This window comes from Acinetobacter sp. ANC 4204, assembly GCF_002135205.1.
GTDB lineage: Bacteria > Pseudomonadota > Gammaproteobacteria > Pseudomonadales > Moraxellaceae > Acinetobacter.
Genome location: NZ_NEFZ01000007.1, coordinates 1 through 57671, shown reverse-complemented (window position 1 = coordinate 57671; position 57671 = coordinate 1). Strand labels below are relative to the sequence as shown.

Annotated in this window: 51 protein-coding genes, 1 pseudogene and 1 riboswitch (1 of these 53 running past the window's edge); of the genes and pseudogenes, 31 read left to right on the top strand and 21 right to left on the bottom strand. The window is 39.6% G+C overall.

The window, feature by feature from the left end; genetic code table 11:
* From B9T36_RS13940 to B9T36_RS13930, 3 genes are all read left to right on the top strand, one after another.
* On the top strand, nucleotides 1-684 hold the final stretch of the coding sequence (locus tag B9T36_RS13940) for a glutamine--tRNA ligase/YqeY domain fusion protein (protein ID WP_086210072.1). Its footprint begins 1035 nt before the window's first position; the window shows 684 of its 1719 coding nt (coding positions 1036-1719); the start codon falls outside the window, past its left edge; its stop codon occupies nucleotides 682-684.
* Nucleotides 685-792: 108 nt separating this feature from the next.
* Nucleotides 793-1704, top strand: coding sequence for a bestrophin family protein (locus B9T36_RS13935; protein WP_086210071.1), 912 nt, complete (start codon nucleotides 793-795; stop codon nucleotides 1702-1704).
* Nucleotides 1705-1818: 114 nt separating this feature from the next.
* Entirely contained in the window at nucleotides 1819-2277 is a 459-nt protein-coding gene (locus tag B9T36_RS13930) for an SRPBCC domain-containing protein (RefSeq protein WP_086210070.1), read from the top strand.
* On the opposite strand, the gene B9T36_RS13925 is transcribed toward B9T36_RS13930, so the two are convergent.
* Together B9T36_RS13925 and B9T36_RS13920 are read right to left on the bottom strand one after the other, a co-directional pair.
* On the bottom strand, nucleotides 2274-2813 hold the full coding sequence (locus tag B9T36_RS13925; protein WP_086210069.1) for a lecithin retinol acyltransferase family protein: 540 nt from the start codon (nucleotides 2811-2813) through the stop codon (nucleotides 2274-2276). The genes B9T36_RS13930 and B9T36_RS13925 overlap by 4 nt on opposite strands.
* 520 nt (nucleotides 2814-3333) lie before the next feature.
* On the bottom strand, nucleotides 3334-4251 hold the full coding sequence (locus B9T36_RS13920) for a LysR family transcriptional regulator (protein WP_086210068.1): 918 nt from the start codon (nucleotides 4249-4251) through the stop codon (nucleotides 3334-3336).
* 94 nt (nucleotides 4252-4345) lie between these two features.
* Here B9T36_RS13920 and B9T36_RS13915 point away from each other — a divergent pair, with 94 nt between their 5' ends.
* The 8 genes from B9T36_RS13915 to B9T36_RS13880 all read left to right on the top strand — a co-directional run bounded on the left by B9T36_RS13915 (nucleotide 4346) and on the right by B9T36_RS13880 (nucleotide 12202).
* Nucleotides 4346-5587 carry an acyl-CoA dehydrogenase family protein gene (locus tag B9T36_RS13915; protein ID WP_086210067.1) on the top strand — a complete coding sequence of 414 codons (1242 nt, stop codon included), beginning with the start codon at nucleotides 4346-4348 and terminating at the stop codon, nucleotides 5585-5587.
* 94 nt (nucleotides 5588-5681) lie between these two features.
* Nucleotides 5682-6803 (top strand): phosphotransferase family protein, encoded by a 1122-nt coding sequence (locus tag B9T36_RS13910; RefSeq protein WP_086210066.1) that lies wholly within the window; start codon nucleotides 5682-5684, stop codon nucleotides 6801-6803.
* On the top strand, nucleotides 6800-7498 hold the full coding sequence (locus B9T36_RS13905) for a histidine phosphatase family protein (protein WP_086210065.1): 699 nt from the start codon (nucleotides 6800-6802) through the stop codon (nucleotides 7496-7498). Before B9T36_RS13910 ends, B9T36_RS13905 begins: the two co-directional genes overlap by 4 nt.
* A gap of 15 nt (nucleotides 7499-7513) precedes the next feature.
* Nucleotides 7514-8257 carry an SDR family oxidoreductase gene (locus B9T36_RS13900; RefSeq protein ID WP_086210064.1) on the top strand — a complete coding sequence of 248 codons (744 nt, stop codon included), beginning with the start codon at nucleotides 7514-7516 and terminating at the stop codon, nucleotides 8255-8257.
* A 374-nt stretch (nucleotides 8258-8631) separates the two neighbouring features.
* On the top strand, nucleotides 8632-10077 hold the full coding sequence (locus tag B9T36_RS13895) for a DUF1254 domain-containing protein (RefSeq protein WP_086210063.1): 1446 nt from the start codon (nucleotides 8632-8634) through the stop codon (nucleotides 10075-10077).
* A 227-nt stretch (nucleotides 10078-10304) separates the two neighbouring features.
* Entirely contained in the window at nucleotides 10305-10628 is a 324-nt protein-coding gene (locus B9T36_RS13890) for a pyrimidine/purine nucleoside phosphorylase (protein WP_086210062.1), read from the top strand.
* Nucleotides 10629-10880: 252 nt separating this feature from the next.
* Nucleotides 10881-11600: an SGNH/GDSL hydrolase family protein gene (locus B9T36_RS13885; RefSeq protein WP_086210061.1), complete on the top strand. Its 720-nt coding sequence runs from the start codon at nucleotides 10881-10883 to the stop codon at nucleotides 11598-11600.
* A gap of 8 nt (nucleotides 11601-11608) precedes the next feature.
* Nucleotides 11609-12202: a uracil-DNA glycosylase family protein gene (locus tag B9T36_RS13880; RefSeq protein WP_086210060.1), complete on the top strand. Its 594-nt coding sequence runs from the start codon at nucleotides 11609-11611 to the stop codon at nucleotides 12200-12202.
* Between the two features lie 36 nt (nucleotides 12203-12238).
* Here the strand turns inward: B9T36_RS13880 and B9T36_RS13875 are convergent, their stop codons facing one another.
* Both B9T36_RS13875 and B9T36_RS13870 read right to left on the bottom strand, forming a co-directional pair.
* Nucleotides 12239-12676 carry a hypothetical protein gene (locus B9T36_RS13875; protein ID WP_086210059.1) on the bottom strand — a complete coding sequence of 146 codons (438 nt, stop codon included), beginning with the start codon at nucleotides 12674-12676 and terminating at the stop codon, nucleotides 12239-12241.
* 259 nt (nucleotides 12677-12935) lie between these two features.
* On the bottom strand, nucleotides 12936-14489 hold the full coding sequence (locus B9T36_RS13870) for a phospholipase D family protein (RefSeq protein WP_086210058.1): 1554 nt from the start codon (nucleotides 14487-14489) through the stop codon (nucleotides 12936-12938).
* Nucleotides 14490-14607: 118 nt separating this feature from the next.
* Here B9T36_RS13870 and B9T36_RS13865 point away from each other — a divergent pair, with 118 nt between their 5' ends.
* From B9T36_RS13865 to B9T36_RS13840, 6 genes are all read left to right on the top strand, one after another.
* Nucleotides 14608-15723 (top strand): S-(hydroxymethyl)glutathione dehydrogenase/class III alcohol dehydrogenase, encoded by a 1116-nt coding sequence (locus B9T36_RS13865; RefSeq protein ID WP_086210057.1) that lies wholly within the window; start codon nucleotides 14608-14610, stop codon nucleotides 15721-15723.
* Nucleotides 15724-15951: 228 nt separating this feature from the next.
* Complete coding sequence (locus tag B9T36_RS13860; protein ID WP_086210056.1) at nucleotides 15952-16980, top strand: flavin reductase family protein; 1029 nt, start codon at nucleotides 15952-15954, stop codon at nucleotides 16978-16980.
* 12 nt (nucleotides 16981-16992) lie between these two features.
* Nucleotides 16993-18159 (top strand): fatty acid desaturase family protein, encoded by a 1167-nt coding sequence (locus B9T36_RS13855; RefSeq protein WP_086210055.1) that lies wholly within the window; start codon nucleotides 16993-16995, stop codon nucleotides 18157-18159.
* A 472-nt stretch (nucleotides 18160-18631) separates the two neighbouring features.
* On the top strand, nucleotides 18632-20734 hold the full coding sequence (locus B9T36_RS13850) for an EAL domain-containing protein (protein ID WP_086210054.1): 2103 nt from the start codon (nucleotides 18632-18634) through the stop codon (nucleotides 20732-20734).
* A 471-nt stretch (nucleotides 20735-21205) separates the two neighbouring features.
* The gene (locus B9T36_RS13845; protein ID WP_086210053.1) at nucleotides 21206-22267 is read left to right on the top strand and encodes a 3-deoxy-7-phosphoheptulonate synthase; all 1062 of its coding nucleotides are present in this window, start codon (nucleotides 21206-21208) and stop codon (nucleotides 22265-22267) included.
* 237 nt (nucleotides 22268-22504) lie between these two features.
* Nucleotides 22505-23698, top strand: a complete 1194-nt coding sequence (locus B9T36_RS13840) for a PilT/PilU family type 4a pilus ATPase (RefSeq protein ID WP_086210052.1) — start codon at nucleotides 22505-22507, stop codon at nucleotides 23696-23698.
* Nucleotides 23699-23741: 43 nt separating this feature from the next.
* Here B9T36_RS13840 and B9T36_RS13835 read toward each other — a convergent pair whose 3' ends face one another.
* The 11 genes from B9T36_RS13835 to B9T36_RS13785 all read right to left on the bottom strand — a co-directional run bounded on the left by B9T36_RS13835 (nucleotide 23742) and on the right by B9T36_RS13785 (nucleotide 35867).
* A complete protein-coding gene (locus B9T36_RS13835; protein ID WP_086210051.1) occupies nucleotides 23742-24923 on the bottom strand; it encodes an MFS transporter in 1182 nt (393 codons plus the stop codon).
* Between the two features lie 252 nt (nucleotides 24924-25175).
* A complete protein-coding gene (gene gcvH, locus B9T36_RS13830) occupies nucleotides 25176-25550 on the bottom strand; it encodes a glycine cleavage system protein GcvH (protein WP_086210050.1) in 375 nt (124 codons plus the stop codon).
* A 70-nt stretch (nucleotides 25551-25620) separates the two neighbouring features.
* Entirely contained in the window at nucleotides 25621-26649 is a 1029-nt protein-coding gene (locus B9T36_RS13825; RefSeq protein WP_086210049.1) for an AraC family transcriptional regulator, read from the bottom strand.
* A 309-nt stretch (nucleotides 26650-26958) separates the two neighbouring features.
* Nucleotides 26959-28812, bottom strand: coding sequence for an ABC transporter ATP-binding protein (locus B9T36_RS13820; protein ID WP_086210048.1), 1854 nt, complete (start codon nucleotides 28810-28812; stop codon nucleotides 26959-26961).
* 244 nt (nucleotides 28813-29056) lie between these two features.
* Complete coding sequence (locus B9T36_RS19265) at nucleotides 29057-29215, bottom strand: hypothetical protein (protein WP_228147006.1); 159 nt, start codon at nucleotides 29213-29215, stop codon at nucleotides 29057-29059.
* 303 nt (nucleotides 29216-29518) lie between these two features.
* Nucleotides 29519-30757: a mechanosensitive ion channel family protein gene (locus B9T36_RS13810; RefSeq protein ID WP_086210047.1), complete on the bottom strand. Its 1239-nt coding sequence runs from the start codon at nucleotides 30755-30757 to the stop codon at nucleotides 29519-29521.
* A 267-nt stretch (nucleotides 30758-31024) separates the two neighbouring features.
* Complete coding sequence (locus tag B9T36_RS13805) at nucleotides 31025-31561, bottom strand: DUF2058 domain-containing protein (protein ID WP_086210046.1); 537 nt, start codon at nucleotides 31559-31561, stop codon at nucleotides 31025-31027.
* Between the two features lie 20 nt (nucleotides 31562-31581).
* Nucleotides 31582-32250, bottom strand: a complete 669-nt coding sequence (locus B9T36_RS13800; RefSeq protein ID WP_086210045.1) for a YoaK family protein — start codon at nucleotides 32248-32250, stop codon at nucleotides 31582-31584.
* Between the two features lie 39 nt (nucleotides 32251-32289).
* Nucleotides 32290-33483: a serine/threonine transporter SstT gene (gene sstT, locus B9T36_RS13795; RefSeq protein ID WP_086210044.1), complete on the bottom strand. Its 1194-nt coding sequence runs from the start codon at nucleotides 33481-33483 to the stop codon at nucleotides 32290-32292.
* Between the two features lie 224 nt (nucleotides 33484-33707).
* Entirely contained in the window at nucleotides 33708-35447 is a 1740-nt protein-coding gene (locus B9T36_RS13790) for a SulP family inorganic anion transporter (protein ID WP_086210043.1), read from the bottom strand.
* Between the two features lie 102 nt (nucleotides 35448-35549).
* Nucleotides 35550-35867, bottom strand: coding sequence for an ArsR/SmtB family transcription factor (locus tag B9T36_RS13785; protein WP_086210042.1), 318 nt, complete (start codon nucleotides 35865-35867; stop codon nucleotides 35550-35552).
* A 392-nt stretch (nucleotides 35868-36259) separates the two neighbouring features.
* Here B9T36_RS13785 and rutD point away from each other — a divergent pair, with 392 nt between their 5' ends.
* From rutD to cysK, 8 genes are all read left to right on the top strand, one after another.
* Nucleotides 36260-37063, top strand: a complete 804-nt coding sequence (rutD, locus tag B9T36_RS13780; protein ID WP_086210041.1) for a pyrimidine utilization protein D — start codon at nucleotides 36260-36262, stop codon at nucleotides 37061-37063.
* 340 nt (nucleotides 37064-37403) lie between these two features.
* On the top strand, nucleotides 37404-38516 hold the full coding sequence (gene rutA, locus B9T36_RS13775) for a pyrimidine utilization protein A (protein ID WP_086210040.1): 1113 nt from the start codon (nucleotides 37404-37406) through the stop codon (nucleotides 38514-38516).
* Nucleotides 38513-39262 carry a pyrimidine utilization protein B gene (gene rutB, locus B9T36_RS13770; protein ID WP_086210039.1) on the top strand — a complete coding sequence of 250 codons (750 nt, stop codon included), beginning with the start codon at nucleotides 38513-38515 and terminating at the stop codon, nucleotides 39260-39262. Before rutA ends, rutB begins: the two co-directional genes overlap by 4 nt.
* 31 nt (nucleotides 39263-39293) lie before the next feature.
* The gene (rutC, locus tag B9T36_RS13765; RefSeq protein ID WP_086210038.1) at nucleotides 39294-39677 is read left to right on the top strand and encodes a pyrimidine utilization protein C; all 384 of its coding nucleotides are present in this window, start codon (nucleotides 39294-39296) and stop codon (nucleotides 39675-39677) included.
* Between the two features lie 103 nt (nucleotides 39678-39780).
* Nucleotides 39781-40305: an NADH-dependent FMN reductase RutF gene (gene rutF / locus B9T36_RS13760; RefSeq protein WP_086210238.1), complete on the top strand. Its 525-nt coding sequence runs from the start codon at nucleotides 39781-39783 to the stop codon at nucleotides 40303-40305.
* 36 nt (nucleotides 40306-40341) lie between these two features.
* Nucleotides 40342-41697, top strand: coding sequence for a pyrimidine utilization transport protein G (gene rutG / locus B9T36_RS13755; RefSeq protein ID WP_086210037.1), 1356 nt, complete (start codon nucleotides 40342-40344; stop codon nucleotides 41695-41697).
* 45 nt (nucleotides 41698-41742) lie between these two features.
* Nucleotides 41743-42579, top strand: coding sequence for an NAD(P)-dependent oxidoreductase (locus tag B9T36_RS13750; protein WP_404814619.1), 837 nt, complete (start codon nucleotides 41743-41745; stop codon nucleotides 42577-42579).
* 162 nt (nucleotides 42580-42741) lie between these two features.
* Complete coding sequence (cysK, locus tag B9T36_RS13745) at nucleotides 42742-43740, top strand: cysteine synthase A (RefSeq protein ID WP_086210035.1); 999 nt, start codon at nucleotides 42742-42744, stop codon at nucleotides 43738-43740.
* 76 nt (nucleotides 43741-43816) lie between these two features.
* Here cysK and B9T36_RS13740 read toward each other — a convergent pair whose 3' ends face one another.
* Nucleotides 43817-44428, bottom strand: a complete 612-nt coding sequence (locus B9T36_RS13740; RefSeq protein ID WP_086210034.1) for a TetR/AcrR family transcriptional regulator — start codon at nucleotides 44426-44428, stop codon at nucleotides 43817-43819.
* Nucleotides 44429-44941: 513 nt separating this feature from the next.
* On the opposite strand from B9T36_RS13740, the gene B9T36_RS13735 reads away from it, so the two are divergent.
* From B9T36_RS13735 to B9T36_RS13710, 6 genes are all read left to right on the top strand, one after another.
* Complete coding sequence (locus B9T36_RS13735; protein WP_086210033.1) at nucleotides 44942-46114, top strand: thiolase family protein; 1173 nt, start codon at nucleotides 44942-44944, stop codon at nucleotides 46112-46114.
* Between the two features lie 319 nt (nucleotides 46115-46433).
* Nucleotides 46434-47327 carry a LysR substrate-binding domain-containing protein gene (locus tag B9T36_RS13730; protein WP_086210032.1) on the top strand — a complete coding sequence of 298 codons (894 nt, stop codon included), beginning with the start codon at nucleotides 46434-46436 and terminating at the stop codon, nucleotides 47325-47327.
* A 150-nt stretch (nucleotides 47328-47477) separates the two neighbouring features.
* A riboswitch (guanidine-I (ykkC/yxkD leader) is annotated at nucleotides 47478-47577 on the top strand.
* Between the two features lie 27 nt (nucleotides 47578-47604).
* Nucleotides 47605-48345 (top strand): urea amidolyase associated protein UAAP1, encoded by a 741-nt coding sequence (locus tag B9T36_RS13725; RefSeq protein WP_086210031.1) that lies wholly within the window; start codon nucleotides 47605-47607, stop codon nucleotides 48343-48345.
* Between the two features lie 17 nt (nucleotides 48346-48362).
* Entirely contained in the window at nucleotides 48363-49013 is a 651-nt protein-coding gene (locus B9T36_RS13720) for an urea amidolyase associated protein UAAP2 (RefSeq protein WP_086210030.1), read from the top strand.
* A 5-nt stretch (nucleotides 49014-49018) separates the two neighbouring features.
* A complete protein-coding gene (gene uca, locus B9T36_RS13715) occupies nucleotides 49019-52624 on the top strand; it encodes an urea carboxylase (RefSeq protein ID WP_086210029.1) in 3606 nt (1201 codons plus the stop codon).
* A gap of 234 nt (nucleotides 52625-52858) precedes the next feature.
* The gene (locus B9T36_RS13710; RefSeq protein ID WP_416202566.1) at nucleotides 52859-53296 is read left to right on the top strand and encodes a hypothetical protein; all 438 of its coding nucleotides are present in this window, start codon (nucleotides 52859-52861) and stop codon (nucleotides 53294-53296) included.
* Between the two features lie 72 nt (nucleotides 53297-53368).
* Here B9T36_RS13710 and accC read toward each other — a convergent pair whose 3' ends face one another.
* From accC to B9T36_RS13685, 5 genes and pseudogenes are all read right to left on the bottom strand, one after another.
* A complete protein-coding gene (gene accC / locus B9T36_RS13705; protein WP_086210027.1) occupies nucleotides 53369-54733 on the bottom strand; it encodes an acetyl-CoA carboxylase biotin carboxylase subunit in 1365 nt (454 codons plus the stop codon).
* 16 nt (nucleotides 54734-54749) lie between these two features.
* Nucleotides 54750-55169, bottom strand: a complete 420-nt coding sequence (gene accB / locus B9T36_RS13700; protein WP_086210026.1) for an acetyl-CoA carboxylase biotin carboxyl carrier protein — start codon at nucleotides 55167-55169, stop codon at nucleotides 54750-54752.
* A 16-nt stretch (nucleotides 55170-55185) separates the two neighbouring features.
* Nucleotides 55186-55641: a type II 3-dehydroquinate dehydratase gene (gene aroQ, locus B9T36_RS13695; protein WP_086210025.1), complete on the bottom strand. Its 456-nt coding sequence runs from the start codon at nucleotides 55639-55641 to the stop codon at nucleotides 55186-55188.
* 1003 nt (nucleotides 55642-56644) lie between these two features.
* The gene (gene pcaD, locus B9T36_RS13690; protein ID WP_086210024.1) at nucleotides 56645-57421 is read right to left on the bottom strand and encodes a 3-oxoadipate enol-lactonase; all 777 of its coding nucleotides are present in this window, start codon (nucleotides 57419-57421) and stop codon (nucleotides 56645-56647) included.
* Between the two features lie 99 nt (nucleotides 57422-57520).
* Nucleotides 57521-57671 (bottom strand): annotated as a pseudogene (locus B9T36_RS13685) (acetyl-CoA C-acyltransferase); the annotation flags it as partial.

Sequence of the window (57671 nt, the reverse complement as noted above, 5' to 3'; positions counted from 1 at the left end):
GTTGATGTTGCAATGCTTGAATACTGCATCCGTCAGTCTTTGGAAAATACAGCTGCTCGTGGTATGGCAGTATTGAATCCACTCAAAGTCACACTCACAAATTTGCCTAACGATATAGATTTAACTCATTCACGTCATCCAAATGTAGACATGGGTGAGCGTGTGATCCCATTAACATCTGAAATTTATATCGACCGTAAAGACTTTGAAGAAGAACCACCAAAAGGCTTCAAGCGTTTAATTCCGGGTGGTGAAGTTCGTCTACGTCATGCTTATGTGATTAAGTGTGATGAAGTAATTAAAGATGAAAACGGTGAAGTGGTGGAGTTGAAATGTTCAATTGACCCTGAAACTTTAGGTAAAAATCCTGAAGGTCGTAAAGTTAAAGGTGTGATTCATTGGGTATCTGCGACTAAAGGTATTCCAGCTGAAGTCCGTATTTATGATCGTTTATTTAACGAAGCAGCACCTGATGCGGATGATGATTTCCTTGTACATCTCAACCCTGAGTCATTGAAAACTGTACAAGCAGTGATTGAGCCTGCACTTGCACAAGCACAGCCTGAAGAACGTTTCCAGTTTGAACGTGAAGGTTATTTTGTTGCAGATCAGTACGACCATAGCAGTGATAAACCAGTGTTTAACCGTATTTTGGACTTAAAAGATAGTTTTAAGCCGAAATAAGGCTTTTGCTTAAACACTAAATAAAGCTATGCTTTTATGGATGTGAAAATAGATATAAGGCTCAACTTCGGTTGAGCCTTTTCGTAGCGAAATCAAGAGGAATGAACTGTGATTGTTCGAGATAAAACCAATAGTTTTGCATTACTCTTTGCATGGCGTGGCACCATACTCCCCAAGGTTTTTCCTGCACTAATGGTTGGTGTTCTGATTTCAACGCTATTGGTATATTTATCTACACAGCATTTTGTTTCTGTTCCTGCGGTACCAACTATTGGTTTCACCGTGTTTGGTGTGATTCTTTCTATATTTTTAAGTTTTCGAAATACGGCATGTTATGACCGTTGGTGGGAGGGGCGCAAGCTGTGGGGTGCATTGATTGCCAATTCGAGACATATAATTCGTGATAGTTATGTATTAAATGATACAGCGCGTGAAGTTTTAATGTATCGCGTCATGTTATTTAGTCATTTACTCCGTGACCGTTTACGCAAACAAAGCTATGCATTTGAACATTATCGAGAAAAAACACAATTCAAAGATGAAGAGTGGCAAGTGTTAAAGAATCACTCAAATCAACCTCAATACGTATTAGAGCTTGCACAAAAAGATTTGACCGTCCTTTATAAGGAAGGAGAAATTAGCGACATTATTTACAGTGGTTTACGCCAGCATACAGTTGCAATGGGAGATATTCATGCAGGTTGCGATCGTATTTCATCGACGCCATTACCATTCTCTTATTCTGTTCTATTACATCGCGCCGTGTATTCTTTCTGCGTGATTTTGCCCTTTAGCCTAAGTTCCAGTTTAGGTTTCTGGTCACCTGTGATCGTGGCATTAATTGCTTATCTTGTTTTAGGTTTAGATGCGTTAAGTGCAGAGTTAGAAGAACCTTTTGGGCTTCAGGAAAACGATTTGGCTTTGGATGCAATTGTTCGTGGAATAGAACGTGAAATGCTCAGCTCTCTCAAACATCCTCTACCTCCCGAAATGAGTCCACATAAAGCGAATCTGCGTTAACTAAAACAAATACTCAAGAGAAGATCGGCATCATCTAAGCCATAACAATTCTTCGATATTCTTGGTTCATTAAGATGTGCTATCACTAAGCTTAAAAATGATTAGGATATAAAAATGACTACAGTAATTGAAACCCAAATGTTGATTCGGCGTTCTGTGAATATTGTGTTTAATGCTTTCGTTGACCCACTCATTACCACTAAATTTTGGTTCAGTCAGTCATCGGGTTATATTGAAAAAGGGGCTGTTGTGGATTGGACATGGGATAAATACCAAATTACGCACTCTATTCATGTATTACAAGTCGTTGAGCATGAACTTATTAGTATTGAATGGGGAGCACCTAGAACCAAAGTTGACTTCGTATTTGAGCAAATCGACAGTATGAATACCTATGTCATGATTCGAAACTATGACATTGAGCTTCAGGGCAATGAGTTGATGCATTACGTGATGGATGCTACGGGTGGTTTTACGACCGTGCTTGATGGTGCGAAAGCTTGGTTAGAGTATGATATTCAACTCAATTTGGTTGAAGATAAGTTTCCGCCATTTCAACTTCGTTCGCGTTAGTGATTTTTTTTAGAGCGTTGTTCTTTAAACTCAAGATAGCTACCAATCTGCCGTTTGGCTTTATCACGTAATTTTTTCTTGATATAGAGTACCAAAGCAAAACAGGTCGTGGTGAGCGTTAACATGAGGCTGTTCATAAAGCTCATTACAGAACTGACGTAACCAATAGTCGTCAGTCGGTTCATCATCTTAATGACTTGTGGGCTGCTTTCAACGCCCGTAATGGCCCAGGTACACAAGTGTTCACAGTTGTTAATAATAAGATGATAGTTGTTTTCATGCATACGTGACCGCATTCGTCGCACAACCTTACGGCCTTTATATTTGGGGTTTTGGTATTGATTAACAATAATTTTACGTCCATGACTGAAATTTTCAATCGAGGTCATTTCAATGGGATGCTTTCTAAAAAGATGAGCAAAACCTGAATAATGAATCACACGCCCACGCCCAGCATAGATGCCGTGATGCGTATAGCCAAAATGCTTGACTATGAGATGAGCTCCCAAAGGATAGTGTGGTTTTTGTTGTTGCATACCTATATGTGCTAATTCATTACAGTTGTCTTTTATCTCTATTTTAAAGCTTCTGCTTAGAATAAGCGACTATTTAGTAGGATTAGCTTTGATCTGAGTTTACGATACTGTTATTCAATAAAGCGAATTAGCATCAAATTTAAAGTCACGTTTTCATTAGATATGCAGTCTGGAAAGCAAAGCTGAAAGCTTATAATTTAAGATAATTTTTATAAAAAACACAATCCTGATGTGTATGCTTTGATTTCAACCAAAGCTTAATATGCATATTTCATCGCCTACTTTTACATCTATCTACATTCACAACTACATCATCCATACGGTCTCACAATGAGCACTGACATGGTGATTTAGGATACAGATACAATTTTTTGTCACGGCCTCGATAATGAATAAACTAAACCAATGGATGATAGTTTTGTTAATCAAGGTACAAAAAATCTTTCTATAAAGCATCTATATACGGGTTAGGTTGACTCTATAGAATAGCCTAAGCAAAAAAAATATAATAACAAATAGCCTAAGCAAAAATTTTAAAAATTTCAGATTTCAAAAAAAGATGTCTTTTATTTTCAGACAAATTCTTATGCCAATAAATACCAATATTCATTTTCGGCAGTTCAATAGGTACATCAAAAATATTGAGAGACGGGGAGATATTGAGATGAGTCAGAATATTTTTAGGAATCGTTAAAATTGCATTGGGGTATTGCTCTAAAATTTGCAATGCAGTGGAATAGTGTTGACAGCGTAAAAAGACTTGCCGAGATAGTTGTTTCCGATTTAAATAAATGTCTTCAACCAAAATGCCAGTGCGCCGCGAAGACACACCAATATGTGGGGCAGCCAAGTAAGTATTCGCATCAATCTGTTTAAGTAGTGTACATGCGACAAATTGGTCCTTAACTAAGCTATTAAATTGAATTCTTTCACCAAAATTTTGCTCTAAGTCAATCACAAAATCAATTTGCTGAGAAACCAAATCAGCATCGACTGTTTTGCGGTCGAGTTTGCTACTTACGAATTGAATACTTAAGCCAAGTTTCTGAAAGTGAGCAACTAACTTTGGGAAAATAATAGGTTCGATTTCATCATGAATGGCAATTTTTAAGCTGTTTACCATGTTTGGATCAAAGCTTTGCTGCTGAATAGAGATACTTTGAATTGCAATTAGAGCACTTTTAATGATGGGATAACTTTGCTCGGCAAAAGGGGTTGGAAGCATTTGGCTGCCCGAACGAACGAACAAATCATCTTTTAAATGCCCCCGTAAGCGTTGCAAGGCATGGCTTGCCGCAGATTGTGTAATCGACAAGATCTGCGCTGCTTTTGAAATACTTTTTTGCTCATAAATGGCAATAAAAAGTGGGTATAAATTAATATCAATACGATGAAAAAGTCCCATGTCGATAGGGGACTTACTATGAATATTAGTCATGTTTGTCTATAAAATAAAATCATTTTGTTCATATTAGTTTTCAGGTTATGTTGATGTAAAGCGAAAATATCAAAATATATCGAAGGAAGTCGTCATGTTTGAACTATCGGCACGTGCTCAAGATTATGTACAACGTACTAAACAATTTATTCAAAATGAAATTGAACCTATTGAAACCGAGTTCTGGCATGAAGTACATGAGCTCAATCAAGGTGGGGACTGGACTAAATGGCAGTGGCCTGTACAACTTGAAGTGCTAAAAGCAAAAGCAAAAGCTGCTGGGTTATGGAATATGTTTTTGCCGTGTCCAGAGTTGGGCCAAGGTCTATCCGTACAAGAGTATGCTCACATTGCAGAACTCACAGGTCGGAGTCTTCTTGCGCCGACCGTATTTAACTGTAATGCACCTGACAGTGGCAATATGGAGGTATTATGGCGTTATGGTTCAGAAGAGCAAAAGCAACAATGGTTGACTCAACTCCTAGATGGAAAAATTCGCTCTGTTTTCTGTATGACAGAACCTGCTGTTGCTTCATCTGATGCGACCAATATGCAAGCAACAGCTGTGATCGAAGGCGATGAAATTGTTTTAAATGGACGTAAATGGTGGTCTTCAGGCTTAGGTGACCCAAATGCCAAAATTATTATTTTTATGGCGCATACACCCGATGAAACCAAAGATCGCCACCATCAACATTCGATGGTTCTAGTGCCTGTTGAAACTGCTGGAGTCAAAATAGAACGGATGTTACCAGTCTTTGGTGACTATGATGCTCCACATGGTCACGGCGAAATTAGCTTTAATAATGTTCGTGTACCTGTTTCTAACTTTATTGGTGGCGCAGGTCAAGGTTTTGAGATTGCGCAAGGTCGTTTAGGGCCTGGACGTATTCATCACTGCATGCGTTGTATTGGGGCTGCGGAAAAATCTTTAGAGTTAATGATTGACCGTGGGATGAGCCGTACTGCATTTGGCAAAGAAATTTTAAAACTAGGTGGGAACCTAGAGCGTGTGGCAGATGCGCGTGTTGCGATTGATCAAGCACGTTTATTAACCTTGTATGCTGCGTATAAAATGGATACTTTAGGGAATATGGCGGCATTAACAGAAATCTCTGCCATCAAAGTGGTTGCACCAAGTGTGCTTGAAAAAGTGGTCGATATGGCCATTCAAATTCACGGCGGTGCAGGAGTATCACGAGATACACCTTTGACTGGCTTCTTTGCTCAAGCTCGTTCACTGCGTTTGGCAGATGGACCAGATGAAGTGCATAAAGGCATGATTGCCAAATTAGAGTTAGCAAAACGTGGACATAGTACACGTCGTAAAAAATAAGAGTGGGATAGATCATCTATTTGGTTCGCAGTTTGAAAAGAATAGATGATCTTCTAAACCGTGAAGAAAAGATTGATAGTTTGGGAAAAAGAAAATGTCAGCGATTGATGTAGGTGGAACAGTTCGGGCGGGTGAAGAACTAGATGCTGTAGCCGTAGAAAACTGGCTCAAAGCACAAGGTGTCGACTTACAAGGGCCGGTCGAGGTGACACAATACTCTGGTGGTGCATCGAACTGGACGTATCGGTTGAAATACGACAATCTTGACCTGATTTTACGTCGCCCGCCGAAAGGGACCAAAGCCAAATCTGCACATGATATGGCACGTGAATATCATGTACAGAAGAACTTAAGTCCGTTTTATCCTGTTTTACCTGAAATGGTTGCATTGTGTCAGGACGAATCTGTTCTTGGCTGTGACTTCTATGTAATGAAACGCGTAGAAGGCATTATTCCACGTGCTAATTTGCCTAGAGAGTTGAATTTCAGTGAAACCCAAGTTCGTGAGTTATGTGTCAATGTGATTGATAAACTCATCGAGTTGCATCAAGTACCTTATCAAGGCACAGAACTGGAAAACCTAGGCAAGGGTGAGGGTTACTGCCGCCGTCAAGTTGAAGGTTGGGATGCACGCTTTCAGAAAGCCAAAACCATTAATGTGCCTTCATTTAAATATGTGCGGAATTGGCTCAAAGACAACATTCCTGCGGATTCAAAAACCTGTGTGATTCATAATGATTGGCGTTTTGATAATGTCATTTTAGATCCGAATCATCCGACGCAAATTATTGGCGTTTTAGATTGGGAAATGGCAACGCTTGGCGATCCACTCATGGACTTAGGTTCGGCTTTGGCTTATTGGGTTGAAGAATCTGACAATGCTTTGTTTAAAGCGACACGTCGCCAGCCGACTAACTTAAAGGGAATGTTCACACGTAAACAAGTGGTGGATTATTATTTAGAAAAAACAGGCTTAGAAACGGACAATTGGACTTTCTATGAAGTCTTTGGCATTTTCCGTTTAGCTGTAATTGCACAACAGATTTATTATCGTTATCACCATAAACAGACCAATAACCCTGCCTTTAAAGATTTTTGGATAGTCATTCATGCTTTACACATTCGCGCGCTCAAACTGATTGGTTTACAGAAAATTGAGGCCAATGATGTGGCACAAAAATATATTGTCAAAATGAAGGAAATTTTAGGTAAATGACCACTATTTATTTCATTCGCCACGGACAAGCATCTTTTGGTGCTGAAAGTTATGACCAACTTTCACCAAATGGAGAGTTGCAAGCCAAAATTTTGGGTCAATATTTTGATCAAATTTTAAAAGAAGCACCTGTAGCGGTGTCTGGCTCTATGCAACGACATCAGCAAACCGCGTGTATTTCTTTGGCGGAATGTTTTCCTGAAGTGGATGTTTTGACCAATTCTGCATGGAATGAGTTTAATCATCAGCAAGTCTTTGCCCACTATGAACCGCGTTTTAATGAGCCGCACTTACTCAAAGCTGATGTGGCCAAAGAATCCAATCCACGTGCTTATTTGGCCAAGATATTTGAAGGGGCAATTGAACGCTGGACAGGTGGTGACTATCATCATGAATATGATGAATCGTGGCCTGCTTTTAAAAGTCGTATTGAAGGTGCTTTACAAGATTTGTGTGATGAACTGGCACAAACTAAGCCGCGCTATGCTGTGGTGTTTACTTCAGGTGGTGTGATTTCAGTGGTGGCTGGTAAGCTGTTAGGACTGAGTCCAAATAAAACCTTCGCTTTAAATTGGGCCATTGCCAACAGTAGCATGACCACTTTGCGCTTGGTGGGGAATGAACCACAACTGTTAAGCCTCAATGAACATCATTTTATTAAAGCCGAAAACTCAAACTTATTGACATGGATCTAAGGGAAGGATTAAGACATGGCTAAAACAATTTTAATTACAGGGGCAAGTTCTGGTATTGGTGCAGGTATGGCACGCGAATTTGCGCAAAAAGGCTACAATTTGGCTATTTGTGCACGGCGCTTGGAACGCCTTGAAAGCTTAAAGCAAGAACTTGAAAGCCAGTACGGGGTAAAAGTCATAACTAAAGTTTTAGATGTGACCAATTATGAACAAGTCTTCGAAGTGTTTCGCGCATTTAAACAAGACTTTGGTCATTTAGATCGAGTCATTGTCAATGCTGGAATTGGTGATGGGCGTCGTATTGGTAAAGGAAGTTTTGCAATTAATAAAGCTACGGTAGAAACCAACTTTATTTCAGCTTTGGCACAGTGTGAAGCTGCGGTTGAAATTTTCCGTGAGCAAAATGCAGGACATTTGGTTGTTATCTCGTCTATGAGTGCAGTCCGTGGTATGCCGAAACATTTGACAGCATACGGTGCAAGTAAAGCAGGTGTTGCACATTTGGCTGAAGGGATCCGTGCCGAACTGCTGAATACCCCAATCAAAGTCACCACGATTTTCCCTGGCTATATTCGTACAGAAATCAACGAGGGTGCTAAACCACTGCCTTTTGAAGTGGATGAAAAAACAGGTTCACGACTCTTGGCAGCAGAAATTGAAAAAGCTCCAGTAAAAGCCTATGTTCCTAAATGGCCTTGGTTACCGCTCGGTTTAGCGATGAAAGTTTTACCACTGAAATTGGTTAATAAACTGGGCTAATTCTACTTTTAGAAAGCTGATTTCTGCCCAAGTCAGCTTTCTTTTGCTTCAATCATATTTAATATGCTGTGATGTCACCAATAAAAATATAATGACTTTAATTGCCGAAATAAATCACAGGACTTGTATTGTTTCATTTTTATATGAAAATTTGAATAAATATGTCGTTAACTTAATCCGACTATTACGCTATGAATTTCCTTGATTTTAAGGAGGATATTCTGATCTCAAGAAAATCATTTATCATGTTTATTAAGTTTAATGGCATCTGCTTCGCAAGGTGATTTCCCCCCTTATATTTATGTTAATAGTGTGATATGAATAACGAAGAGGAAATTTCATTTCCCATTAATACTTTTAAAAAGGTTTTAATAATGAATAAATACGAATTACCAAAAAAGTTAAAAGTTATAAGTACATATTTGTTGCTTGCAACAGCGCCAGTTTTATTTGCCACGAATGTATTGGCGGCCACCCCCTCACAGAGTTACCCAGACCCTTTATTAACGACGCCAATTAATCCTGAGGCTATTGATGAAGGATTGGAGATTGATGGCTATACTCAAGGGGTGCAGGCCTATATTTGGGGTTACCCACTTGTACGTATGGAACGAATAATTCGAGAATATATTGATGTACCTAACCCAAAACCTGCAACGAGCTATCGTGCACCACTGAACCAAATTGGATGGGCGCGTGAATTGGCAACGGATACTGCCAAGGATATGCCAACACCTAATAATGACACAGCTTATATGAGCAGTGTGGTTAAACTCGATGAACCTTATATTCTCACTGTCCCAGATACGCATGATCGCTATTATGTCATTGATGTATTTAATATGTGGCAGGAGTTAGAACACTATATTGGTCGACGCACAACTGGAACAAAGGCTGGTAAATTTGCGTTGGTGCCACCTGGATGGAAAGGCACCTTACCTGCAGGCGTTCAACGACTAGATGTAACAACAGATAAAGTTTGGTTATGGGGACGAATTCGTATCACTCAAGGTGAAGACTTAACTGCTGTTCATAAATTGCAGGATGCATTTAAGCTTACTCCGCTCAGTGGTAAAATACATGTTAATGCTAAATTAGATCCAATGCCTGAAATTGGTAATGATCCTTTAGGCTTTATGACACATCTCGCTTTTGCTCTTAAGTACAATAAAGTACGTGCGGCTGATGAGGCAATGTTTGCTCAATTTTCTCGTCTTGGTTTAACCAAGGATGGTTTCGAGCCAAGCAAGATGTTTCCTGCTGAGAAAAAAGGTCTACTAAAGGGCTTAGAAGATGGGCCTAAAGCAGTTGTTTCTGCGTTCCCTTATTCTTCCTCAGTTCGTAATGGTTGGGACTGGGCACCTAATAATGATAACTTCGGCTTTAATTATCCATTACGTTCCCTGATTACTGGGCCTTATTTGGGTGGAAATGGGCAAAAAGAAGCCATGTATCCAATTCGCTATACTGATGCTGATGGTCAAGTCTTAACAGGTAAAAACCAATATTCGATTCATTTCAAAAAAGCACCACCTGTGAATGCTTTTTGGTCTGTTACGATCTATGATGAGCAGAGTAAAATGTTGGTAAGTAATGAGCTAAATAGATTTAAAATTGGTTCTGATACGCAAGGTTTTAAGGTGAATGCCGATGGTTCATTTGATATTCTAATTCAGAATAAAAAGCCAGCTGGCAAAGCGGTATCTAATTGGTTACCAGCACCTAAAGGCAATTTTTATCTAATTTTACGTTTGTACCAGCCAAATGACGCTATTTTGTCTGGTGAATATGCTTTGCCACAAGTGGAGCGAGTGAAATAGAACTAAGCAAGACAATAAAAGCTTCTTGTGCAATGCAAGGAGCTTTTGGGGTTTAAATTTATAAAGAGCATATTTTGATAAGGGTAGTACTCAAGCAGAGCAGTGACCAAGAGTTTTAAGCCCCAATGCTTACTATAGATTACGGTGTCTTTTCTGCATTCAGATTTAAATGCATTCATGAGTTAGTCATAAAATCAGTGTAGCATTGAAGAAAAGAGGTGATGAAGATGTCAAATCAGTTCGACTTTGTTTCGGTAAGAAAAAAACCCAATGTTCACTTTGGTGGGCGCTCAATCAGTCATGTCATTCAATGTGAAGATGGTTCACAAAAGACCCTAGGGGTTATTTTGCCTACAGATCAACCTTTAACTTTTGAAACACATGTTGCGGAACATATTGAAATTGTTTCAGGTCAATGCCAAGTCAAAATTGGGTTACAGACTGAGATGATGCTTTATCATGCGGGTGAAAGTTTTGATGTGCCTGCCAATAGTCGCTTTAGTATGATGGCAAGCGAAGTGGTTGATTATATTTGTCATTTAGAAAAATAAAAAATTAAGCTGAAAAAAGATGGATTTTTGACTTGATCTGCTGAGAGTTAAATTGCTCAACTGGCATGTTTATGGTTGTTCATATATTAAAAATAGTGAATTTGAATGTAGGAAATGCCAAATGTTTACTTTGCGTGTTATGGCAGTTTTCTAAATATGTTTTTTAACTTTACAGTTTTTCATTCTTTGCATGGATTCAATTCAACGTATACTGTTTTTATATTTAGGCTACCGGAGATCTAGTTAGCTAACATGCGCTTAAAAATTTATACACTTGTTTTAGTTCCTGTCATTCTTGTACAGGGTTACCAAGTAAAAAAAAATACACCACGACTGCCCGAGCCAATTGGTGAGCGTGTTGGAAAAAAAGGTGTAGGCAAAACACTGTCATTACTCATTTTAGGTGACTCAGCGGCAGCAGGTGTTGGTGTAAATGTGCAGGATGATGCATTATTAGGTTCAATTTTAACTGAGCTGTCATCTGAATTTAGTATTCAATTTTATTTACATGCAACGACTGGCTTCACCACAGATCAAGTCATTCATGCCATTCAAACACTTGAGACACGGCATTTTGATGTGATTATTACTTCTGTCGGTGTCAATGACATTACAAAATTTACCTCGCCACGGGCTTGGATCGTAAAACAGAAACAACTTTATCAAATACTCAAACATAAATTTAGCCCACAACTGACGATTGCATCGGGAGTACCTCCGATGGATCAGTTTCCTGCACTTCCAAACCCACTTGCATGGTTATTTGGTCAATACGCTAAAGCGATGAATTTAAAACTCAGTCAATTTGTTGCGCAAGAACAGCAGATGGATTGGATTGAATACGATTTAGAGAAATTTAAAAATCTGAATTTGGATATGGCAGAGGATGGCTTTCACCCGAGCAAAGAAATTTATCAGCTATGGGGTAAACAAGTAGCTGAAAAAATACGTCAGCATTTTGAACGGGTTTAAAATAATTTATGACGACCTCAGTTGAAATTGAAACACATCCACTCAAACCGTTTTTACCACAGAATGCCAAATTATTAATGCTAGGTAGTTTTCCTCCACCGAAAACACGCTGGAAAATGGATTTTTATTATCCAAATTTTCAAAATGATATGTGGAAAATATTTGGTCTGTGTTTTTTTCAAGATAAAAACTATTTTCTCAATATCGAGCAGAAGACATTTAAAGAACAACAAATCCGTACTTTTTTAAATGAACGAGGTATTGCGATATTTGATACAGCCTATAAAGTGATCCGCCAAAAAGGCAATGCTTCGGATAAGTTTCTACAAATCGTTACCCCGACCAATCTACAACATTTACTTAAACAGATGCCCGAGTGTCATAATGTCATGACTACGGGTGATAAAGCCACTGATACGCTCATGCTGTCTATGCCTAATGGGACTTTAAAACCACAAATTGGAATGAAGTCTGAGACACATTTTGCAGGACGAGACTTGGGTCTGTATCGCATGCCATCCTCTTCGCGCGCTTATCCTTTGGCTTTAGAGAAAAAAGCTGATGCTTATCAATGCTTATTTAAAGAAATAGGCTTACTTTAAGTCATTTTAGTTGATCTGATGGATAAATGATTTGTATTAATCATCATATTCAACATAGTCCCATAAATTCAATCGTGCTTTAATTTGCTGGCGTAGTTGTGGTAGTAAGGGAAATAAAGTTCCATCTAACCAGAGACTGAGTGCACTTGAGGAAAGAGGACTTCGACTTTCATCTATTAACTGGGCACCTTTGATGAGAACAAAGGTTTCTTCGGTTACTGGCGTTTCTATTCCTTTAAACTGGATCAATAGTTCATGTCCAGTATCTTGGATGAGCCATTCGAGTTCGATTTGAATATTTTCGTTGGACTTTAAAACCACTTGTCCTTCTATATTGTCTTGATCACTTAAACAATCATGCTCTACACGAACTTTACTTAGAACCCACTCTTGCTTAGCCAAATCATCAAGTGTTTTATATGGGGTTAAAATATTGCTTAAATTAAACTGTTGGCTTAAATCAAAAAATTGCATTACTGAGCTTTAAAAGGAGGGATATAACGAAAGCTGGACATGTTAAATCAAAGTCTGGAGTGAGTAAAATCTTTCAAAGCTATGAGCGAATTTAAGTATTAAATAAGATGAGTTTGGGCTTATTTTTTCATAACGTTCACTACATTTGGCTTTTAGCTCAACTTATTTTTTAAACCAAATGATCAATATGAAGACTTTGTGCAGTGTATAGTGAGTCAGAGTAAGTGAGTTAAAATGTTTAATCGTCATCTCTTTGTCATTACATCATCCATTCAATAGGTAAATATGAGACAGTTTTCATCATAAATCTTTGGAATTTGGTTGTTTCGGGTTCTTTGTGGTGTTCAATAATAGTGCCATCTCTTTGACGGTCGAGCCAAATGAGTTGCCCTTGTTTATCGAGTTTTAATTCATAGGCAATATGAGGCAAATACTGATCTAACTTTTCAGAAATTGCATTTTGTAATTGATCCGACTCCACGACTAAGCCCACTTCCGTATTTAAATGAGCTGAACGCGGGTCGAAGTTAAATGAGCCAATGAATACTTTTCCATCAATGTCAAAAAATTTGGCATGTAATCGAGATGAGCTTCTGCCTTTTGCTGGAATCACATTACCTGTAGCAACTTCATACCATGTTCGATTTTCTCTTTCAATATAAGGTTTAAACTCATACAGCTTTACGCCATTTTTAAGTAAATCGTGGCGATATTTTTTATAAAATGCATGAACGATTGCCACATCATTGGCAAATAAAGAGTTGGTCAGAACGCGAACGCGAGTACCATTTTGCGCAAGGCTTGAAAGATACTCCGTACCAGCCGTTGTTGGAACAAAATAAGCTGAAACTAACTCCATATGCTGTTCGGGCTTGCCCATCAAATTAAACATTTGATTGACAATCATTTCATGAGGCTTTGCATTCGCTCGAATTTTATTGGGAGAGTCTGCAATAAAATGTGCTTTAGCCCAATTTACAGGATGTTGATTCAGCTCTGTATTGACTTCTGATCGTGCCCGATCAATTTTTCGCTCAATAACGTTTTTATCTAAAGCATCAGCTTCGTAATGTTGTCTTAAATCAGTCAGCGCTTGTTGAGTTCCTTGACCGATTAATTGTGGTACAGCGTAGCTTAAGTCATCATTCCAAAAGTCTAGAAATACACGATTGGCTTGCTCTACAGCTTGCCCATAAAACAAAATGTCTAAATCGGTAAATTGGAAGTTTTCACTGGCGTCAAAGTATTCACTACTGATGTTACGACCACCAGTTACGGCAATGGCGCCATCGGCAATGATAAGTTTATTATGCATACGATGGTTGATGTGCTTGAAGCGGAAAGCATAATCAATCACACGTAAATGTCTGTATTTGTAAGGATTGAACAATTTAATTTCAAAATTGGGATGGGCGACTAATGTTTTGAACGTTTCATCTAATGCAGTGCCGTTTTGGTCATCAATTAATAAACGTACTTTTACACCACGATCCGCAGCATTTAGCAGTTCATGTAACATCATATGACCAATAAAGTCATCCCCCCAAATATAGTATTGAACATCCAGACTGTGTTTAGCTTCGCGAATCAAATGTAGACGTGAAGCAATACTCATGAAAGCCTCATCAAGCGCCAAATAGGCTGTAAGCCCTTGCTTTTGTTGTGTAGATACGTCTTGCTCATTGAGCCAATGCTGTGCAAAAACTTCGACTGGGGCTGAGGGCTTAGCCTGATTGGGGGCGAGTTGGCATCCCGCGAGTGTAAAAGCTGTACTCAGTACAATTAGTGGTCTACAAAAAGTTGATATCTGCATATTGGTTTTAAAGACCTAATTTTTATAAGTTATATATTTCACATGTTATAGGTTGAAACCGTGAATAAAAAGCGGTTACTGTAGCTCATCTGTTAAATAGCTGTTAAGGATAGCGAAAATGAAATCACGTGCGGCCGTTGCCTTTGGACCAGGACAAGCTCTGGAAATTGTAGAAATTGATGTTTCTCCACCGCAAAAGGGTGAAGTTTTAGTCAAGATTACGCATACAGGTGTTTGCCATACCGATGCATTTACTTTATCTGGTGATGATCCTGAAGGTGTTTTTCCTGCGGTTTTAGGCCATGAAGGTGCGGGTATCGTGGTTCAGGTGGGTGAAGGTGTCACTAGCGTTCAGCCGGGCGATCATGTTATTCCACTATATACAGCTGAGTGTGGCGAGTGTTTATTCTGCCAGTCAGGTAAAACCAATTTATGTGTAGCTGTTCGTGCAACTCAAGGTAAAGGTTTGATGCCAGATGGTACCACTCGGTTCTCATACAATGGTCAACCGATTTACCACTATATGGGCTGTTCAACTTTTTCTGAATATACTGTAGTGGCTGAAGTATCTTTGGCGAAGATTAACCCAGATGCGAACCCAGAGCACGTGTGTCTATTGGGCTGCGGCGTAACCACTGGTTTAGGTGCAGTTAAAAATACAGCCAAAGTACAAGAGGGCGATACCGTTGCTGTCTTTGGTTTAGGTGGTATTGGTCTAGCAGTTGTACAAGGTGCAAAAAAGGCTAAAGCCAGTCGTATTATTGCGGTTGATACGAACCCTGACAAATATAAATTAGCAGCAGAATTTGGAGCAACGGATTTTGTAAACCCGAAAGAGCACGACCGTCCTGTGCAGGAAGTCATTGTTGAAATGACGGGTTGGGGAGTTGATCACTCTTTTGAATGTATTGGTAACACCAATGTCATGCGCTCAGCATTGGAATGTGCTCACCGTGGTTGGGGACAGTCGGTGATTATTGGTGTAGCAGGTGCAGGCCAAGAGATTTCAACACGTCCGTTCCAACTGGTTACTGGTCGTACTTGGAAAGGGACTGCTTTTGGCGGTGTAAAAGGTCGTTCACAACTGCCGGGTATGGTTGAAGAAGCAATGAGTGGAGACATTCGTTTAGCTCCATTTGTCACTCATACTATGGGGCTCGACAAAATCAATGAAGCGTTTGATTTGATGCATGATGGCAAATCTATCCGTACAGTGATTCATTTTGAAGACTAATTCAGTGTAATACATTTAGAAAACCAAGCTTAGGCTTGGTTTTTTTGTTTTTAATGAAACGAAAAGTGGGGTGGCAAAACTGTTCATATTGTTAGACAAAAATGATAGAAAATGTCAATTTGTTAGATTTTGTCCTTTTATGACATAGCTGAAAACAACTTCTAACCGTATCTTGATGATTCAATAATGCACACTTGTATAAAAATAAATTTAGATCAGAGGGTGACTATGGGAAAGCATATTGAGTACCACCCAGAATGGGTTCGAGAAGATTTTGTGGATTTTCTAGCTGAAAAAGTAAATCCGCTGTGGGCTTGGAAAAAGGCCAAAGCACAGATTGTTGCAAAGCATCATTTGTCAGATGACTTCGTGTGCATGCAGTTACAGCCAAATCGTCATTTTAAAGTCGCTGGTTATCAAGCTGGGCAAAGCATCTTAGTGACGGTGCTTATAGGTGGTGTACGTTGGCAACGTAGCTATTCGATTGTCGAGATTTTAGACAATGGTAATCTTGTGATTGCTGTAAGAAAACAGGGAAAAGTCTCAAATACGCTTACTCAGCAGTTCGAAAAAAGTGTAGTTGAAATTTCCCAATCGCAGGGTGAATTTGTTTTAAAAACGCAGCCTCATTCTGCACTAATGATTGCCTCTGGAAGTGGCATTACTGCAATTTACGCATTGATTAATGCTGCATTAAAACAAACACAAATAGTTTCCCATATTGATCTAATTTACTTTACGCGGGATGATGCCTTTCACGTAGAACTGCAACGTTTAGCGGAACATTATCCGCAGTTTAAATATCATCATATAAATACCTTGCTGGATAAACAACATCTGAGTCAAGACTTGCTTAGCCAAAAGGTTGAAGGTTTTGAACAACGCGAATGTTATGCCTGCGGTGCTGCCAATATGATGCAAAGTCTGACACAAATCTATCAGGGTTTAGACTTAATTGACCATCTGCATACCGAATACTTTCAAATTACTGTCGATCACACTCAGAACGCTCAAATGGTCACATTTCAACGTTCGCAGCAACAGTTTCAAGCTCAAAGCAATTTATTAGAAAGTGCCGAACAGGCGGGTTTACGTCCCGCACATGGCTGTCGTATGGGGATTTGTAATACTTGTTCATGTACCAAAGTTCAGGGTGTGGTGCGTAATCTACTCACAGGTGAACTGGATCAAAACAATAACACTCAAATTAAGTTATGCATTTCACAGGCGGTTAGTCCTGTTGTAATTAACCTTTAAGAAGGTATAGATATGAATCTTCCCGTATATTTTAGTGAAAGCAGTAAATCCAAATATTTAAGTCCTGCACAAATCGAAGAGTTTGGCTTAAAGGTTGAAGCGATCCGCCGTGAAGTGATGGAAAGCCTCAATGAAAAAGATGCCGAATATATTTACACAATCCGAAATTTTGTCCGTTATAGCGAAATAAGCGCACGTACAATGCTCATGTTTGCAGGGTGGTTACCTCCAGTATGGCTTTTGGGCACAGGTTTATTGGGGGTATCTAAGATCGTAGAAAATATGGAACTTGGGCATAATGTCATGCATGGCCAGTTTGACTGGCTAAATGATCCGAGTCTCAATGGTAGCAATTATGATTGGGATACTATGGCCACAGGTCCCGACTGGAAGCATACACATAATTACATCCATCATACCTATACCAACATTGTCGGGATGGATCATGATGTCGGTTATGGCTTAGTCCGTGTGAGTGATGCACAGAAATGGGAACCTCGCTTTTTGCTGAATTTGCCTTTAGCTGCTCAGTTGATGGTATTTTTTGAGTGGTACGTTGGCATACAAAATCTGCATATCGAAGATGTGGTCGCTTATAAAACCAAAACATGGCGTGAAGTTTGGGTAGAGTCATATAATTTTAGACAGAAGATGAAACGCCAAGTGATTAAAGACTATGTCTTTTTCCCCATCATCGCTGGGCCAAATGCATTGCCTGTCTTTGCAGGAAATGCTGTAGCGAATGTTATTCGTAGCTTGTGGGCATCCGCGGTGATTTTTAATGGTCACTTTACCGAAGACGCTGAAAATTTTGAAATGGACAATATCGACAATGAAACACGGGCTGAATGGTATCTGCGTCAAATTCGAGGTTCGAGTAACTTTACTGGAACACAGTGGCTCCATATCTTAAGTGGCAACTTGAGCCATCAAATTGAACATCATCTTTTTCCAGATATGCCTGCAAATCGCTACGTCCAAGTAGCCCCAAAAGTTAAAGAATTATGTGCGGATTATGGGATTCATTACAATGAAGCCAGTTTTATCAAACAGTTTTCATCTGTTTGGGCAAAATTGGCGAAATATTCATTACCAAACCAGTGCTATGAAAAGAATGAAAATTCATTTTCATTTATTAAACACAATCTAAATTTATTGAAGAAAGCGCTACTGAATTAATGTATTTAAAATGCATTAATTCAGTAAAAGTCTAATTGGAATGGATCTACCAATTAGACTTCTTTTTTTGCTCAAAATTAGCGCATAAAATACTGATAAATAATGTTTCATTCTAACTAAAAATAATCAGTGATCTGTCTGCATGTTTGAACTTTTATTTTATCTAGTTGTTATTATTTAAATTTTATTACTTTTTTTATATGCTCTTTTCCCCAGCAAGGATAGGCTGAGTTTAATTTCAAATATCGCTTCTGTTTATTTGTCGGATTTGTGTAAATGTTGCAATTTTTCATTGGTATAGGCTCATATAAGTTGTATATGATGCATGGTGTGATGGCAATCACGCAACGTCACTTCACATTTGTTTTTCTTTGTTTTTTTAATTTATATTTATGACTTTGCTTGATTTCTTTTTTAAACAATATGTCTGATTACGGATTAAATCAGCTAGTTTAAGTTGCAGATAATTATTATGTCGCGAATCCAATCACAGCCGAAAATTAAATCTAAAAATTTTGCTTATGAACATGAGGCAGGGAAAACTGCCATTTCTAAAAATGACAGTTTATTGATTGATTCTATTCCTCAGCTTTTTTGGATGCATAGTCATGTATGTAAGTACCTAAACTTACCGCTACGCCAATATTTGGGTGTGATGAATATATCAGAACAAGAATTTAATTTACTTCATTATATTCATCCTGAAGATGTTCAAGTACTCGATGATTTTTTGCATCAAGCAATTGTAGTCGAGCATAAATTTGAAAAATCCTGCCGAATTCGCAACCAACAAGGCGAGTATCACTGGTTTTTAATTCAAGCTGAGTTGGAAAATAGTCCAATCGGTGGGTTTAAAATCAGTTGTACCAATATTCATCAGGGCATGAAAATCCATATTGAATCATTGGCTCTTTTAAGAGCTCATGCCGATATGTTGGATGCCAGTGTGGATTGTATTATTGTGGTTGACCCTGATGGCACAATCACACACATGAATAAGTCAGCATGTGAAAATTTTTTTGGGCGTGCAGATTTAAAAGAGTTTGGCATGTCTTGGATCGGAATTTTGCCACAAGCGATTCGTAAAAAAGCTAAAAAGGCGATGCTCGATGCTAACAATGGAAAAAACTCACGTTTTAATGGCATGAGCTTTTCTAAAGACAGTGTCTATTACTGGGATAATGTGCTTACACCTGTACTAGATGTCGATGGTAAAACCCAAAGTATTTTATGTGTTTCACGTGATGTAACTTTACAATACTTGGCAGAACAAAAGCTTAAACAAGGAAATGAACGGGATGAACTTACAGGCTTAAATAACCGTAGAGCGTTTAAAGAAAAAATAAGAAAACTATATACAAATGCACGGGATAAAAAGCAAAAGCTTGCTGTGATGTTGTTGGATTTAGATCACTTTAAAACAATTAATGATACGCTGGGTTATGCTGCAGGCGATCATCTTTTGCGCATATTATCTAAACGCTTAAAACAGACTCTTGAAGGACGAGCATTCTTGGCGCGTCTTGGCGGTGATGAGTTTGGAGTCATTATTCCACATGTACGAGATATTGGTGAACTCAATGAAATTGCTCAACTGATTTTAAAGCAATTAGAGATCCCGATTACATTCGCAGGTAATTATATTAATGGAGGCATGAGTATCGGCTGTGGCTTATATCCAGATGATGCTAGTGATATTGTCGAGTTAATGAAGTGTGCAGATACCGCACTTACCGATGTTAAAGCCCAAGGGCGTGGCGGTATGCGAATGTTTGATCAAGACATGTTTAATGCTGTTCGAGAGCATTCAGCACAACTGAATTGCGCACATCAAATTATTCGTAACTTGACTATTGAGGCTTATTTTCAGCCTAAAGTCTGTTTAAAGTCTGAAAAAATTATTGGTTATGAAGCGCTATTACGTTGGCGAGATGAACATAATAATATTCAAAGCCCTGCAAGAATTGCTGCTGCGTTTAATGATTATGAGCTATCTAGTCGTATAAGTGAAATTATGCAGAATCAGGTTTTTAAACAGATTACTGAATGGCTAGCAAAAGGGTTAAAGGTTGTTCCTATTTCAATCAACGCTGCACCTGTTGAATTTATGCGAGATAACTTCGCAGAAATATTTTTAAAACGGCTTAAAACACATGCTATTCCAGCAAAATTTGTTGAAATAGAAGTCACAGAGTACCATTTAGCAGAACGGGGTTATGAGTACGTTATTCGAGCTTTAAAAAAACTTAAAGCCAATGGTGTGAGAATTGCATTAGATGATTTTGGCACGGGGCATTCTTCACTAACTCATTTACGAGACTATCCTGTTGATATCATTAAAGTTGATTGCTCATTTGTACAGCGATTAAGTGAAGATAAATCAATTTATGCGATTGTTGAGGGATTAGCTAAACTGGGCCCCTTATTATCTATGGATATTATTGCTGAAGGTATTGAAACAGCTACTCAATTACAACTTTTAAGGGAAATGGGTTGTCATATTGGGCAGGGCTATTTGTTTAGCCCTCCAGTTTCGGCTCAACAGGCTGAAATTCAATTATTAAAACGACACTAAACATTGATCTTTAGACAAAGACAGCTTGCATGATTTCCGATTTTCCTGGAGGGTTGTGTTTATGGAGATAGAACAACACTTTTCTATAAAAAAGTGTTGTAAAAGCAAAAAAATCAGCGTATTTTAAATTTCAGATAACATATTTTTGAAGATATAAAAATGTTAAAGCAACCTGTAGTTTCTAACGCGACATATTATTTTTGGCAATTTAGATAGTTGCCTGAACGCGTTCGGGCATCAAAAGGTTGCCCACCCAGTTAATACCTGATCGGCAACCCTGATCAGGTTTTTTTATATCTGCTGTTTTAATAAATTTTGGAGAACTTCATGAAAACGATTAACTATTCATACTTTAGCAACTTTTATTGGTTTTACTTTAGTCAATTTATGACTTCAGCCGAACAATCCATTAGACCCATAACGCTCAAATAAAAGCTCGGACTGAGACCACAGTCCAAAGGATACAAACCAATGAATGCTCTAAATACTGCACTACAACAAGCTCAACAAACAGCTCAAGAAACGTCTTTAAGTTCACCACAGCAACTCAAAACACAGCTACCACTTTCAGCAGCATTAAACTTACAAATTGCTGAACAGCGTCAAACGATTCAAAAGATTTTGAGTGGGCAGGATCATCGTCTTATGGTGATTACAGGACCATGTTCTATTCACGACCCGATTGCAGTATTAGAATATGCTGAAAAATTAAAACAATTACAGAGCAAAGTTGCAGACCAAATTTTCTTCGTTATGCGTGCTTATATTGAGAAACCACGGACAACCGTTGGCTGGAAAGGCTTTTTATACGACCCAATGTTAGATGGTTCCTCAAATATGCAGTTAGGCCTAGAGCAGTCTCGTGCATTGTATTTAAGCATTATTGAAAAAGGACTGCCTATTGCCTCAGAAATTTTAAGTCCAATGGCAACTGCATATTTTGATGATCTGTTGGCATGGGGGGCGATTGGTGCACGTACGAGTGAGTCGCAAATTCACCGTGAAATCTCAAGTCACATGCCATTCAGCATAGGCTTCAAAAACGGGACAGATGGTTCTATTCAAATTGCATTGGACGCGATTCAGTCAGCGACAAATCCGCATCAGTTCATGGGGGTGGGTCAGCAAGGCATGGCATGTATGTTGCACTCTACTGGAAATCCGAAGCCTCATTTAATTTTACGCGGTGCAAATTCTGGACCTAATTATGACTTAACACATATTCGCCAAATGCAGGATAAAGTGAAAGGCGAATTACCGGCTCTAGTGATTGACTGTAGTCATGGTAATAGTGCCAAAAATCCGCTCAATCAACCTGAGGTATTGCGTAGTATTGTTGAAGAGCGTGCTCAAAGTAATGTATGTGGTGTCATGCTTGAAAGTTACTTGGTAGATGGTCATCAAAAGATCTCATCAGATATGGTCTATGGCCAATCGGTAACGGATGGATGTTTAGGATGGGAAAAAACACAACAGGTACTATTAGATATTGCTGATACTTTAAGAATGCATGCTATACAGCGCAGCGCATGATTGAAGTACCTATAAAAAGACCTTCAGATTTGAAGGTCTTTTTTTGTGATGTAGTTCAGAAAATACTGATAATAATTTGAAAAATAAGTTAAAAATTATTTATGAAAGAATAAATGAGGTTGAGCTAGCGGTTAAAGTTATGCACAATCAGTAACCTTAGAAACATGATAACAAATTGTATTTTTAACAAAAATGCTTTTTAGGGTCAGCTATTTGCACTAATTTTTAGAGAATACTATGTATACTGCAGAACTCTTAGAAGAAGCTCGTCGAATGATGTTCCACATGCTCACCAAGGTGGTTGAGTATGGCGGTTCAGATTTATTTATATCTGCGGACTTTCCTCCGAGTATCAAGCATCAAGGCTTGATGAAGCCTTTAGGGCAACAGAACTTAGCAGCAGATCAAACTAAGCTGTTTGCCTATAGTTTAATGAACGAAAAGCAACGTCAAGAATTTGAAACTGAGCTTGAGTGTAATTTTGCAATTAGTGTTCCCAATGTTTCTCGTTTTCGTGTCAATGTCTTCCAGCAACAACTACAAGTAGGGATGGTTATTCGTACGATTGCTGCGGAAATACCGAATTTTACCAAGTTGCAGCTTCCAGAGTCCTTAAAAGATGTGATTATGGAAAAGCGCGGTCTGGTATTGGTTGTTGGTGGTACAGGATCTGGTAAATCAACCTCTTTAGCAGCCATGATTGACCATCGAAATGAAAACTCAGCAGGGCATATTATTACCGTTGAGGATCCTGTCGAGTATGTACATAAGCACAAAAAATCAATGATTACTCACCGAGAAGTAGGTGTGGACAGCCATTCTTGGCACAATGCCTTAAAAAATACACTTCGCCAAGCACCTGATGTTATTTTAATTGGTGAGATTCGAGATACTGAAACGATGGAGCATGCAATTGCCTTTGCAGAAACAGGACATTTGTGTCTTGGAACTTTGCATGCCAATAATGCCAATCAAACCCTAGACCGTATTATTAACTTCTTTCCAGAAGAACGAAGAAATCAGCTTTTGATGGACTTATCTTCAAATATGAAGGCGATTATTTCGCAGCGTTTAGTTCGTACTGAAGATGGTCGTGGTCGCCGGGCAGCAGTGGAAATCATGCTCAATACGCCTTTGATGTCAGACTTGATATTAAAGGGGAATTTTCATGAGCTTAAGGAAGTGATGGCAAAGTCAAGAGAGCTTGGAATGCAAACATTCGATCAGGCTTTATTTGATTTGTATAATCAAGGTGCAATTGCCTATGAAGAAGCATTACGCAATGCAGACTCGGTAAATGAATTGCGCTTACAAATTAAACTCAAAAGCAGTAGAGCAAATCCACATTTGAATACAAGTAGTGTTTTATCTTTTGATCAAACAACTCCTGAGAAGTCAAAAGACTTAGAAGAAACACAAGCTGAAAGCTAAGCTTTGAGTCCGTATGTTTAATGATCAGAACCTGCGGACACTTCTATTTAGATATATTTTTACGATTTACGACATAAGTATAGAAGAGTAAACTTAAAGCTGTCGTTGTTGCACACAGTAAATAGGTGAAACTATAGCCCTGTTTTGAAATCAGTAGTCCCAGCAAAATTGAACCTAAAGCAATACCTAAGTCATACATGGTAAAAAATGTGGAAGTTGCATGTCCAATCCGATGCTTTTCAGCACGTTGAATGGCTAGGGTTTGTAGGCAGGGTTGAGCTGAACCGAAGCCCATACCTACACATACTGCTGCAATGAGCAAGCCCGCTAATGATTGAATTTGACTTAGGATTACAAGACCTAAACTAAACAAGAGAATAGCAGGATAAATTACATAATTTGCACCATGTTGATCATAAATCTTGCCAGTAATAGGGCGTAGGCTCATCATAGCAATAGCAAAGACAATAAAAAACAAGCTTGCATAATTAAGCAGATGCTTAGACTCTGCATAGGTAGAGATAAACGACATGATGCTGGCATAGGAAAAAGAGATAATCATGGCCATAATCGAAATGTTTAAGGCTTTTATTTCTATAAAATCATCTCTACTGAGCTTATGTTTTTTACTAGATTTAGAATGTTTGGGCTTCGAAGGAATTGGGATAAAAAAGCAAAAGAGAAAACCAAGCCAGACACTAAATGCCAAAAATCCTGCAACCATTTGATAAGACATAGACTGAATAAGCGTCAAAGCGATGAATGGTCCCAGAACAATACCTAGGTTAATTGACATGACAAAATAGCCCATACCTTCGCCTTTACGTTTCTCTGGGATAAACTCATTCACAATAGGAACAGCCACAGTTGTAACAATGCTGAACCAGATGCCGTGCAGAAAACGAATTAATAAAAGCACCTGTAAGTTATCAGCTAAGAGATAAGCTAAGGAAAATAGGCAAAATAAGGCCTCAGAAATGAAAAGTGTTTTCTTTTGACCAAATTTTTCAATAATCAGTCCACTAAAAGGTCGAACAGCAATGGATGAAACCATAAACAAGGTCATGGCTAAACCTGCTTGCGTAAGATTTCCGCCCAAATCTTTTAAAATATAAATTGGTAGAATGGTGGTTTGTGCAAAATAAAAAATGAATAAGAACAAATTATTGAATAAGCAAAGAATAAAAGACTTATTCCATAGCGTTGGGGTATTGGACGTGGGCATGCTGAACCTTTGGTTTGAGGCTAAGTCACAAGGCGCTTTTATATTTTTTATGCAGGGATCTTGAGACGCTATCGTACAGTTTAGAATTGTTTAATTATAGTACAAAAAACGTGAAAAGTGTAGTTATTGTGATAAATGGAAATAAATAGACGGTCACTGTGCTATAGAAAATGATTTATTTCTTAAAATAGGAGGATAATAAAAAGTCAGTCCGAAGACTGACTTTGCTTATTTCAAATGCTTCAGTTTTATTTATAGTCCAGCTTCATAGGCTGTATTTGATAGAAGCTGTTCAACATCGGCCATATTGTCAGGCTTAATTTTATAAATCCAACCTTTACCATAGGGGTCATCATTGACAAAGTCTGGGTCATCTTCCAAATTTGCATTGATTTCAACAACGGTGCCTGATACGGGTGCATGAATGTCAGAAGCTGTTTTGACTGATTCAACGACGCCTGCTTGTTGACCAGCTGTGATCTGTTGACCAACTTCTGGGGTTTCAACATAGACTAAATCGCCTAAAGCATCCTGTGCGTGGTCTGAAATACCAGTTACAACCAGATCACCTTCAATACGCACCCATTCATGTGTACTTGCATACTTCAATTCTGAAGGATGATTCATGAATAACTCCTTAAAATACAAAAAACATTTTTGCATGATTTATACATGCTTTTTTATAAAAACAAAAGGCTTATAAATAGGGATCTTTACGCCAATTACTTGGGCTGCGACCACTCCAGCGTTTGAATGCACGGCTAAAATTGGCTACATCGCTATATCCTAGTTCATCTGCAATTTGTTCCAGACTATAGTCAGTACGAGAAAGTAGTGAGGTGGCATGGCGGTATCGAACTTCGTCAACAATGGTGGAAAATGAAGTACCTTCAGCAGCCAATTGGCGTTTCAGTGTTCGATCAGACATGTGTAATAGGTCAGCCACGTGCTCGATGCTTAAGTAGTGTTGTTCCGATCGGGTTAGAATGTCACGAACTCGCATAGATAATCTTCGGCGTTCACCCATAGCGGAGAGTTCGGCTTCACACTGATTAATCGCAATTTGGCTTGCAAGTGGGTCGGCATTGACCATTTTAAAGCCTAAGTAATGTTTATCAAAGCTTAAAAGTAGATGAGGTTGATCAAAACGAACACTATGGTTAGGCAACTTTGTGCGGTAGCGGTCAAAGCCTTCTGGCTCTGGAAAATCGAAATCAATTTCACCAGCCAGAGCCTCAATACCAGTGAGTGCCTTACTCATTGACACAATCCCAAAAATAATACTGATCGCAATATCCGTACGCAAAGGTTCAATATCAACATCGCAACGTAATTGTAAAGTTGCTTTTTCGCCAAAGGTAGAAAAGAAAAGCTGCAAAAAAGGCATACGTAGTTGAATAAAACGATTTGCCAGAACCAAAGCTTCACCAATATCATGTGTGGTCATGATGGCATAGCCAATGAAACCATGAATTGAAATACGCATCTGCGTACCAAGATGGTAGCCTAGAGTGGGCTCACCAGTCAGACGACTGGCTAATTTAACCAATTCATTCGCAGTATGCACTGGGATACGAAAATCAGGCTCAGCAAGTTGTTCGCTGGTGAGTTGAAAAGGGGAAAAGAGTGCCTCTGCGTTATAGCCCCAGCGAGACACAACATCTAATAACAATAAGCCATAAACACCAGGAATTCCTTGATCTTGGCGAAGTGAAACTGTTTTCATGCGCGATCCATTGCATTTTTCTTTCTTTTCGGTCTGAAGTTATATTGGCATGAATAATGAAAATCCATGAAGTATATTGTTTGACAATATACTTTGAGCAAATATAGGTTCAGTTTATCGGTGTTTGAATTCCTTTCAAGTAAATAATAAATAGCATAATTTTTCGTTGCACACATAAGTATTTTACTGTGCTTATAACGATTGTTATAAATAGGCTAATCGTGACTATAGATAAGTTAAAAAGCCTAAATCACCTCTAAGGAGATCTAGGCTTAAATGATCATTCAGTCAATAATATTGTTTAGTATATTAAGCTTCCTTTTGCGCTTTGATCGGATGTTGTTCTGTTAAAAAACCACCTGTCTGACGCTGCCATAAATGTGCATAAATGCCATTTTTCTCAATCAGTTCCTCATGCGTCCCTTGCTCAGCAATATGACCTTCATCGAGCACAATTAAACGATCCATTTGTGCAATGGTTGAGAGTCGGTGTGCAATTGCAATTACCGTTTTACCTTCCATGAGGTCATCTAAACTAGATTGAATCGCAGCTTCAACCTCAGAATCCAAGGCACTGGTGGCTTCATCTAAAATCAGAATAGGCGCATCTTTTAAGAATACTCGAGCAATTGCGATACGCTGACGTTGTCCACCTGAAAGTTTTACCCCACGCTCACCGACATAGGCTTCATAACCCGATTTGCCACGTAAGTCTGTTAGTTGTGGGATAAACTCTTCAGCTTTGGCTTTGCGTACGGCAGCAAACATTTCCTCATCTGTTGCATTTGGACGACCATATTTAATGTTTTCAGCGACACTACGATGAAGTAAGGAGGTATCTTGAGTGACTAAAGCAATATTGCGACGTAAGCTATCTTGAGTAATGTCTTCAATATTTTGTCCATCAATTAAAATTTCACCTTGTTTTAACTGATAAAAATGTAATAAAAGTTGAATGAGGGTGGATTTACCTGCACCAGAGCGACCCACAATCCCAATTTTTTCACCTGCACGAATATGTAAGTTTAAATTGTCGATGACATTTTTACTGTTATACGCAAAAGTTACGTCATTAAACTCAATCACACCTTGTTTAACTTCAAGGTCTTTAGCATTAGGCTTATCTTGGATATTAATCGGGCGACCAAGCGTTTTCATCCCATCTTGAATGGTACCGACATTCTCAAATAAGGCTGAGGTTTGCCACATGATAAACTCAGCAATACTACTCAGCTTTAAAATCATGGCTGTTGCTGCTGCAATGACACCAAGTTCAGCCTGTCCATTCATCCATAACCAGACAGCTGTGCCGAGGACACCAACGTAGAGCACGACATTTAAAAATAGGATGCTAATTTCATACTTTGCGCCCAACCGCATTTGCTTATAGACCGTAACCATAAACTCTTGCATCGAGGCTTTGGCATATTGGCTTTCACGCCCAGCATGGGCAAAGAGTTTAACGGTTTGAATATTGGTATAAGCATCGGTTACACGGCCTGTCATCACCGCACGAGCATCAGCTTGTTCGTTAGAGACTTTGCTTAAACGTGGAATAAAGTAATACGCAGCACAAATAAATAAAGCCAACCAAACTAGCAAAGGCACAATTAACAACGGTGAAATAGCACCAAGGACTAGATTGACAGTGATAAAGTAAATCAATACATAGGCCAACATGTCGCCTAAAATGACCCAGAACTCGCGTACGGCGAGAGCTGTTTGCATGACCTTTGCAGACAATCGTCCTGCAAAATCATTATGAAAAAAGTCGAGACTTTGTTTCAGCAAAAGATTGTGAAAGCGCCAACGCAAACGCATTGGGAAAGAACTAAACAAAATTTGGTGCTTAATAATGGACTGGAGGCTGGCAAAGAAAATGTTGGCTAACAAAATACAAAACAGCAGGCTAAGGTTTGAACTGTGTTCTGCTAAAAAGGTTTCAGGCTGACTTTTGCTGAGCCAATTTACCAGTTCACCAATTTTTGCATAAAGGAGTGCTTCAAAACTGGCCGCACCAGCAGTGAATAAAACTAAAATCACTAAATATTGACGGACACCTTTAGCTGCCTGCCAAACAAATGGAAAGAAAGTGGTTGGTAAAGGCTGGTTTAGTCCTTCTTCTGGATAGGGATCAACACGCTTTTCAAACCATTTGAACATAAATAAAACCTTGTAAAAATAAGCTGTTTAGGGAATAACAGTTTGTTTTATAGATAATCAGAGTTCGAGAATTTTAGCATGAAAAGGTCGTTCAGTTGTTTGTAAATTACAAGACCATGTGTCTGTTTAGGAAATGGTAGTTTTGTCCAGAGAGAATTGCTTTTAATACAAATTTTGTGCTTAGACATGGTGTTTTATACAAGGGAATCCAATTTAAGTTGGACTCCCTGAAACACTTAATGTGTTAGTTTGCTTGAGCTTCCGAAGTCGCCGTAACATCAGCTGCAGTAGCTTCCGAAGCAGAAGTCGTGTTTTCAGTTGTAACTACCGCTTGAGTTGTTTCTACAGATTGCGCTTCTGCTGCAAAGGAAGAAGTCGCTGCAACAGCTAAAAGAGTAGCCATGAAAGTTTTATTTAAAGTATTCATTTTAGAATGTCTTACTAAAGTTAAAAGGAATGGCTAATTTAATGAAGAGAAAAGGTGGATGTTGTGATAAAGACGTATATTTCATGTAATTATTCATGTAATTTATTTACACAATACTCAATCTAATTAACACAGTTTTTAATCATTAATGTTAAAGCAGAATAGATTTTCCCGGGAAAGGATGAAAATTAAGCCAATAGACTTAGTAAGTATTTTTATATATTTGAAAAGTTTGGGCACACTCAAATTGAAACTATTTGAGTGTGCTAAATAAGAAATTTAATGTTCAGATAGTGCAACTTGCATATCATGCCCTGAAGGTGCTTGGTAAATTCTGAGTCCAAACTCTGGAATAATCGCAATTAAATGATCAAAAATATCTGACTGAATAGCCTCGTAGTCTTTCCATGCAATTTGGTTGCTAAATGCATAAATTTCTAGTGGCAAACCTTTTTCCGTTGGCTGTAACTGACGTACGATGAGGGACTGGTGTTTTGAAATATTGGGATGCTGATTAAGGTATAACTCGACATAAGCACGGAACGTTCCGATATTGGTCAAGCGTCTTTGGTTACACGGTGATGTATTGTCAAGTTTTTGATTAAACTCAATCAATTCACTACTCTTATGATCTAAATACTGATCTAGTAACAGGAAATCGCGCAGTTTAACTTGCTCTTCTTCTGACATGAAATGAACACTGCTTTGATCAATATAAATGGAGCGTTTAATACGCCGAACGCCAGACTGTGACATTCCACGCCAGTTTTTAAAGGTATCGGTGACCAATTTGTTGGTTGGAATGGTGGTGAATGTTTTGTCAAAATTCTGTACGGTAATGGTATGTAATGACATATCAATCACATCGCCATCGGCATTAAGTGAGGGCATTTCAATCCAGTCTCCAATACGTACCATGTCATAAGATGAAATCTGCACAGAAGCCACCAATGACAAAATTGTATTTTGGAAAACCAGCATCAACACTGCAGCCATTGCACCAAAACCTGCAAGCAAAGTGAAGACATCTTTTTTCAGGAAAGTCCCGAGAATCATCAAACCACAGACAATAAAGATAATCAGCTTGATGAGTTGCAAATAACCTTTGATGGGTTTATTGCGTGATTTAGGATTACGCTGATACACCAAATTGAAGATATTAAGCAATTCACCGATGGCTAAGGCGATGGTCAAGAAGATGAATGCTTGCGCTGCCATTTGCACAAAGCTGACCATTTTCGCAGACAGGTGGGGAACGGTGACGATACCATTCATAATGACGATTGCTGGGACAATGTTCGCAATTCGACGAATCACACTATGCTGCGACATGATGTCATGATTGGCAAATTTTAGCTTAGTGATGAGATGCCGAATACCACGGACAACAACATGTTTAGCAATAATATAGGCCAATATTGCAATTAAAATCAGTATGCAAAACCCTGTGAGCATTTCGATCCAAGGATACTGATCTGACCAGTCTTTTAAGTTCTGTATAAAATGAAATTTATCCAAAATTTAGTCTTCTTTTGATTAAAACACTGAAAATAGTGTAATCAGCTATACAGATTAATCAAATCATGTCACTAAATTTATACACGTTTTCAACGACTTGATTATTTACTCGTTGTTGGGAGCGTTGGCTGAATTATAGATAGATTCAATAGATGTGTTGGATTGAAAGATAAAAGACCAACATGATAACGAGGGATTTATCACTATCATTTTATTGTAAAAAAGCCTCCTTGTCGGAAGCTTCTTGAACGTTAAATGGTCAAATCATTACCACATTAAGTCATCTGGAATGACATAGGCTGCATAAGGATCTTCTTCATCAGTGACAGCTTCATTCTTTTCTGAGTTATTGACAATAATAAAACCTTCAAGTTTAGCATTGATACGTTCAGCTAAAGCTTTTGGTAAGAAAGCATAGTTGTCATGATCACGAGCAATCACCAAACTGCCTGCAACTAGGGCATTATAAATTTGTTGATTGATATATTGTTTTTTGATTTTGCCATCATCAATAAATTGGTAGATGACTTCGCCATCCGTATCACGGATTTTATGCTGTGAGATCATTTGAATAATGGCTGCTTTGAGCTCTTTTTCTTGCAACAGTGTTTTCTTCTCAAGCTCTATGGCTTGATCTTTCTCTAATTTTTGCTGTTTGTCTTGCGCAATTTTTGCCTTAATCTCAGCTTCATTGCTTTGACCAGTTCTTTGCTCATGCACTGCTTGTTTAGAGAGTTTTTTTGCCTTTTTATTATCGACTAAACCGGCTTTGAGTAACTGAGCCTGTAATGCATTTTTAACCATAACGAATTCCACAATTGCGTTTAAATACGACGATATCGAAAATAGATGATCCAATATACAACACTAAGGATCAAGCTTAATGCTGTCGGGATTAAGAAAGAGTTGAGTTTGAAATAAGGGTAGATCAAACTTGCGCTGAGTCCACCAATGAAAAAACCAATTAAAATAAGAAGATGTAATACAACACGGCGTCGCTCGACCACGAGACCTCTTGCCCGATAGCCGAGTGCTAAACCTAAGTCGGTTAAGACACCAGACAAGTGTGTGGTTCGAATGATGGTTCCTTTGTAGTGGCTGACCATGGCATTTTGTACACCCATTGCAACACATGCCCAGAGCAGTGCATAGCGCGGAAAGTACGGCAGGAACAACCAGCATAGAAAAATAAAAAAAGCCACCAGACTAAGGGGTAAGCCATAACGGCGACCCAACTGAAAGTGGCTATTTCCTAAAATGATACCGCTGTAAAATGACCCTACCACATAGCACAATGTAACAAGCGCAAGGTATAAGATGTGCTCAGGTTGCCAGTTCGCAAGTGACATGGCTAAAACACTGATATTACCTGTCATGTGGGAAACGGACTGGTGTAATACTGTGACCAGTCCTAAAACATTAATCATTCCAGCATTAATTGCTAAAAAGAATGCACCCAGTTGTATCCAAAATGGTAAGTGTTGAAATGGCATAACTTCAAAAATGAAACAATGTACTGATTCTACAATATATTATTTTGAAGCTCGGTCAACTGCTGCAGTGAATAATACATCAGTTGATGAGTTAAGCGCTGTTTCAGTTGAGTCCTGCAATACGCTAATCACCATCCCGATAGCAACGACTTGCATCGAAATATCAGAAGAAATACCAAACAGGCCGCAAGCAACAGGGATCAACAGCAAAGAACCACCTGCAACACCAGAAGCACCACATGCTGACACGGTCGCAAGTACTGATAAAATCATCATCGTAGTAAAGTCAACATCAATCCCCAAGGTATTGACTGCTGCAAGTGTAAGTACAGTAATGGTCACAGATGCGCCAGCCATATTGATGGTTGCACCCAAAGGGATTGCTACGCTTGCCGTAGACTCAGGAACGCCTAAGCGCTTTGCAAGGTCCAAGTTAACTGGAATATTCGCAGCAGAACTACGTGTAAAAAATGCAGTAATACCGCTTTCACGTAAACATTGGAATACTAAAGGATAGGGGTTGCTGCGTGTTACAACCGCAACCATAAGTGGGTTAATTACTAGTGCCACAAAAGCCATAGTACCCAGCAATACTGCAAGCAACTGAGCATAGCTTTCTAGAGTACTTAGACCCGTTTCAGCAAAAGTGACGGCCACTAAGCCAAAAATACCCACTGGTGCAAAGTTAATTACGAGGCGGATAACACTGTTTACCGCATGAGCTGTGTCATTTAAGAAGTCTTTAGTCGTGTCTTTTGCATGGCGAAAAGCTACGCCTAAAGCAACAGCCCAAGCTAAAATACCAATGAAGTTTGCTTCGCTAATTGCAGTTACAGGGTTAGCGATGAAACTGAGCAGTAAATTCTTAAAAATTTCAATCAGGCTACTTGGTGCTTGTAGATCCGTATTTGCAGGTAAATTTAAGTATAATGTACTTGGGAAAATAATACTGACGGCAACCGCTGCAAACGCAGCGAGCAACATACCAATTGCATACATGATGATAATTGGACGTAGATTTGCACTGTGGCCCACTCTAAAATTGGCAATAGAGGCAAGAACTAAAACGAAAACAAGTACAGGCGCCACAGATTTTAACGCTTTAATAAACAAGTCGCCTAGTAGGCTCAAATAAGGTGCAACACCGGGAAAAACAAGAGCTACACCAATACCTAAAATAATGGCAATGATAATTCGAGTAACTAAACTCATTCGCGCTAAAACAGAGAACATAGAGGCGCCTTGAAAATTACGAGGACAAAATACGGATTTTAAGTGCGCCATTTTATACCTAATTTCCTAACTGACTGAAAAATATTTAAATATAAAAATTAAGTTATTGTAATTTCAGTTTTTATTATTCATTCTTATTCATAAAAATGACATATTTAATGGGTTTTTATCATAAAAAGACATAGAAAGTTTTTCATTTATGCCAAAAAACTTTCATATATAGATCATATTGAATGTGTCGATAGAAGCTGTGGTGCAAGCGTTTGAATTGCTTGATAATGAGTCAAGAATATTTTTCCACTTAAATGCTTTAACAGTTTTGAGCCTTGTAACCGATCCATCACAGGGCCTTTAACTTCCGATAAATGCAACTGAATGTTTTGTTTAGATAACTCTAGATTGATATCTTCTAACATTTCTAAAGCACTTAGGTCGATACTGCTGATACTTGAACAATTGATCACTACATGAACCAGTGTAGGTTGCTGGCTGACTGCATTAATCAGTTCACCTTTTAAGACATTGGCATTGAGAAAACTTAGGTTTTCATCTATACGCATGGAAAGCACTTGTGCAGCTGTTTGAACATCATGACGTTCAACATTGCGAAAATGTTGTGTACCTTCGACCAAACCAATCACCGCAATATGTGGACGGCTAATTCTCCAAAGCAATAAAACAAATGTTGAGATCATGCCAATGATCAGACCTGTTGAAATATCTATACATACGACCCCAAAGAACGTGATCCACATAGCAATACCATCTGCTTTTGAATATTTCCATGCTTCAATAAAGGGTCTAAAGTCTACCAATTTCCAAATAGAGACAATAATCGTTGCAGCCAGAATGGCTAAAGGCAGGTTTTGAAAAAAACCAGTAAAGTATAAGCTCACTACAATAATCAATAATGATGATATCACTCCTGCCATAGGGGTTTGAGCGCCTGCATCTGCATTAACGACAGTACGAGATAAACTGCCTGTGACAGGAAAGGCTGAACTCAAACCAGCGCTGATGTTGGCTAATCCCAAAGCGATCAGCTCTTGGTTACTATTCAGTTGACTTCGATTTTGTAGCGCTGTTGCTTGGGCAATAGACAATGATTCAACAAAACTGATCATTGCGATCATGGTGGCGCCTGGCAACAGTTGCAGAACTAGAGCCCAGTTCCAATACGGCATATCGAGCGGAGGCATACCAGATGGAATGATTCCGACCGTTTTGATGCCAAGCGTTTGCAGTTGGAAAAAATAGACTAAGGCGATCGACGCAACCACTAAAAATAAAGGAATGGTGCGCGAAAGTAATACAGTCGATCGGAACCAAGACTTAAAGGCATGGCTGTTTAGCAGTTTGGGAGTGTAAATTAAAAAAGCGATGGCGCAGAGTCCAAAGACTAGCGTCCCTACGTGAGTGAGACTAATGTATTGCCAAACACTAGTTGCAAACTCGGGGATATTATTGGCTTTTAAAGGCAGATCAACAATAAACTTCAACTGACCCAAAGCAATGAGTAAGGCCGAAGCAATAATGAAACTTTGAATAACGGGATGACTAATGAGTTGAATTAAGAAACCAAAGCGTAGCATCCCCAAACACAGAGAAATAACACCGACCATGAGCGCCAATAGGTAGGCTGCCTGTATGTAGACAGGTGAACCAACTTCGAACATCGAATTCAAAGTCGCAAAGGTCATCATGGAAATGATGGCAACGGGACCAATCGAAAGCGTGGGACTGCCGCCGATGATGGCATAAATAATCATCGGGATGATACTGGCATATAATCCTGTAATTGGAGGTAAACCTGCCAACATGGCGTATGCCATACCTTGAGGAACCAACATGGCAATGACAATAAAGGATGCAAGTAAATCTGATTTAAAAGTAGGCGTGTCATAGTGCTTGAGCCACTGCCATGCGGGGAGATAAAGGCCTAGACGACGATTCCAATCAGACATAAAAAAATCTAAATCATAAATTTAGATATATTATGCATAAAAAATGCTAAGAAGTCTTAGCATTCATTATACTCACATCAAAAATAGCATAATTATTTGATTTTAAAGACGTGGTTTAGGGCAATACAACTGATATAAAGTATTTAAGACTTCTACCATACGTTCGTCTTTAATGGAGTAGTAAATTTGCTTACCGTCACGACGTGTATTTACGACATCGCTTTTGCGTAGCATCATCAATTGCTGAGAAAGTGTTGGCTGTTTGATGTCAGTAATTTCTTCAATTTGTGAAACATTAAGTTCTTGTTGCGACAAATGGCATAGAATTAATAAACGATCGGTATTGGCTAGAGATTTTAAAATACTCACAACAACTTCAGCAGAGTCGCGCATAGACGTGATTTCAAGTCCTGTGTTCATTTAAAACCTACTCATAAAACAAAACAACTGTGCGCTTAGTATAAAACCAAGCAGTTCATAATGTTGTGTTTTCATGTGTAATATGCATGGCTTTTAGTGAAATAAAATATTAGTTAAAGTTATATATACGTTCTATTTACATCAAAAATAGTTATCTTGAATATCACTTAAGTTCTCGATATTTATATAATTTAAGGATAAAAATTTAATAATATTTGTATTCTTTATGATTATTTATAATAAGCTTTTATTATTTTTTCATATATGAGTCTAATGACAGCATAATCTCTCATCTATTTATAAAATAGCACTATAAAATTTAAAAATATATGTATTTATTAAAGGCATAATTATTGCAACTTATTTTTTTTGACCAATAAGTAAATTTTAAGATGAATGTACAAATTTTTCCCTCAAATGAAGAAAGTGCAGAATATGTGGTTCTATCGTCTGGTTTAGGCGGACATGGTCAGTTTTGGCAACCCCAAATTCAAGCGCTACAGTCTAAATTTCATGTATTGATTTACGATCAAGAAGGTTGCTGTGCTGATGCAGCATTATTAAAACCAGATTATTGTATGCGAGATTTGGGGCAGCAACTTTTGCTGATCTTAAAACAACATCATATTCAACGATTTCATTTTATTGGTCATGCATTGGGCGGCTTTATTGGTGCCGAATTAGCATATTTATGCCAACTGACAGCGTATCGTATGTTGTCCATCACGATTTTAAATGGCTGGGATACGCTAGATGCGCATACTTATAAATGCTTTGAAACACGAATCAATCTTTTAAAATGGGCTGGAACAGAAGCTTATGTCAAAGCGCAAGCATTGTTCTTATATCCACCCGCTTGGATTTCAGCAAATATAGAAAGTATTCAAAAACAAGAACAGCTCCAAATTCAAAACTTTCCACCACATGAAAATGTATTACGACGACTGAGTGCTTTAATGGCTTTTCAACTGAGCGAGGAGATACGAGTGGCTTTGCAGAATATCCCTATGCATTTGATCGCGAATCAAGATGATTTCCTTGTGCCTTACCAACGCTCACAAAAGCTAAAACAGTTATTTCCGCATGCGCAGTTGACTCTTTTAAGGCAGGGCGCTCATGCGGCGACTGTAACTGAGACAGCACGGATGAATAACGAAATATTGGGCTTTTTAATAGCACAGGAAAGTTTGGTTTAAATGTTAATTGTTTAATTCAACTTTATAAAATAAAGGTGTCTAGATTTTATATCTAGACACCTTTTTCTTTAGGCGAATACATCTAAAAAAACTAGTTTGGTTCATTTTCTGCACAATGTTCGACCATAGATCACAAATATAGTGCATGGTGATAATTATTATTTTACTTTTTGGTAAAAAATAAAAATAATTAAAATGCAATAAATATTTGAAAGTAAGTAATAAAAATAAATTGGCACGGCTTATGCAAATGTATTTTTATCAAACAAAGAGTAAAAACTTTGCGCTGATTGAATATTTTTAATTCAGCAGCATTCACCGAGGCCAGAGGATAGAAGAGATGAAAATAGGTGTGTTTTGCCCGATTGGAAATAATGGCTGGCTGCTTTCGGAAAGCGCCCCACAGTATATGCCTTCATTTGAACTAAACAAAAAAATTGTTCAACGCGCTGAGCATTATGGCTTCGACTTTGCTTTGTCGATGATTAAGCTGCGTGGTTTTGGCGGGAAAACTGAGTTTTGGGATCATAACCTTGAGACATTCACTTTGATGGCTGGGCTTGCAGCAGTAACCAGCAAAATCAAAATTTATGCAACAGCAGCGACATTGGTAATGCCACCTGCAATTGTGGCGCGTATGGCATCAACGATTGATTCTATTTCAAATGGGCGCTTTGGTTTAAATGTGGTGACAGGTTGGCAAGCTCCAGAATATACGCAAATGGGGATGTGGCCAGGAGATGAATATTTTGCACAACGTTATGAATATCTCTCGGAATATGTAGAAATTCTACGTGAACTTTGGGCAACAGGGCGTTCAGACTTCAAAGGAGAGCATTTTACCATGCAAGATTGTCGTGTGAGTCCACGTCCACAAGCAGACATGAAAATTATTTGTGCAGGTCAGTCTGATACAGGACTTGAGTTTTCTGCCAAATATGCCGACTACAACTTTGTCTTTGGTAAAGGGTTGAATACACCAACAGCCTATGCAGAAATCAATGACCGCTTAAAAGTACAAACGGATAAAACAGGCCGTGACGTGCAAACCTATGTGTTGTTCATGGTGATTGCTGCACAAACCGATGAAGAGGCACATGCAAAATGGCAAAAATATAATGCTGGTGCAGATATGGAGGCCATCAATTGGCTAATGAATCAAGGTGGTAAAGATACCAAATCTGGAGCAGATACGAACATCCGTCAAATGGCCTCTTCAGTTTCACCTGTGAATATCAATATGGGAACCTTAGTAGGCTCGTTTGAGCATGTTGCACAAATGTTAGATGAAATTGGTGAGATCCAAGGGACGGAAGGCATTTTGCTTGCCTTTGATGATTTTGTACAAGGGGTCGAAGACTTTGGTCAGCGCATACAACCCTTAATGAAATGCCGTGAACATATCGTGGTTGAAGAGGACGTATCCCAAGCTATTTTGGAGAAAAGTGCATGAATGAGCCGATTGTCTGTACAGAATTTACTAAACAGTGCCTGCACGCAAAAACATTGAAAGCCGAACCTGAACATATTGCATTGGCACCTGAGCACACGGCATTGATTGTGATTGATATGCAAAATGCCTATACCTCAGAAGGTGGCTATTTGGATTTGGCTGGGTTTGATGTATCTAAAACTAGACCTGTGGTTGAAAACATTCAAAAGTCCGTTCTTGCTGCACATGCAGCGGGTATACAGGTGATTTACTTTAAAAATGGTTGGGATGATCAATATCGCGAAGCAGGAGGGATTGATTCGCCGAATTTCCATAAGTCGAATGCTTTAAAAACCATGCGCAAAAATCCTGAGCTACAGGGAAAGCTATTGGCAAAAGGTGGTTGGGACTTTGAGTTGATTGATGCCCTAAAGCCGGAACCACAAGACTTGGTGATTGAAAAGCCTCGTTATAGCGGATTTTTTAATACCGCACTGGACAGTATGTTGCGGGTACGTGGAATCCGAAATTTAGTTTTTGTTGGTATTGCGACCAATGTTTGTGTTGAGTCAACTCTCAGGGATGGTTTTTTCTTGGAGTATTTCGGGGTAGCTCTTAAGGATGCGTGCTATCAGGCTGGGCCCGTCGAAGCACAAGAAGCAAGTCTCTATAACATCAAAACCTTTTTTGGTTGGGTGTCTGATACACAAAGTTTTGTAAACACCTTTCAGACCTGTGGCAATAAGCCTCTGGCAAAAACAGCATAAGCCAAACATACAGTAGATTAAAGGAAGTCTCATGCCTAAAGAAATTATTGTGCCAGAAGGCACAGCGAAACCACTGGCTCCATTTGTACCTGCGACTAAGGCTGACAATATCGTCTATGTATCAGGCACTTTAGCTTTTGATGAACAGAACAATGTTGTCCATGTGGGCGATGCAGCTGCACAAACTCGACATATTTTAGAGACTATTAAACGAGTCCTTGAAACAGCTGGCGGTACGATGGATGACGTGACTTTTAACCATATTTTTGTGAAAGATTGGGGGGATTATGGCGCGATTAATGCTGTATATGCCGAATATTTTCCAGGTGATAAGCCCGCGCGCTATTGTGTTCAAACTGGATTGGTTAAGCCTGATGCTTTAGTGGAAATTGCTTCGGTTGCACATGTGGCTTGAGTTGAATAATCAAATTTTAACGTCCTGAATGGAGGAATTCGACATTCAGGACATGGAGAATACGATGAATGCAAAACTATTACACCAAGATCAGGTTGAAGCCATGCTAAACACTATAGTGCCTGAAGAAAAAGCGGAAGTGATATTGGATCAACACCTGTTCCGTCAAGGCATGGCGAATCTTGGTGCTGCGGTTAATGTGATTACGACGGATGGTGCTGCGGGTCAGGCAGGTTTTACTGCATCGGCAGTATGTAGTGTGACAGATACACCACCGACCTTATTGGTCTGTTTAAACCGTTCATCTTCTGTGTTTGATACATTTAAAACAAATCAAGTACTGTGTGTGAATACGCTATCGAGCCAGCAACAACATTTATCTAACGTATTTGGAGGCAAAACTCCAATGTCTGAACGTTTTGCTCAAGGCACATGGTCCACACTTTTGACCAATGCTCCAGTCTTGGATGATGCCTTAGTGAGTTTTGACTGCGAAGTGGTGCAGAGTATGTCTGTGGGGAGTCATGATGTTCTGTTTTGCCAAGTCAAAGCCATGAAGCAAAGTTGTGGACTGAATGCACTTATGTATTTTAAGCGTGGTTATTGCGAGCCATTACCAATGTGTTAATTCAAAAAATCCTACTTTTTAAGGGAGGGGAAACCCATGCAAACAAAAGAATCGTGGTTTCCAAAATTTAAGCCTTATCAAGGCGATTTAGATACAACTGCTGTGCAAACAGATGAGTACTTGCCCGTAGGCAAAAGCATTATTTTAGGATTACAACATGCTTTCGCCATGTTCGGTGCAACTGTGCTTGCGCCATTGCTGATGGGTTTTGATCCGAACTTAACTATCTTTATTACAGGGATTGGTACGATACTTTTCTTCCTAATGACTGGCGGACGTATGCCAAGTTATTTGGGGTCTAGCTTTGCCTTCATTGGTGCAGTGGTTGCAGTCACAGGCTACACGGGTGTCGGATCAAATCCAAATCTTTCGTTAGCATTGGGTGGAACCATTGCATGTGGTGTATTGTACGCTTTAATTGGCTTAATTGTGATGCGTACAGGCACAGCATGGATTGAAAAGTTGATGCCACCTATTGTGACAGGCGCTATCGTAATGATCATTGGTTTACACCTTGCACCTGTTGCAATTAAAAGTGTATCGGCCAATCAATTTGACTCTTGGATGGCCTTAATCACAATTATTTGTATTAGTGTGATTGCGGTATTTACCAAAGGGATGGTGCGCCGCTTATTGCTTCTTTTAGGCTTGGTTGCATCCTATTTTATTTACTTCTTACTGACCAATGTCATGGGTTTTGGTACTGCAATTGACTTTGCCAAAGTTGGTCAAGCAGCATGGTTTGGTTTACCGACTTTCCATAGCCCAACCTTTGATGTAAATGCCATGATGTTGATTGCACCTGTTGCAATTATTTTGGTGGCGGAAAACTTAGGACATTTCAAAGCAGTTTCAGCGATGACTGGGAAAAATTTGTCTCCTTATATGGGGCGTGGTTTCTTTGCGGATGGCGTGTGCACTACGCTTTCAGCTTCAGTTGGTGGAACAGGGATGACGACTTATGCTGAAAACATTGGAGTCATGGCGGTCACTAAAGTTTATTCAACCACAATCTTTGTCTTTGCAGGTGTGTTTGCCATTTTACTGGGGCTTTCCCCTAAGTTTGGTGCAGTGATTAGTACGATTCCCGTTGCACTCTTGGGTGGTGCATCCATTGTTGTTTTCGGTTTGATTACGGTTGCGGGTGCAAAAATTTGGGTCGATAACAAAATTGATTTTACCAAGAACAGTACTTTAATGATTGGTGCGGTGTGTCTGATTATGGGAACAGGTAATTACAGCTTACAAATTGGTAGTTTTGACCTAGGTGGTATTGGCACCGCAACACTAGCAGCTATTCTTCTTAATCTTTTCTTAAACCGAGGCAGTGAAAATGAGCAGGCCATAGAAAAGTCGGATGACCAAATCAATAGCACTATTGCACACGGTTAGGAGTACGTTTTGAGTCTGAATATTGCATTTATAGGACTGGGCGCAATGGGTTGGCATATGGCCTCCCATTTGCCAAAACTGGGTCATAATGTTTGGGTGTGGAATCGCACAGCGGAAAAAGCTGCATTGCATGCACAAACCTTTGGCACTGAGCCCGTTCAAATCCAACAAGCGGTGCAAGCCGATATTATATTTTCATGCTTACCGACCAGCGCAGATGTTGAAGCTTTAATTGCATTACATCCACCTAAGTCTGAAAGTTTATGGGTGGACTGTACCAGTGGCGTGCCTGAGTCTGCGCAGCGAATTTCCACTGATTTGGCAGCACGTGGTGTAACTTACTTAGATGCACCTGTTTCGGGTCAAACCATTGGTGCTGAACGCGGTACTTTAACGGTTATGGTAGGTGGCAATATCGCTGGATTTGAAAGGGCAAAACCGATCATTCAGGCATTTGCGGGGCTGATTGAATACGTCGGGGAAAGTGGTGCAGGCTTTGCAGTTAAGGCGGTGAACAATACACTCATGGCAACACACTTATGGGCTCTGTCCGAGGGTTTGTCTATTTTGAAGCATCGAGGCGTTGATTTGGTCGGAGCATTGAGTTGTATCAATCACTCTAGCGGTAAAAGTACGATGTCTGAAACGGTGATGGCGCAAAAAGTTTTGAGCCGAACTTTTCAAAAAACTTTTGCTTTAAACCTGTTGCAAAAAGATATTGGCATTGCGTTGGATTTGGCGGAGGAAGGACAGATGAAAACTCCTATTTTTCATACAACGCAGGAATTGTTTTTAAAAACAGATCGAGAACAGGCTACGCAAGTGGATTTTAGCGCGGCAGTCACGGAGTTAGAAAAGTGGAATAGCCTAACACTAATATAAGTGGCTCACTTGGTACTAAAAGTATGGGGAAACCCATACTTTTTCCGTTTAAATGATTTATTTATCAAATAAAAACATATGCACGACCAAATGTCAGTTTGCATTTAAAAATCAAGGTATGATAATCAATACATCATTAAAAACAACATAGGAAACATTGCTATGAGTACGGATTCAGCTTTTCCAACGCCTCATAATTTAGGGATAGCGGTTTATAGTAATAACGCAGAAGCGATTGGTAATACCCCATTGGTTCGTATCAACCGAATTATACAAAGCCCAGCAACCGTTTTAGCCAAAATTGAAAGCCGTAACCCAGCATTTTCAGTCAAATGCCGTATCGGGGCTGCACTTATTGCAGATGCTGAAGCGCGTGGTGTACTTAAAGAGGGAATGCACATCGTAGAGCCTACCAGTGGGAATACTGGGATTGCTTTGGCATTTGTTGCTGCAGCAAAAGGCTATGCATTAACCCTGACTATGCCATCAAGTATGAGTATCGAACGCCGTAAAGTAATGAAAGCTTTAGGTGCTAACTTGGTGCTTACCGACCCTGCAAAAGGCATGCGTGGTGCGGTAGAAGAAGCACAGCGTTTAGTAGATGAAAACCCAGAAACTTATTTTTTACCACAGCAGTTTGAAAATCCAGCAAACCCAGCTATCCATGAAGCAACTACAGGCCCTGAAATTTGGGAAGCAACAGGTGGTAAAGTTGATATTTTAGTGGCTGGTGTCGGAACAGGCGGTACGATTTCTGGGATTTCAAGTTATTTTGAAAAAGTAAAAAAACAAGCCTTGTACTCAGTTGCGGTAGAACCAGCGGAGTCGCCGATTATAGGGCAAACCAAACGTGGCGAAGCTTTGACACCTGGACCACATAAGATTCAGGGGATTGGCGCTAATTTTATTCCTAAAAACTTAGACCTTGACTTGGTCGATGAAGTGATGCCAATTGATGCTGCAACAGCAATTGATTGGGCACGTAAAACAGCAAGTCAAGAAGGTATTTTAGTGGGTATTTCAAGTGGTGCAGCGATGGCTGCAGCAGCAGAACTTGCAGCACGCCCTGAAAATGCGGGTAAAACTATTGTGGTGATTTTACCTGATGGTGGTGAGCGTTATTTATCTTCAGTTTTGTTTGAAGATATTTCAGCTGATTAATTGGATGTAAATGTAAAAAGCCAAACATCAACTGTTTGGCTTTTTATTATTTTAGTCGCTTAAGCAGTTTTGAAACTTAAAGGACTGCGTGTGAAATTTTATCAGGTGTCATGAGGGCTTGATTAACATACAGTTTAATCAGGCGTTCGCGTGAACCAATTGATTTTTGATAATACGTTGAATTGAGCAACAAAGATGCACCGTAGGTCACTGTCCATACATAAGATAAATAATCACGAATGGACATTGCACTATCTAAAGACTTTAAGTAGTCAGAGGTCATGTCTTTAATTTCGATAATACGTTGCTCACGTATTTGATAGAGCTTCTCAAAAAGTTCTTTAAGTTTACGTTCGCTATTGGTTAAACGTTCTTCAATAACGTGCAGTAAAATCGTACGATTTGAATTTAACATGTTGTACAACATGTATTCAGAAACATAGGTCTTAATATCATTATTGTACTTCTGAGAAATTTCCAGCAAGCGAGTTTCATTCAATATAATCAACTCCAAATAGAGTTGGTTCTTACTTTTGAAATGCTTGTAAATTGTACCCTTGGCAATATCGAGTTCCGTTGCTAATTCGCTTAAGGTGATGTCTTGATTATTATCTAATAACAAAGTCTCAGCCATAGCTAAAATTTTCTCTTTGCGTAATAGAAAATTCTGTTGGCGTACTGAAGTCATTGGCTTTTCCAGTATATTTTATGAGAACTATAGAGAGGCTATTTAACTCGGTTCAATATTTAAATTCAACTAAGGTCTTGAATATTACTACAATCGTTTTAAAAATATCCACTTGTTCAAGAATTGAAATAAATTTGTTTGCAACAGCTGAAGACAACTGTCAATAAAGTTAGCCTCTAGAGATCACTTTTATGGAAATACATTTCATTTTTGTGATTTTTACACTATTGTCAGAAAAACTATATATTGCCTTAAACGTAGTGATGGATAGTTCTGGCTCAGATCTAAGCCTACATTGGTTATTGCGTGTTGAACTATTCGGATGCTTCGATTCTATCGAATATTACCGATTGCGCAAGATCATAACGTTGTGAGCGAAATCGTGGACTAAAGGCATCAAAAATAAGGCGTTTAAATTGAGCCTTTATTAAGACGAAGAATAGTTATGGAGCGTTTTTGAGTGCATAAAATGTCGCTTAAAAACAAATAAACATCAAAAAGGATGAATGGAAAATGATTGTTATTGTAGACGGTGTACGTACAGCAATGGGTGGCTTTCAGGGTTCGTTGTCGGCATGTACAGCACCTGAACTTGGTGCGGTCACGATTAAAGAAGTGCTAAACCGTTCTGGCTTACAACCGACTGATGTAGACGAAGTCATTTTTGGTTGTGTCCTTCCAGCGGGGCTTAAACAGGGCCCTGCACGTCAAGCAATGCGCATTGCAGGTCTACCAGACTCAACAGGTGCAACAACCATCAATAAAATTTGTGGCTCGGGGATGAAAGCCGTCATGCAAGCGGCTGACGCGATTAAAGCAGGTTCAGCTGAAATTGTGGTGGCAGGTGGTATGGAGTCGATGTCAAATGCGCCGTACCTACTTGAAAAAGCACGTGCGGGTTACCGTATGGGACATGGTAAAACAACCGATCACATGTTCCAAGAAGGCTTAGAGGATGCTGAAACAGGTCTGTCGATGGGTGTCCTTGCTCAAGAAATGGCAGATAAAAAAGGCTATACCCGTGAACAGCAGGATCAGTATGCCATTGGTTCTTTAAATAAAGCCGTTGCTGCGATTCAAGGTGGCTACTTTAAAGATGAAATCGTGCCTGTGACAGTGAGTAGTCGTAAAGGTGATGTTGTAGTTGATCAGGATGAGCAACCCCTCAATGCCAAAGTGGATAAAATTCCAACTTTACGCCCAGCATTCAAAAAAGACGGCACGATTACCGCGGCAAATTCGAGTTCTATTTCAGATGGGGCTTCTGCATTGGTTGTAACTTCATCTGATGTTGCAGACGCACGTGGTCTCAAACCATTGGCAAAAGTTGTGGCTTATGCCAGCAATTCTCAGCATCCATCTGAGTTCACTATTGCCCCTGTAGGTGCCATTGAGAAAGTTTTAGCCAAAGCAGGGTGGTCTGCGGGTGATGTTGACCTGTGGGAAGTCAATGAAGCCTTTGCGATGGTCACCATGCTTGCAATTGACGGTTTTCATTTAGACCCTGCTAAAGTGAATGTGAATGGTGGTGCTTGCGCACTTGGACATCCATTGGGTTCTTCTGGTTCTCGTATTATCGTGACTTTACTGCATGCTTTGAAACGTACTGGTGGGAAAAAGGGTGTAGCTGCTTTATGTATCGGTGGTGGCGAGGCGACTGCTATTGCCGTCGAGCTGTTGGGTTAAAGCTGTAATATCTTTAGCTGTGCCTGTGAAGAAAATGATTTAAATATCTATAATTCGGCATGGTTGATTTCATCAAAGGTTCGATTGATTCGGGCCTTTTTTGTTATGTAAAATATATGCAGAACATGCGACATAAATTTTCAGGAAAAGTATCTATTGTTTAGTACAGCTAAAGGTATAATTCATGTGCTTTTATTGTTGAAACGTCTGATATTAGACCTAGATGCTTATAAATGTAAGTTTTGAGCATTGGATCATCGCTATAATGGGTAGATGATGGATCGTCTACCATCACATGCATATAAGGAACATTTTTTTCGTGTTTGAACTGGACTGTAAATTACTCAGTATCTTTTTTTACGTTTATAAGTTTAAGAGTGTATCGCTTGCGGCAGATCATTTAGAAATGAGTCAACCGACGGTGAGTAACATTCTGAATAAAATTCGCCAACATTATAATGATCCGCTGTTTTTGCGGATTGGCAACGAAATGATGCCGACAGAGTTGTCTAAGCAATTGTTTCCGTTGGTCAGTGAGGCTTTAAACAAGGTTGAAATCATCAATAACTTTACGATTGATTTCGACCAAGCCACTTCGCAGCAACAGTTTAGTTTGGCTATGACTGATGTTTCGCATTTGGTGTTGTTGCCGAAAATTTCGCAGTATTTAAAGAAACATGCACCACATATTCGTTTGAATATCCGTCCGATCACCTCTGAAACCAGTTATCAAATGGCAAATGGTGAAATTGACTTGGCGTTGGGTTTTTTACCGCAATTGGAAAATGGCTTTTATCAACAGCAACTGTTTGAGCAGTATTATGTGGTGATTGCAGCCAAAGACCATCCGCGTTTGACCGGTGACAGTATCAGCACAGCGCAATACTTGGCTGAGTCACATATTGATATTGATGCAGGCATGGGACATTACCATATTGAAAACGAGCTGCTTAATTTAGAACTAAAGCGTGACATTTTAATGCGTTTACCGAGCTATTTGGGGGTAGGCTTGGTGGTACAAGAAACAGATGCAATCGCCACAGTCCCATACTATTTGAGTGAAGTTCTACTTTCACGTGGCAATTTAAAGATCTTCAATGCGCCGATTGCCTTTCCAAGTTATGGAGTGAAACAGTATTGGCACATGTCTTGTCATCATAAAACCAGCCACCAATGGCTGCGTCATATGTTTCATGAAATTTTAATGAAATAGCATTCTTAAAAATTTGATGCTTTTTATTGGTGCGTATAGCAAAGATATTCGTGCTGAAAATTGAAAGCGCCCGTTTATTGCTCATAAATGGTATTACAAAGCTTGAAAATCGTAATACTAGATTGGCACGGCCTTTGCACAATCTAAACTGAAAGAGTGATCTAGGGTTCCGATACATTTTTGATGTATGTCTGTGACCGAGAGTTCACGGTTCGTAAGAACTACACGGAGGGATAAAAGCCCGGGAGGTAAACAGTTACGATTTAGGCAGAGGCGCATGAGCACAATAACATATCACGACGATAACGCACTATGGACTGAACTTTTACCGGGTGGACATCACTGGTCTGGGCGTATTCAACGTGGCACAGTCTTACAGTTTAAAGCCTTAGGGGCACAAGCTAACGTTTCTCTTTTCTGCGTCAACAGTGAAGATAAGCTCGAACGTTTTAATATGCCAGATAGTTTAAAGGCGCAGCATACGGCATTTCTAAGTGCAGGACATGTGTTGTATTCGGACTTAGGTCGGGTTATGGCCTCAATTGTTCAAGACGATCATGGTTGGAATGATGCCTTGTGTGGTCCAAGTCGCACAGAACAAATTCAAAAACAATTCGGCACTCAAACTTTCCAAGATGCACGAAATAAGATGTATCGGAGTGGACGAGACAGTCTGTTACTTGAAATGACCAAGTTTTCATTAGGTCAAACCGACCTGTCAGCTACGGTCAACCTATTCTCCAAGGTTCGTCCTGATGATGCGGGCAACTTATCTTATATTGATACTGACAATACCCATCAAATCATTGAACTGCGTTTTGAGATGGACTGTCTGGTGTTCTTATCTGCCGCACCACATGGTTTAAGCCAAGTCGTAAAGTATCAGCCTGCCAATATTCAAATGAGTTTATTCAAAGCCTCCGCTTTAACCGCACATGATATTTGTCGTGATTCATGCTCGCAAAACCAACGCGGTTTTCAAAACAACGCGCGTTATTACGCATTTGATGCTGTTTAAGCCCAAGGAGAGTACACATGACCATTTTACAAGCATTTGATCAAGCTGTTTTAAATGAAGTCTGTCCAGCGGGTGAGGCATGGATGGGTGAAGTCAAGAAAGGGCAGTATTTCCGTATTATTGATCTCGAAGGCAATCAAGCGGTCGATACCTTATTTATTTCTGCGAGCAACCCTGAAGAGCGTTACAGTGCAACTGATACTTTAGCCATCAATCAGCAGATTTATCTCGAAAAAGGCACAGCTCTATATACCAACTATGGCAACAAAATTGCCACGATCCATGATGATAACTGTGGTCGTCATGACACCTTGGGTGGCGCTTGTTCATGTGAAAGTAACACCGTACGTTATGCACACGACACATTTCCGATGCACAGCTGTCGCAATAACTTTATGACAGCTTTAGCTTTGCACCCAATTGCGAAAAAGCATGGACTGAATGTTCGTCATATTGGGCCGAATATTAATTTCTTTATGAATGTTCCTGTGAGCAGTGAGGGACATCTCAAATTTGACGATGGAATATCGGCACCCGGTAAATATGTTGAAATTCAAGCGGAGATGGATCTTATCGTGCTGATTTCTAACTGCCCGCAGCTGAACAATCCATGTAATGCCTATAACCCGACCAAAATTCAACTGATTGTGCGTGAAGGTAAGGAGTAATTAGCATGTTTAAAAAAGTTCTCATTGCCAACCGTGGTGCAATTGCCTGCCGAGTAATTCGTACATTAAAGAATTTAGGCATTCAGTCTGTTGCGGTGTATTCAGAAGCAGATCGTGATTCCTTACATGTGACTTTGGCTGATGAAGCGGTATTTATTGGTGATAGCCCAGCCAGTCAAAGTTATTTAAATATTGAAAAAATTTTACAGGTTGCCAAAGAGACGGGCGCTGAAGCCATTCATCCGGGTTATGGATTCCTGTCTGAAAATGCCGAATTTTGTGACTTGTGTGAGTCACAGGGCATTGTGTTTTTAGGGCCAAATTCTGCACAAATGCGTAGTTTTGGTTTAAAGCATACCGCACGCGAACTTGCCATTCAGGCGGATGTGCCATTGTTACCGGGTAGCCAGCTTTTAGCAGACGAAGCGGAAGCACTGATCGAAGCAAATCGTATCGGCTATCCCGTTATGCTGAAAAGTACCGCAGGTGGTGGCGGTATTGGTATGCGTTTGGTGTGGAACGAAGTTGAGTTGAAAGATGCTTATGCAACCGTATCTTATTTGGCACAAGCCAATTTTAAAGATGCAGGTTTGTATTTAGAAAAGTTTGTAGAAAATGCGCGGCATATTGAAGTCCAAATCTTTGGGGATGGCCAAGGTTTGGTTTTGGCTTTGGGAGAGCGAGACTGTTCAGTACAGCGCCGTAATCAGAAAGTAATTGAGGAAACTCCAGCACCGCATTTAAATGATGAACAACGTGATTATATTCAAGGTGTTGCAATTCAACTGATGCAGTCAGTGAATTACCGTTCGGCAGGTACGGTTGAATTTGTGATGGATACTGACACCCAAAAATTCTATTTCTTGGAGGTGAATACACGCCTACAAGTTGAACATGGTGTGACCGAGCAAGTGTTTGGTGTAGACCTTGTGGAATGGATGGTCACTTTAGGTAGCGGTGACTGGACTGCACCGATAGAGGCGCTTAAATCTAAAGGTCATTCGATTCAAGTCCGTTTATATGCTGAAGATCCAATTAAGAACTTTCAACCCAGTGCTGGCTTACTGACTTATGTCGACTTTGACCCACAAGCACGCAATGAAACATGGGTCGAAACAGGTTCAAATGTATCTTCCTTTTATGATCCGATGATTGCCAAAATCATTGTGACCTGTGAGAACCGTGAAAGGGCAATTCAAGCCATGAGTGATACTTTGGCAAAAACTTCAGTGGCAGGAATTGAAACTAATCTTGAGTATTTACAAAATATTATTGACTGTGACGTGTTTAAAACAGGGATACAGACCACACGTTTTTTAAATACTTTTGAGTGGAAAACCCAAAAAATTGAGGTGTTACAGTCAGGTATTCAAACCTCAATACAAGACGTCAATGGTCGTTTGGGTTACTGGGATGTTGGAGTGCCACCATCGGGTGCGATTGATCCTTTATCTTTAAATATAGCCAATCAACTATTGGGGAATTCATTTAATACCGCAGGGCTAGAATGTACATTACAAGGCCCAACTTTAAAGTTTCACTGTGACAGCCAAATCGTGATTACGGGTGGTGAGATGTTTGCGACATTGGATGGTGTCGACGTTGCCATGTGGCAGACCCTTAATGTTAAAAAAGGGCAAATCCTTAAAACGGGTAAAATCACCACAGGTTGTCGCAGTTATATTGGTATTAAAGGCGGGCTGAATGTACCCGCCTATTTAGGCTCGCAAGCGACTTTTACTTTAGGTCAGTTTGGTGGTCACGCAGGACGCAATTTACTCATTGGAGATATGTTGCCCATTACGGCTTATACCTCAGCAGAAACTGTTGCACTCAGCGCAGCACAGGTACCAAGCTTTAGCAATGCTTGGAACATCGCGGTGATGTATGGACCGCATGGTGCGCCCGACTTTTTTACTAAACGTGATATTGAGCGCTTCTTTGAGCAAGAGTTTGAAATTCACTTTAACTCAAGTCGTACAGGCATCCGCTTAGTGGGGGAAAAACCTGAATGGGCACGTACCGATGGTGGTGAGGCAGGACTACATCCTTCGAATATTCATGATAATGCTTATGCCATTGGCGCGATTGACTTCACTGGAGATATGCCGATTATTTTAGGGCCCGATGGTCCAAGCTTAGGCGGTTTCGTTTGCCCAGCGGTGGTGGTTAGTTCAGAACTATGGAAAATTGGTCAGCTTAAAGCGGGGGATAAAGTTAAATTTATCCCAATTTCTTATGATCAAGCTCAAGCATTAAATCAAAAATATCATGCCGCGTTAAAAGCGGATACGACTGAAAATGTAGATTTTGCCCCAAGCTTGCATGCTGAAATGGACACACTCTCAGATGCAGTTTTGGCGACTCTAAAAGGTGTGAACGCTGCACCTGATGTGACTTATCGCCCCGCAGGGAACAGTTATTTATTGGTTGAATACGGAGAGTTGGTTTTAGACCTCAATTTACGTTTCCGTATTCACGCTTTAATGCAATGGGTCAAAGACCAAAGTATCGAAGGGATTATTGATTTAACCCCAGGAATTCGTTCGCTACAAATTCATTTTGACTCATTAAAACTTGATCAAAAACATTTATTGTGGCTTTTACAGCAAGCAGAAAATGAATTGCCTGACGTGACCGCAATGGAAGTGCCGTCACGCACAGTCTATTTACCTTTGGCTTGGGAAGACTCGCAAACCCAGCTGGCAACTGAGCGCTATATGCAAACGGTACGTCCAGATGCGCCGTGGTGTCCAGATAATATTGAATTTATCCGCCGCATCAATGGACTAGAGTCAAAACAAGCGGTGAAGGATGTTGTGTATAGTACCAATTATTTGGTCATGGGCTTGGGGGATGTTTACTTAGGGGCACCTGTGGCAACACCACTGGATCCACGCCATCGTTTAGTAACCACCAAATATAATCCTGCACGTACATGGACGCCTGAAAATGCAGTCGGCATCGGTGGAGCGTATATGTGTGTCTATGGCATGGAAGGCCCTGGCGGTTATCAGTTTGTTGGGCGTACCACCCAAATGTGGAGTCGTTACCGCAAAAATCCAGACTTTGAACAGGATAAGCCATGGTTACTGCGCTTTTTTGATCAAATTAAATTTTATGAAGTATCTGAAACAGAATTGATGCAAATGCGGGAAGACTTTAAAGCAGGGCGCTTAAAGCTCCGTGTGGAAGATGGGGTTTTAAATCTAAAAGAATATAATGATTTCCTCATTGAAAATGCAGCATCCATTTCAAGTTTTAAAGCAGTACAGCAAGCGAACTTTGATGAGGAACGCCGTCGTTGGCATGCAGCAGGTTTGGTTGAATATGTTTCTGAAAGTATTGATGCGGTTTTAGATGACAGTGAAATTCAGATTCCTGAAGGTGGCTGTGCAGTAGAGTCGCACATGCCGGGTTCTATTTGGAAAATTGAGTGTAATTCTGGAGATGTGGTAGAAGAAGGAGCGACATTAGCTGTGATTGAAGCTATGAAAATTGAAATTCCAATTATTGCCCCAGAACGTATGCGTGTTGAGTCCATTACTATTGAAAAAGGACAAACGGTCAAAACAGGTCAGGTGCTGTTTACGTTAGCCCCTGTTGCTTAAACTCAAATATTCCTAAATGAAAGGATTGCTAGGGCAGTCCTTTTTATTGCGTTTCAAAGCAGATGAATCCAATCACTACATCATTTTGTTAAATAAAGCTTCCGATGCGTAGCAGAAAATAGATTGTTATGAAATGGTTATAAAATGATGTTTTGCATGAAAATATGCTAATTTAGTACGACGCTAAAAAACATTATGGCTTGTATGAAAAAAACATTACTCGGCATGTTATTCATGTTAACTACATCAGTAGTTATGGCAAATACGCCAAATCAGACTGAGGTCACTCAAGCATCAAATCAAAATAATATTCGCGTGATGACTCGCCCAGAAATCGTGGGTTTGTGGGGAATGGAGCTACCAAACAACAGGAAATGCGTTGAATACTATAATTTTAAAAGTAATAGCGATGTCGTGATCAAAAGTGGCGAGGAATGGTCTACAGGAATTTACGACTATCAACCGTCAAACGATCAAAATGTTCAGTTGCCCGCACTCATTTTGCAAGTGAAGTATGATAATAATGAAGTCGATTGTTCTGGCTTAAAAGAAGATCAATCTGGTGAAATGTCTCAATACTTTGTGAAATGGAAAAGCCCATCAACCATTAATTTCTGTGCCAATGATAAAGGTCAGCAGTGCTTTGCAACACTACGCCGTGTTTTGCCTTAAGCATTTGTATTATCTATAAAAAAACCGCGATTAATCGCGGTTTTTTTTAGAAAGACTAATTAACTCTTTAGATTAGTCTTTATCTTGATGACCTTCAATTTGCTTTAACAAGTGTTTCTCAAGATAGTGAATATCCATCGCTTGTTCGCAGAACTTTTTATCTTGAAGAATCAAATCTTTGTGCAATGGAATATTGGTTTTAATTCCAGTCAAAATCATTTCATCAAGTGCTTGGCGCATACGTGCAAGAGATGTTTTACGATCTTTACCGTGCGCAATTAGCTTCGCAATCATCGAGTCATAATAAGGTGGAATGCTATAGCCTTGATAGATATGTGAATCAAGACGAATACCTGCACCACCTGGTACATAAAAATTCTCAATTTTACCTGGTGAAGGTAAGAAGGTCGTTGGATCTTCAGCATTGATACGACATTCAATCGCATGGCCTTTGACTTCAACTTGATCTTGTTCAATTTCAAGACCCAAACCACCAGCAATGCGGAGCTGTTGTTCAATAATGTCGATACCTGTCACCATTTCAGTTACAGGGTGCTCAACTTGAACACGTGTATTCATCTCAATAAAGAAGAATTCACCATCTTCAAACAAGAACTCAAAGGTACCTGCACCACGGTATTGCATTAATTTACAAGCATTTACGCAAGCTTCTAAAATGTCAGCACGTGCTTGCTCAGGTAAGTTTGGTGCAGGCGCTTCTTCTAACACTTTCTGATGGCGGCGCTGTAAAGAGCAGTCGCGGTCATAGAGATGAATCGCGTGACCATTACCGTCAGCAAGAACTTGAACTTCAACGTGACGAGGTGTTTGCAGGAAACGTTCCATATACACCGTGTCATCGCCAAACCACATTTCAGCATCACGCTGTGCAGCTTGAACAGATTCAAGTAGGGTGTCGACACGTTCTACAATACGCATACCACGACCACCACCACCAGAAGCAGCTTTCACGATCAATGGGAAACCAATTTCTTTGGCTTCTGCTAAAGCATTTTGAGGTGTAACTGCATTTGCAGATCCCGGTACGGTTGGAACACCTGCCTTACGCATTGCGGTAATGGCAGAAACTTTGTTACCCATCAAACGAATATGTTCAGGGCGTGGTCCAATAAAAATGAAACCTGAGTTTTCTACAATTTCAGCAAATTCAGCATTTTCTGATAAGAAGCCATAACCTGGGTGAATGGCATCTGCACCTGAAATTTCAGCTGCTGTAATAATGGCAGGAATATTCAAGTAGCTTTCACTGCTTGCACCTGGTCCAATACATACTGCTTCATCTACAAAACGTAGGTGCATTAAGTCTTTGTCAGCATCTGAATAGATCCCTACAGTCTTAATCCCTAAAGTTTTGCAGGCACGGGTGATGCGCAGGGCAATTTCACCACGGTTTGCAATTAAAACTTTTTGCAACATTATGAGTCCCCGTCTATTACGCGCGGTAGCGGAATAATGGTTGACCGAATTGGATCACTTCGCCGTTTTTCACTAAAATTTCTTCAACTACACCGCTTTGCGTTGCTTCAATCGGGTTCATGATTTTCATTGCTTCGATAATACCAAGTGTTTCACCAGCCGTGATTGTTTGACCGACTTTAACAAATGGCGCTTCACCTGGGCTAGGAGCAGCATAGAACACACCAACCATTGGAGAAGTTTCTACAGCACCACGTGGTGTTTTTGCTGCTGGAGCTTGGGCAACAGGAGCAGCCATAGCAACAGGAGCACCAGTTGCAACAACTGGACTGCGACGAGTAAGAGCAATAGATTGATCGCCTTCTTTAACTTCAATCGCTTGTAAGTCAGATTCAATCATCAGGTCGATGAGTTTCTTGATTTTACGAATATCCATGTGACAGTATTCCTAATTATGATTGCGTAGAGGATTGAATTTTGTTGAGAGCGTAATTGAGCGCAGCGCTATAACCTTGAGCGCCTAAGCCACAAATCACGCCAATGGCTTTATCTGATAAATATGAATGATGTCTAAACGCTTCGCGCGCATGAACATTTGATAAATGAACTTCAATAAATGGAATGGCTACACCAAGTAGCGCATCACGAATTGCCACGGAAGTGTGGGTGAGCGCAGCAGGATTGATAATAATAAATTGCACGCCATCCGCTTGGGCTTGATGAATACGGTCGACAATGGCACCTTCCCAATTACTTTGGAAAGTGTCGAGAGAAATGGAAGCATGTTTAGCTTGGGCGATGAGTTGTTGGTTGATGTCTTTCAGCGTTAGAGAGCCATAAACTTCTGGTTCACGCATTCCTAGCAAATTTAGATTCGGTCCATGAATAACCAAAATGGTCGAACTCATTTAGCTTGCTCCATTTATAAGTTGCAATAATTCTTTGCAAGATGGCTGCAAAGTTTGCGTATTATGGCATAAAGTTCTACATTTTTTTTATAGTTTGTTTGAATTGACGTAGATGCTTAGTGCCAAACTTCGGCAATATAATGTAAATTTTGCAAGGAATTGGCAATGTTAAAAGATTACAAATTTTCGAATGATTACTCTTTTTTACATTGTAAGTTAAATTGACCAAAAACTGCATTTTTGTTTTAGGTTTACAGCATGTAAATGACGTAGTTACCCATGCGAAAAACAGTATGATTCTGTTGATCACGCTGAAATTTATTACAGTATCTTAACCGATTTTTAAGTGCTAACACTGTATATCAAAATAACAGTACTGTCTGAAAGTGTTTGTATCTGCTGACTTGGCTATCAAACCGCATTATCGCGCAGGCTCGAATAAATCAGATTTCAAAGTCTTTATAAAGCAGCATATTTTCTAAAGTGAATAGAAATATAACATCACTTTCTTTAAATAAAACATAAGTTTGTTACATCAATATTTAGAAATGCTTTATTTTATTCACGGATGTATTCTGACAGTTACATGTTATGAAAATAATGGAATTATCCTAGGCGGGATGTGGCCAAGCCTAAAGCTATAGTTATTTCTTTAGTTTTCGACTTGTTTTTTTTGCCTATGTTTAGTTGTGAGTGAATTGTAGCTTGTATGTCTGAATACTTGGTTTTGGGTAAAAAAAATACAGTCATTTCATATGGTTTTTTGATCCAAAGATTGGCTCAATCACGCCATGATTGGCTATTTTGTTCACGAGAGCGTTCTTGATCATGACAAAAGTAGCAGAGTAGTGCAGGTTGGGTATTGGCAATAAGTACGATAGAGTCGGAAAAGGTCTAAAATACATAAGTATTTATGGTTGTTTTATATGCAGTTTTTAATTCGCTGACGACAGAAATATAAAAAACAGCCCGCAATGAGCTGTTTTTTTATCAGGTAAAACGATTAGGCAATAAAATCCAAGATGACCTGATTGAAAATTTTGGGCTGTTCAATATTTGAGATATGTGATGCATCTATTTCAAATAAAGCACTACTACGTACATGATTGACCATGTATTGAGCATCGGCGATTGTAGTCACAGGATCTTTACTACCTGCAATCACAAGTAGAGGTACTCGAATACTTTCGAGTTTTTCACGTAAATCCGCTTTAGCCAAAGCTTCACAGCAACTCGCATAACCTTCTGGGCTGCCAGCACCTAAGTCGTTTGAAAGCGCTGCTACTGTTGCTGCGTTGCTTTGGATAAAGGGTTCGGTAAACCAACGGCTCGCGGCCGTTGATGCAATCGGTTCTAAACCTTGGCTACGAACGAGAGATGCTCGCTCATTCCAAGCCTGTTCACTGCCAATTTTTGCGGAAGTATTGCATACAATGGCACGGTGGAAACGTTCAGGCTTATGAATGACTAACCACTGACCTGTGAGACCGCCCATAGAAATGCCGCAAAATATGGCTTTTTCGATGTTCAGGTGGTCGAGTAAATGGATCAAGTCTAGACCAAGTAGTTCAATATCATAAGGTCCTTGAGGTGCAGAAGACTGGCCATGCCCACGAGTGTCATAGCAAATCACGAAATAATTTTTCTGGAAAAAATTGATTTGTGGCTTCCACATGTTGAAGTTTGTACCCAGTGAGTTTGAAAAAACAAGCGCAGGATTTCTTGAATCACCAAAGGTCTGATAGTGAATTTCGGCATTATTTGAAGTAAAACTTGGCATAAGTTCTTCCTTAATTCATTAAAAATTTTCAGTGTTTCTACTGTTGTTATCAGCAATAAGTGTTATGAGTAGAAACACCACGTCAGATCAGAAGGATGGTTAAACGCGCTGAATAATCAAAGCAATCCCTTGACCAACCCCAATGCACATCGAACACAAGGCATAGGTTCCACCCGTTTGTTCTAACTGGTTTAAAGCTGTGGTGACTAAACGCGCACCCGATGCACCGAGTGGATGACCGATGGCAATT

Bases quoted from the DNA above. Each gene is read 5' to 3' on its own strand.
- B9T36_RS13735 (WP_086210033.1), top strand. From the start codon at position 44,942: ATGATTGTTATTGTAGACGGTGTACGTACAGCAATGGGTGGCTTTCAG.
- B9T36_RS13785 (WP_086210042.1), bottom strand. From the start codon at position 35,867: ATGAACACAGGACTTGAAATCACGTCTATGCGCGACTCTGCTGAAGTT.
- rutF (WP_086210238.1), top strand. From the start codon at position 39,781: ATGCTAAACACTATAGTGCCTGAAGAAAAAGCGGAAGTGATATTGGAT.
- B9T36_RS13870 (WP_086210058.1), bottom strand. From the start codon at position 14,489: ATGCAGATATCAACTTTTTGTAGACCACTAATTGTACTGAGTACAGCT.
- B9T36_RS13860 (WP_086210056.1), top strand. From the start codon at position 15,952: ATGGGAAAGCATATTGAGTACCACCCAGAATGGGTTCGAGAAGATTTT.
- rutA (WP_086210040.1), top strand. From the start codon at position 37,404: ATGAAAATAGGTGTGTTTTGCCCGATTGGAAATAATGGCTGGCTGCTT.
- gcvH (WP_086210050.1), bottom strand. From the start codon at position 25,550: ATGAATCATCCTTCAGAATTGAAGTATGCAAGTACACATGAATGGGTG.
- sstT (WP_086210044.1), bottom strand. From the start codon at position 33,483: ATGTTCTCTGTTTTAGCGCGAATGAGTTTAGTTACTCGAATTATCATT.
- B9T36_RS13800 (WP_086210045.1), bottom strand. From the start codon at position 32,250: ATGCCATTTCAACACTTACCATTTTGGATACAACTGGGTGCATTCTTT.
- B9T36_RS13915 (WP_086210067.1), top strand. From the start codon at position 4,346: ATGTTTGAACTATCGGCACGTGCTCAAGATTATGTACAACGTACTAAA.
- B9T36_RS13895 (WP_086210063.1), top strand. From the start codon at position 8,632: ATGAATAAATACGAATTACCAAAAAAGTTAAAAGTTATAAGTACATAT.
- B9T36_RS13885 (WP_086210061.1), top strand. From the start codon at position 10,881: ATGCGCTTAAAAATTTATACACTTGTTTTAGTTCCTGTCATTCTTGTA.
- B9T36_RS13740 (WP_086210034.1), bottom strand. From the start codon at position 44,428: ATGACTTCAGTACGCCAACAGAATTTTCTATTACGCAAAGAGAAAATT.
- B9T36_RS13835 (WP_086210051.1), bottom strand. From the start codon at position 24,923: ATGCCCACGTCCAATACCCCAACGCTATGGAATAAGTCTTTTATTCTT.
- accB (WP_086210026.1), bottom strand. From the start codon at position 55,169: ATGGATATTCGTAAAATCAAGAAACTCATCGACCTGATGATTGAATCT.
- B9T36_RS13890 (WP_086210062.1), top strand. From the start codon at position 10,305: ATGTCAAATCAGTTCGACTTTGTTTCGGTAAGAAAAAAACCCAATGTT.
- B9T36_RS13840 (WP_086210052.1), top strand. From the start codon at position 22,505: ATGTATACTGCAGAACTCTTAGAAGAAGCTCGTCGAATGATGTTCCAC.
- B9T36_RS13920 (WP_086210068.1), bottom strand. From the start codon at position 4,251: ATGACTAATATTCATAGTAAGTCCCCTATCGACATGGGACTTTTTCAT.
- B9T36_RS13855 (WP_086210055.1), top strand. From the start codon at position 16,993: ATGAATCTTCCCGTATATTTTAGTGAAAGCAGTAAATCCAAATATTTA.
- B9T36_RS13880 (WP_086210060.1), top strand. From the start codon at position 11,609: ATGACGACCTCAGTTGAAATTGAAACACATCCACTCAAACCGTTTTTA.
- aroQ (WP_086210025.1), bottom strand. From the start codon at position 55,641: ATGAGTTCGACCATTTTGGTTATTCATGGACCGAATCTAAATTTGCTA.
- rutB (WP_086210039.1), top strand. From the start codon at position 38,513: ATGAATGAGCCGATTGTCTGTACAGAATTTACTAAACAGTGCCTGCAC.
- B9T36_RS13905 (WP_086210065.1), top strand. From the start codon at position 6,800: ATGACCACTATTTATTTCATTCGCCACGGACAAGCATCTTTTGGTGCT.
- B9T36_RS13850 (WP_086210054.1), top strand. From the start codon at position 18,632: ATGTCGCGAATCCAATCACAGCCGAAAATTAAATCTAAAAATTTTGCT.
- B9T36_RS13710 (WP_416202566.1), top strand. From the start codon at position 52,859: ATGTTAACTACATCAGTAGTTATGGCAAATACGCCAAATCAGACTGAG.
- B9T36_RS13930 (WP_086210070.1), top strand. From the start codon at position 1,819: ATGACTACAGTAATTGAAACCCAAATGTTGATTCGGCGTTCTGTGAAT.
- B9T36_RS13720 (WP_086210030.1), top strand. From the start codon at position 48,363: ATGACCATTTTACAAGCATTTGATCAAGCTGTTTTAAATGAAGTCTGT.
- B9T36_RS13910 (WP_086210066.1), top strand. From the start codon at position 5,682: ATGTCAGCGATTGATGTAGGTGGAACAGTTCGGGCGGGTGAAGAACTA.
- B9T36_RS13750 (WP_404814619.1), top strand. From the start codon at position 41,743: ATGGGTTGGCATATGGCCTCCCATTTGCCAAAACTGGGTCATAATGTT.
- pcaD (WP_086210024.1), bottom strand. From the start codon at position 57,421: ATGCCAAGTTTTACTTCAAATAATGCCGAAATTCACTATCAGACCTTT.
- B9T36_RS13900 (WP_086210064.1), top strand. From the start codon at position 7,514: ATGGCTAAAACAATTTTAATTACAGGGGCAAGTTCTGGTATTGGTGCA.
- B9T36_RS13865 (WP_086210057.1), top strand. From the start codon at position 14,608: ATGAAATCACGTGCGGCCGTTGCCTTTGGACCAGGACAAGCTCTGGAA.
- B9T36_RS13790 (WP_086210043.1), bottom strand. From the start codon at position 35,447: ATGTCTGATTGGAATCGTCGTCTAGGCCTTTATCTCCCCGCATGGCAG.
- B9T36_RS13925 (WP_086210069.1), bottom strand. From the start codon at position 2,813: ATGCAACAACAAAAACCACACTATCCTTTGGGAGCTCATCTCATAGTC.
- cysK (WP_086210035.1), top strand. From the start codon at position 42,742: ATGAGTACGGATTCAGCTTTTCCAACGCCTCATAATTTAGGGATAGCG.
- B9T36_RS19265 (WP_228147006.1), bottom strand. From the start codon at position 29,215: ATGGCTACTCTTTTAGCTGTTGCAGCGACTTCTTCCTTTGCAGCAGAA.
- rutG (WP_086210037.1), top strand. From the start codon at position 40,342: ATGCAAACAAAAGAATCGTGGTTTCCAAAATTTAAGCCTTATCAAGGC.
- rutD (WP_086210041.1), top strand. From the start codon at position 36,260: ATGAATGTACAAATTTTTCCCTCAAATGAAGAAAGTGCAGAATATGTG.
- accC (WP_086210027.1), bottom strand. From the start codon at position 54,733: ATGTTGCAAAAAGTTTTAATTGCAAACCGTGGTGAAATTGCCCTGCGC.
- B9T36_RS13805 (WP_086210046.1), bottom strand. From the start codon at position 31,561: ATGGTTAAAAATGCATTACAGGCTCAGTTACTCAAAGCCGGTTTAGTC.
- rutC (WP_086210038.1), top strand. From the start codon at position 39,294: ATGCCTAAAGAAATTATTGTGCCAGAAGGCACAGCGAAACCACTGGCT.
- B9T36_RS13820 (WP_086210048.1), bottom strand. From the start codon at position 28,812: ATGTTCAAATGGTTTGAAAAGCGTGTTGATCCCTATCCAGAAGAAGGA.
- B9T36_RS13825 (WP_086210049.1), bottom strand. From the start codon at position 26,649: ATGAAAACAGTTTCACTTCGCCAAGATCAAGGAATTCCTGGTGTTTAT.
- B9T36_RS13845 (WP_086210053.1), top strand. From the start codon at position 21,206: ATGAATGCTCTAAATACTGCACTACAACAAGCTCAACAAACAGCTCAA.
- uca (WP_086210029.1), top strand. From the start codon at position 49,019: ATGTTTAAAAAAGTTCTCATTGCCAACCGTGGTGCAATTGCCTGCCGA.
- B9T36_RS13725 (WP_086210031.1), top strand. From the start codon at position 47,605: ATGAGCACAATAACATATCACGACGATAACGCACTATGGACTGAACTT.
- B9T36_RS13875 (WP_086210059.1), bottom strand. From the start codon at position 12,676: ATGCAATTTTTTGATTTAAGCCAACAGTTTAATTTAAGCAATATTTTA.